At 44.1% G+C, this 57,568-nt stretch carries 45 protein-coding genes; 25 read left to right on the top strand and 20 right to left on the bottom strand.

The annotated features are described in order from the left end of the window. The first annotated feature begins 221 nt into the window (after positions 1 to 221). From AB4Z17_RS06080 to AB4Z17_RS06070, 3 genes are read left to right on the top strand one after another with little or no spacing between them, the layout of a single operon-like run. Positions 222 to 728, top strand: coding sequence for a MerR family transcriptional regulator (locus AB4Z17_RS06080; protein WP_441958759.1), 507 nt, complete (start codon positions 222 to 224; stop codon positions 726 to 728). Next, a complete protein-coding gene (locus tag AB4Z17_RS06075) occupies positions 725 to 1,165 on the top strand; it encodes an SRPBCC family protein (protein WP_430056348.1) in 441 nt (146 codons plus the stop codon). The genes AB4Z17_RS06080 and AB4Z17_RS06075 overlap by 4 nt, the downstream gene beginning before the upstream one ends. Before the next feature lie 20 nt (positions 1,166 to 1,185). Next, complete coding sequence (locus AB4Z17_RS06070; protein WP_441958757.1) at positions 1,186 to 1,440, top strand: SRPBCC domain-containing protein; 255 nt, start codon at positions 1,186 to 1,188, stop codon at positions 1,438 to 1,440. A 138-nt stretch (positions 1,441 to 1,578) separates the two neighbouring features. On the opposite strand, the gene AB4Z17_RS06065 is transcribed toward AB4Z17_RS06070, so the two are convergent. Then, a complete protein-coding gene (locus AB4Z17_RS06065; RefSeq protein ID WP_441958756.1) occupies positions 1,579 to 2,430 on the bottom strand; it encodes a hypothetical protein in 852 nt (283 codons plus the stop codon). Between the two features lie 247 nt (positions 2,431 to 2,677). On the opposite strand from AB4Z17_RS06065, the gene AB4Z17_RS06060 reads away from it, so the two are divergent. From AB4Z17_RS06060 to AB4Z17_RS06045, 4 genes are all read left to right on the top strand, one after another. Beyond that, entirely contained in the window at positions 2,678 to 4,951 is a 2,274-nt protein-coding gene (locus AB4Z17_RS06060; RefSeq protein WP_441958754.1) for a helix-turn-helix transcriptional regulator, read from the top strand. A gap of 143 nt (positions 4,952 to 5,094) precedes the next feature. Next, complete coding sequence (locus tag AB4Z17_RS06055) at positions 5,095 to 7,860, top strand: glycoside hydrolase family 3 N-terminal domain-containing protein (protein ID WP_441958751.1); 2,766 nt, start codon at positions 5,095 to 5,097, stop codon at positions 7,858 to 7,860. Positions 7,861 to 7,884: 24 nt separating this feature from the next. Next, positions 7,885 to 10,224: a glycoside hydrolase family 3 C-terminal domain-containing protein gene (locus AB4Z17_RS06050; protein ID WP_441958749.1), complete on the top strand. Its 2,340-nt coding sequence runs from the start codon at positions 7,885 to 7,887 to the stop codon at positions 10,222 to 10,224. Positions 10,225 to 10,360: 136 nt separating this feature from the next. Then, a complete protein-coding gene (locus AB4Z17_RS06045; RefSeq protein ID WP_441958747.1) occupies positions 10,361 to 10,984 on the top strand; it encodes a hypothetical protein in 624 nt (207 codons plus the stop codon). Positions 10,985 to 11,123: 139 nt separating this feature from the next. On the opposite strand, the gene AB4Z17_RS06040 is transcribed toward AB4Z17_RS06045, so the two are convergent. From AB4Z17_RS06040 to AB4Z17_RS06015, 6 genes are all read right to left on the bottom strand, one after another. Then, positions 11,124 to 13,751, bottom strand: a complete 2,628-nt coding sequence (locus AB4Z17_RS06040) for a family 16 glycosylhydrolase (RefSeq protein ID WP_441958746.1) — start codon at positions 13,749 to 13,751, stop codon at positions 11,124 to 11,126. 194 nt (positions 13,752 to 13,945) lie between these two features. Next, positions 13,946 to 15,517 carry a response regulator transcription factor gene (locus AB4Z17_RS06035; protein WP_441910899.1) on the bottom strand — a complete coding sequence of 524 codons (1,572 nt, stop codon included), beginning with the start codon at positions 15,515 to 15,517 and terminating at the stop codon, positions 13,946 to 13,948. A 3-nt stretch (positions 15,518 to 15,520) separates the two neighbouring features. Beyond that, positions 15,521 to 17,359 carry a sensor histidine kinase gene (locus tag AB4Z17_RS06030; protein ID WP_441910897.1) on the bottom strand — a complete coding sequence of 613 codons (1,839 nt, stop codon included), beginning with the start codon at positions 17,357 to 17,359 and terminating at the stop codon, positions 15,521 to 15,523. Positions 17,360 to 17,503: 144 nt separating this feature from the next. Continuing rightward, positions 17,504 to 19,168, bottom strand: coding sequence for an extracellular solute-binding protein (locus tag AB4Z17_RS06025; RefSeq protein ID WP_441958744.1), 1,665 nt, complete (start codon positions 19,166 to 19,168; stop codon positions 17,504 to 17,506). 81 nt (positions 19,169 to 19,249) lie between these two features. Continuing rightward, complete coding sequence (locus AB4Z17_RS06020) at positions 19,250 to 20,134, bottom strand: carbohydrate ABC transporter permease (protein ID WP_076266517.1); 885 nt, start codon at positions 20,132 to 20,134, stop codon at positions 19,250 to 19,252. Positions 20,135 to 20,152: 18 nt separating this feature from the next. Continuing rightward, positions 20,153 to 21,073, bottom strand: coding sequence for an ABC transporter permease (locus tag AB4Z17_RS06015; RefSeq protein ID WP_441958742.1), 921 nt, complete (start codon positions 21,071 to 21,073; stop codon positions 20,153 to 20,155). A 147-nt stretch (positions 21,074 to 21,220) separates the two neighbouring features. Here AB4Z17_RS06015 and AB4Z17_RS06010 point away from each other — a divergent pair, with 147 nt between their 5' ends. Beyond that, the gene (locus AB4Z17_RS06010; RefSeq protein ID WP_441958740.1) at positions 21,221 to 21,967 is read left to right on the top strand and encodes a glycoside hydrolase family 16 protein; all 747 of its coding nucleotides are present in this window, start codon (positions 21,221 to 21,223) and stop codon (positions 21,965 to 21,967) included. Between the two features lie 186 nt (positions 21,968 to 22,153). Here AB4Z17_RS06010 and AB4Z17_RS06005 read toward each other — a convergent pair whose 3' ends face one another. Then, positions 22,154 to 22,909, bottom strand: a complete 756-nt coding sequence (locus AB4Z17_RS06005; RefSeq protein WP_076266514.1) for an SDR family NAD(P)-dependent oxidoreductase — start codon at positions 22,907 to 22,909, stop codon at positions 22,154 to 22,156. 152 nt (positions 22,910 to 23,061) lie between these two features. Between AB4Z17_RS06005 and AB4Z17_RS06000 the strand changes: the two genes are divergently transcribed. Continuing rightward, positions 23,062 to 24,315, top strand: coding sequence for a helix-turn-helix domain-containing protein (locus AB4Z17_RS06000; protein ID WP_441958738.1), 1,254 nt, complete (start codon positions 23,062 to 23,064; stop codon positions 24,313 to 24,315). A 163-nt stretch (positions 24,316 to 24,478) separates the two neighbouring features. On the opposite strand, the gene AB4Z17_RS05995 is transcribed toward AB4Z17_RS06000, so the two are convergent. Further along, entirely contained in the window at positions 24,479 to 25,090 is a 612-nt protein-coding gene (locus AB4Z17_RS05995) for a TetR/AcrR family transcriptional regulator (protein ID WP_441910887.1), read from the bottom strand. A 229-nt stretch (positions 25,091 to 25,319) separates the two neighbouring features. On the opposite strand from AB4Z17_RS05995, the gene AB4Z17_RS05990 reads away from it, so the two are divergent. Continuing rightward, positions 25,320 to 26,819: a DHA2 family efflux MFS transporter permease subunit gene (locus AB4Z17_RS05990; RefSeq protein WP_441958736.1), complete on the top strand. Its 1,500-nt coding sequence runs from the start codon at positions 25,320 to 25,322 to the stop codon at positions 26,817 to 26,819. Between the two features lie 100 nt (positions 26,820 to 26,919). Here AB4Z17_RS05990 and AB4Z17_RS05985 read toward each other — a convergent pair whose 3' ends face one another. Continuing rightward, positions 26,920 to 27,522 carry a TetR/AcrR family transcriptional regulator gene (locus AB4Z17_RS05985; protein WP_441910883.1) on the bottom strand — a complete coding sequence of 201 codons (603 nt, stop codon included), beginning with the start codon at positions 27,520 to 27,522 and terminating at the stop codon, positions 26,920 to 26,922. Between the two features lie 136 nt (positions 27,523 to 27,658). Between AB4Z17_RS05985 and AB4Z17_RS05980 the strand changes: the two genes are divergently transcribed. After that, entirely contained in the window at positions 27,659 to 28,921 is a 1,263-nt protein-coding gene (locus AB4Z17_RS05980) for an MFS transporter (RefSeq protein ID WP_441958735.1), read from the top strand. An 86-nt stretch (positions 28,922 to 29,007) separates the two neighbouring features. Next, the gene (locus AB4Z17_RS05975; protein ID WP_441958733.1) at positions 29,008 to 29,592 is read left to right on the top strand and encodes a Crp/Fnr family transcriptional regulator; all 585 of its coding nucleotides are present in this window, start codon (positions 29,008 to 29,010) and stop codon (positions 29,590 to 29,592) included. A gap of 5 nt (positions 29,593 to 29,597) precedes the next feature. Here the strand turns inward: AB4Z17_RS05975 and AB4Z17_RS05970 are convergent, their stop codons facing one another. Further along, positions 29,598 to 30,320: a DUF4386 domain-containing protein gene (locus AB4Z17_RS05970; protein WP_441958731.1), complete on the bottom strand. Its 723-nt coding sequence runs from the start codon at positions 30,318 to 30,320 to the stop codon at positions 29,598 to 29,600. A gap of 97 nt (positions 30,321 to 30,417) precedes the next feature. Between AB4Z17_RS05970 and AB4Z17_RS05965 the strand changes: the two genes are divergently transcribed. The 4 genes from AB4Z17_RS05965 (at position 30,418) to AB4Z17_RS05950 (ending at position 33,805) form a co-directional block, all read left to right on the top strand. After that, positions 30,418 to 31,368: an alpha/beta hydrolase gene (locus tag AB4Z17_RS05965; protein ID WP_441958729.1), complete on the top strand. Its 951-nt coding sequence runs from the start codon at positions 30,418 to 30,420 to the stop codon at positions 31,366 to 31,368. A 279-nt stretch (positions 31,369 to 31,647) separates the two neighbouring features. Next, a complete protein-coding gene (locus AB4Z17_RS05960) occupies positions 31,648 to 32,457 on the top strand; it encodes an SDR family NAD(P)-dependent oxidoreductase (RefSeq protein WP_441958727.1) in 810 nt (269 codons plus the stop codon). A gap of 125 nt (positions 32,458 to 32,582) precedes the next feature. Then, entirely contained in the window at positions 32,583 to 33,317 is a 735-nt protein-coding gene (locus tag AB4Z17_RS05955; protein WP_441878232.1) for an SDR family NAD(P)-dependent oxidoreductase, read from the top strand. Positions 33,318 to 33,385: 68 nt separating this feature from the next. Continuing rightward, positions 33,386 to 33,805, top strand: coding sequence for a MarR family winged helix-turn-helix transcriptional regulator (locus AB4Z17_RS05950; protein ID WP_441958725.1), 420 nt, complete (start codon positions 33,386 to 33,388; stop codon positions 33,803 to 33,805). A 147-nt stretch (positions 33,806 to 33,952) separates the two neighbouring features. Here AB4Z17_RS05950 and AB4Z17_RS05945 read toward each other — a convergent pair whose 3' ends face one another. Next, the gene (locus tag AB4Z17_RS05945) at positions 33,953 to 36,682 is read right to left on the bottom strand and encodes an S-layer homology domain-containing protein (RefSeq protein WP_441958723.1); all 2,730 of its coding nucleotides are present in this window, start codon (positions 36,680 to 36,682) and stop codon (positions 33,953 to 33,955) included. Next, complete coding sequence (locus AB4Z17_RS05940; RefSeq protein WP_441958721.1) at positions 36,657 to 36,785, bottom strand: hypothetical protein; 129 nt, start codon at positions 36,783 to 36,785, stop codon at positions 36,657 to 36,659. The genes AB4Z17_RS05945 and AB4Z17_RS05940 overlap by 26 nt, the downstream gene beginning before the upstream one ends. Positions 36,786 to 37,589: 804 nt before the next feature. Between AB4Z17_RS05940 and helD the strand changes: the two genes are divergently transcribed. Together helD and AB4Z17_RS05930 are read left to right on the top strand one after the other, a co-directional pair. Continuing rightward, on the top strand, positions 37,590 to 40,004 hold the full coding sequence (gene helD, locus AB4Z17_RS05935) for an RNA polymerase recycling motor HelD (RefSeq protein ID WP_441958762.1): 2,415 nt from the start codon (positions 37,590 to 37,592) through the stop codon (positions 40,002 to 40,004). Positions 40,005 to 40,171: 167 nt separating this feature from the next. Next, complete coding sequence (locus tag AB4Z17_RS05930; RefSeq protein WP_441958719.1) at positions 40,172 to 43,243, top strand: ATP-binding protein; 3,072 nt, start codon at positions 40,172 to 40,174, stop codon at positions 43,241 to 43,243. 210 nt (positions 43,244 to 43,453) lie between these two features. On the opposite strand, the gene AB4Z17_RS05925 is transcribed toward AB4Z17_RS05930, so the two are convergent. Continuing rightward, entirely contained in the window at positions 43,454 to 43,948 is a 495-nt protein-coding gene (locus tag AB4Z17_RS05925; RefSeq protein WP_441958717.1) for a GNAT family N-acetyltransferase, read from the bottom strand. A gap of 161 nt (positions 43,949 to 44,109) precedes the next feature. Further along, positions 44,110 to 44,679: a hypothetical protein gene (locus AB4Z17_RS05920; protein ID WP_441910866.1), complete on the bottom strand. Its 570-nt coding sequence runs from the start codon at positions 44,677 to 44,679 to the stop codon at positions 44,110 to 44,112. Between the two features lie 155 nt (positions 44,680 to 44,834). On the opposite strand from AB4Z17_RS05920, the gene AB4Z17_RS05915 reads away from it, so the two are divergent. The 3 genes from AB4Z17_RS05915 (at position 44,835) to AB4Z17_RS05905 (ending at position 48,244) form a co-directional block, all read left to right on the top strand. Then, complete coding sequence (locus AB4Z17_RS05915) at positions 44,835 to 45,467, top strand: TetR/AcrR family transcriptional regulator (protein WP_441958760.1); 633 nt, start codon at positions 44,835 to 44,837, stop codon at positions 45,465 to 45,467. A 212-nt stretch (positions 45,468 to 45,679) separates the two neighbouring features. Next, positions 45,680 to 47,254 carry a sigma-70 family RNA polymerase sigma factor gene (locus tag AB4Z17_RS05910; RefSeq protein ID WP_441958715.1) on the top strand — a complete coding sequence of 525 codons (1,575 nt, stop codon included), beginning with the start codon at positions 45,680 to 45,682 and terminating at the stop codon, positions 47,252 to 47,254. Between the two features lie 45 nt (positions 47,255 to 47,299). Continuing rightward, a complete protein-coding gene (locus AB4Z17_RS05905) occupies positions 47,300 to 48,244 on the top strand; it encodes a hypothetical protein (protein ID WP_441910862.1) in 945 nt (314 codons plus the stop codon). A gap of 200 nt (positions 48,245 to 48,444) precedes the next feature. Here the strand turns inward: AB4Z17_RS05905 and AB4Z17_RS05900 are convergent, their stop codons facing one another. Continuing rightward, complete coding sequence (locus AB4Z17_RS05900) at positions 48,445 to 48,846, bottom strand: RidA family protein (protein WP_441958713.1); 402 nt, start codon at positions 48,844 to 48,846, stop codon at positions 48,445 to 48,447. A gap of 461 nt (positions 48,847 to 49,307) precedes the next feature. Between AB4Z17_RS05900 and AB4Z17_RS05895 the strand changes: the two genes are divergently transcribed. Continuing rightward, positions 49,308 to 52,094: a glycoside hydrolase family 3 C-terminal domain-containing protein gene (locus tag AB4Z17_RS05895; protein WP_441958711.1), complete on the top strand. Its 2,787-nt coding sequence runs from the start codon at positions 49,308 to 49,310 to the stop codon at positions 52,092 to 52,094. Between the two features lie 118 nt (positions 52,095 to 52,212). On the opposite strand, the gene AB4Z17_RS05890 is transcribed toward AB4Z17_RS05895, so the two are convergent. After that, the gene (locus tag AB4Z17_RS05890) at positions 52,213 to 53,274 is read right to left on the bottom strand and encodes a phosphatidylglycerol lysyltransferase domain-containing protein (protein WP_441958709.1); all 1,062 of its coding nucleotides are present in this window, start codon (positions 53,272 to 53,274) and stop codon (positions 52,213 to 52,215) included. Between the two features lie 150 nt (positions 53,275 to 53,424). Between AB4Z17_RS05890 and AB4Z17_RS05885 the strand changes: the two genes are divergently transcribed. Both AB4Z17_RS05885 and AB4Z17_RS05880 read left to right on the top strand, forming a co-directional pair. Then, on the top strand, positions 53,425 to 53,958 hold the full coding sequence (locus tag AB4Z17_RS05885) for a cysteine hydrolase family protein (RefSeq protein ID WP_441958707.1): 534 nt from the start codon (positions 53,425 to 53,427) through the stop codon (positions 53,956 to 53,958). An 82-nt stretch (positions 53,959 to 54,040) separates the two neighbouring features. Continuing rightward, a complete protein-coding gene (locus tag AB4Z17_RS05880) occupies positions 54,041 to 55,624 on the top strand; it encodes a stalk domain-containing protein (protein WP_441958705.1) in 1,584 nt (527 codons plus the stop codon). A gap of 55 nt (positions 55,625 to 55,679) precedes the next feature. Here AB4Z17_RS05880 and AB4Z17_RS05875 read toward each other — a convergent pair whose 3' ends face one another. Genes AB4Z17_RS05875 through AB4Z17_RS05865 form a run of 3 tightly spaced genes read right to left on the bottom strand, consistent with a single transcriptional unit; the run spans position 55,680 to position 57,188 of the window. Further along, entirely contained in the window at positions 55,680 to 55,922 is a 243-nt protein-coding gene (locus AB4Z17_RS05875; protein WP_441910854.1) for a hypothetical protein, read from the bottom strand. After that, entirely contained in the window at positions 55,919 to 56,491 is a 573-nt protein-coding gene (locus tag AB4Z17_RS05870; protein WP_441958703.1) for an RNA polymerase sigma factor, read from the bottom strand. The genes AB4Z17_RS05875 and AB4Z17_RS05870 overlap by 4 nt, the downstream gene beginning before the upstream one ends. Further along, complete coding sequence (locus AB4Z17_RS05865) at positions 56,481 to 57,188, bottom strand: hypothetical protein (RefSeq protein WP_441910850.1); 708 nt, start codon at positions 57,186 to 57,188, stop codon at positions 56,481 to 56,483. The genes AB4Z17_RS05870 and AB4Z17_RS05865 overlap by 11 nt, the downstream gene beginning before the upstream one ends. 165 nt (positions 57,189 to 57,353) lie before the next feature. Here AB4Z17_RS05865 and AB4Z17_RS05860 point away from each other — a divergent pair. Then, a partial coding sequence (locus AB4Z17_RS05860) for a response regulator transcription factor (protein ID WP_441958701.1) occupies positions 57,354 to 57,568 on the top strand: 215 nt, incomplete at its 3' end.

Raw genomic sequence — 57,568 nt, 5'->3', positions numbered from 1 at the left:
ACTCAAAAATGCGCTTGGAACCCCAAGCGTATTTTTTTATTACAATTGCATAAAATAGCGCCGCGGCGGAGTTTGCGCCATTAGACAAAATAACCTGTGTTCAAAATTAGCGACGCAAAAAAATTGGGAGAGAGATACAATTCCACTTGCACCTTACGTAACGTAATGTTTTACAATAGAGCTACCGGTATATAGCTAGCGCCAAAGATCGGAGATGGTTAATGAAGAAACATTGGAAAGTCGGGGACCTCGCCAATCTGACGGGGCTGACCGTAAGAACGCTGCGCTTTTATGATCAAATCGGTTTGTTATCGCCATCTGACCAGACGGAATCGGGTCACCGGCTATATAGTGAATCGAACTTATCACGCTTGCATCAGATATTATCGCTTAAGGAGCTGGGGTTATCTCTCGAGGAGATTAAGCAGGCCTTAAGCGGCGGGCAGATCAGCCCGCTTGAGATCGTCAACCTGCAGATCAATCAAATCAAAGAACAGATCAAACGACAGCAAAAACTATTGGAGCAGCTCAGACATGTATCCAAGCTAATGCAAGGTCAAGCGGAATTAACAGTTGAAGATTTCACGAGCCTTCTGCAAGCGATGAAAATGGAATTCGAGAAACCGGTCATTGAACGGCAAACGAGTTGGGAGCGACATTTGAACCTGTTAGGGGACTTTCTTGCCATAGAGAGCGGAAGTCCAAAACATAAGGAGGAAAATCAATGAACGAACGATTTGTCAAACATGGAACTTTTGTCGTCGAGCGGACTTATGCTGCATCGCCGGAGAGGGTTTATCACGCATGGGCCGATCCAATTGCCAAAGCAAAGTGGTTTTCGAAGCCAGAGATCTTCGATTTTCAGGTCGGCGGGCGGGAGTACAGCAGCGGCGGGCCGCCGGAAGGGCCAGTCTTTACCTTTGACGCCTACTATCAGGAGCTTGTTCCAGAGCAGCGCATTGTTTACACGTACACGCTGGATTCGGGAAGCACACGCATCTCCGTCTCGATTACAACGATAGAGCTTATTAAAGTGGAGGACGGTACAAAGCTGATTTTCACGGAGCAAGGTGCATTCTTTGACGGACACGATACGCTAGAAATACGGGAGCATGGTACAAACATTATGTTGGACGCACTTGGAAAAACAGTAGACGGGGAGTAGGAACATGCCAATAGTTGAAAATGAACTTATGGCTGCTCGCGAATACAATGTCCCGCAGGAGCTCGTGTTTCGAGCTTGGACAAATTGATCATGTGTCCGGTCACGAATTTCGGATAACGGCTACTTTTGAGAGCATTGAAGGCAGCACCAGAGTCACCTTCCGTCAACGTTTCAAGGAAAAAGAAGAGTTTGAAAAATCCAAGCCGATCTGTATAGAAGCTAATGAGCAGCTGCTTGATAAACTGGGAGAGCTTCTGAATAATTTAACCAACTAGCTTTGATAAGCAATATCGGCTTTTACTTGAAAGAACTAGTACTTAAGTGATAACTCTAAATTTGTCGCCGTTCAAGCTCCCTATCGGGAACCAGACGGCGATTTTATTTTTGGATAAGGGTAGTTGAAACCAGGCAGTTTATGAATTTGGGTTTTTCAACGTTCGCATAAAAGCCTCTATATTGTCTGTCAATAACCTAGTGTTTTCAAATCCAGCATTAGCAATGATGTCCCTAATATTTTTGACAAACTCATTCAAGCTAGCAGTAGAGGCATTTTCAAATCTATTTTCACCGGCGATATCCCCAATTGGGTTGGCTGCTCCTTCTCTATATTCCTGCACCCAATCCTTGCGAGTCGATACTTTCTCAGCGAAGGTTCGCAAGATGTTGCCCCAGTCTTTTCCGTTTACAATAGCTGCTTGCAGCTTGTCCAGCGTTTCCGGCTCAAATTTCTGCATCATATCGGTCAATTTAATATAATCGTCAGGAGCTCCAATAGGCCTTTGCGGCGGAGTTTCGTAGCGGATTTGTTTCGTTTCAGGGTCTATGGTTCTAGTTTTGGATATGGCTCCGATTTGATGAATTGTATTCATAAATTCTGCCGCTTCGTCATCTTTTAAGTAGTTGTCTGCGATATACTTAGCTTGAGAGAGTCCCAGTTCTAATAATGCCGCTCTTTCCTCTTCATCGGTCACGTCTGTAATGAAATTGGATTGAATGATGCCGTAAACAGCTTCCTTCACCTCTGAGGGCTGATCTGTAAGAAGGCGGTTCAGTGAATCATTGATTTGAACGGTTCCAAAATATACAGCTGAATGGTTCACAATATCCGATGCCGCCAGCTGCCTGGCGGCCGGGCTTATTTCAACTGTATCGGTGTCATGCGACAGCTCGGGTATCGTTCCTGTAACCAAGACTGGTTTATCGGTTTGTTGTTTCGAGTTCATATATAAATTCAAGTCATGCGGGGTAGATCCGTAAATTTTCATCTTTAAACACCTGCTCCTATGTCGTTTTTTCATTTAAGCTTTACTCTTCTATTCATAATATCGAAATTTTCTTCCATATTTTTTATAGAATTGGGCAAAAAAGTAACAGAAAGTTTTTATAAGTTCACCTAGCCTGTTTTTATCAATCGGAGTAGTGAAGGAATAGTTTATAATAAATAGGGATAAATACATTGTCTTGTACTAAGCTAAAGCAATATAGTCTTCACATCTGTAGAGGAGATTGTTGATGTTGAATAAGAAGGAAAATGGACCTGATAAGATCGTTCAAGCCGCAATCGAAACGATTGAGGAAGTGGATTTTCTGCTCATCACGCAGTTAACGGCATGGTTTGTTCTTTCTGGTTATCTGGAAATTATGCGTAACGGTTCGGATATTTTGATTCGGACTGGCGATATATTTGTTCTGAATAAAGGTGATATTGTTCGTGTGATCGGCAGTGAAGAGAACTCGACGCTCACAGTGAAATTCTTAACGGGTGAGTATCAAGAGGAGTTTCCGCCATTTAAGCTAAATATTCCATTATCGATGGTTTACAAAAAAGATGGCTATGAACTTGTGAAAAAGGGTATGGCATATTTGTATCTTGAAATGATTTATCCCGGAGACGGTTCTGATTACATGATTGAGGGGTATTCGAAACGATTAATCGGACTTTTCTACAGGTATCTTGGGGCGGCAGATGAAAAGGAGCAAGCGCATGCTGCTTCGGACAAAGTGAAAGAAATTGTATCCTATATCAATGTCAATTATGCCGAGAAGCTTAGCCTGGATGAGATAGCTGAAAAGTTCTATAGCAGCAAGTACTACTTGGCGCATTCCTTTAAAACGCAGTTAGGCATTTCAATCGGAAACTATATCAAAGAAGTGCGGTTATTTCATAGCTTTCGAATGCTGGAAAGTACGAACAACAAGATAGTTACGATTGCTTTTGAGTGTGGCTTTCCCAATGCACGCTCATTTAACGAGGCATTTAAAATGAGGTATAATCTAACGCCTGCTGAATTTCGTGAGGAGCGTCAAAACCGAGCGGTACAGAATCATACAGATGGAACACTGTCTCAAGATGTAGTAGCGCTACTATCACCTTATGTACCTATAGGCGATCTGCCGACTGCTTCAGCTTCAGTCCCCGATCGTATCGAGGTTAAAATAGATTTGCATAAAACGATTGGCCGGCATTCAAAGGTCAATCATGTGCTGAAAATAAAGGGAGAGCTTACGGATAGCCGTTTGCTTGAAGTACGCCAGCGCCTCGGAGTGAAGTGGGTAGCCGTTGCCCATATTTTTAAAAAAGTGGATATACAGCTGATTGAAGGTAAACTTGTTTGTTCATTTAGAGAGCTGGATCGAAAGTTGAAGCAGATTGTATCTGTCGGTATGGTGCCTTACCTTCAATTCCAATCCATCGATTTCGATGATTGGGAGGAGCGAGGTTTCCCTAACAAAAAAGGATTTCAAACGGTACTGACCGAATTAAGTCTCCATCTGCAGCAAAATTACGGGACAAGCCAGGACTGGATGTATGAGTTTCGCTGCTTTTATGAACAGCAGAATAGCCGAGAGCTGTGCATGCCGCTAGTAAATGCCATTTCGATATTTAAAGGTTATCTGAACGTTGTTATTCATTTTCCCATGCCGCCTGAAGATGCGGTGTCGCTTGATATGGATTGTCGTAATGCCGTGTATTGCATCGATGATTGGACACATATGCGCAAGATTCCGCTTGAGGCTGCGCTTAATTATTTGTTCGATGAAGCCTTTATTCGGGTCATTGGTTCGAGTACGAATCTGAAAGCTCAGGACCGTATTTTAGACCGTATGCAGATTTACGAACAGGATGATGATCTACACGCCTATTCGGAGTTAGCGCAAGCGAGCGCGAATATTTGGCAGTACATAAGCCTGAGGAATCAAAATGAAATAGCAGGCCATTACTTCTCCCCGTTGTCGCTCGATTCGGCAAAGCTGTTTGAATATTTTCCAGATGAACTGGCAAGTAAACTGTCATTATGTACGCTGGATGGTCGTTACAAGGACAACTGGTATGCGACAGAGTTTGTGAACCGACTGTTTGACGAGCTTGTATTTCAAAATAAATCTTGTATCGTGACCAAGCGGCAAGAAAACTACCGCATTTTAATCGTTTATCCAGAGGAAGAGCTTCATCTGATGATCAATCAAAATCAGGAACCATTCAAATTGGTTTGGCATAAGGCAAAAAGTCCGTATGTTTATGTGAATCTTGAACTTACAAGCCTGGAAGGAAATTACCGATTGATAAAGCAACGATTAACACCTGAGCAGGTAGACCAACGATTAGATCTATCCGAATTAAGGAAATGCAAAAAGTTGTCCTCTGAAGATATTGCCTATTGGAATGCGATTAATCGACCTTCAAGAAGCGTCGAACAGCTGAAAATAAAGGGAAATCATACACTTGAATTCGAAGTCCCCCTATTCGGAATCGTTATGATTGACCTAGAAAAAACAAACGATTAATGCTAAATGTTGCGCTTTGGATTTCGTGGAAAATCCGAGGATCGCAATATTTAGCTTTTTTTTCGACAAGATCCTCATAGTTTTAATGTAAGCGCTATATTAAGATTAAGCAAAAAAGATAGATGTAACCGGAGGGGATCACGGTGTGGGACTATTTTAAGAAAAAACAAGCAAATAAAAGTGAACTCGTACGAAAAGTGAAGGAAGATAAAGCGAAGCTTCGAGAAAGAAAGCAAGAAATTAAGGCTCTGCCTGAAACAGCACGCAAGGCTGCAATAGATCATGATAAACAATTACAGCATGAGAAAAAGCAACAAAGAAAAATGGAATTGAAAGCTTTAAACCGCAAAGATCGCAGGGCGATGAAAAAAGAAGCGAAACGTTACAAGAAAATCAAAAACAGGCCAAGGCGTTTTACAGGCTGGTCGATTGTGGCAGTTATTGTCGTATTATTATTTGTACAATTCGGTCCCATTGCTTCTGGCCTCATCGATGCGCTGACAGGAAAACATATTACGGCTGTTACCGATTCACCTGAGGGAATTGCAGCACGTGAATATGGCGGGAAAATAGCTGAAGAAATCGCGAATGAAGGCATTGTTCTATTGAAGAATGAAGATAAACAGCTGCCGTTGAACGATAAAAAAGTTAACGTCTTCGGATTAGCGGCACTAGAGCTGCGTTATGGCGGCGGCGGATCGGGTGCTGGGGATACTTCCCGTGCGGTTAATCTCTTTAAAGGCTTAGAAAATGCCGGCATCGCTTACAATACGGAGCTTCATGATCTGTATCAAGAAGTTGGTGCAGAAGCGGGAGTGGGTGCCAAGGCAAGCACGGGCATCGTTCAAGTTGTTAAAGGTATGCTAGGCATGAATTCAAGTGATGAGCCAAAAATTGATTACTTGACTGACGAAGCGATCAAACAAGCAAAAGCATATTCAGAAAATGCGCTAATTGTTATTGCGAGTGAGAGTACAGAAGCTAGCGATGCAACTGATGAACAGTTGAAATTAACAGAAAACAAGCGTGCCTTGATTGAAAAGGTTGCAAATAGCTTTAAAAATGTGACGATTGTCGTCAATGCAGGGAATGCGCTGGAGCTGGGTTTCGTAGAAGAATACGAGTCCATTAAATCTGTATTGTGGATTGGAACGTCTGGACCTTACGGAGCAAACGCATTAGGTAATATTCTTGCAGGGAATGTCAATCCATCGGGGCGTATTACGGATACGTATGTTTATGACAATTCATCTTCTCCGGCAAGCGTGAACTTCGGAGACTACAAATACGATAATTTGAAGTATTCATTCCTCAATTATCAAGAAGGCATTTATGTAGGCTACCGGTTCTATGAAACCTACTTTTTAAATGATGAAGCAGGCTATAAAGATACGGTGTTATATCCTTATGGACATGGGTTAAGCTATACGGATTTCAAATGGAAGGTTCTTAATCAAACCTTATCGGAAGAGAAGATTGAACTGAAAGTTGAAGTGAAAAATGTTGGCGACAGAGCCGGCAAAGATGTGGTGCAGGTTTATTATTCGACGCCATATATCGCAGGCGGCACGGAAAAGTCGGCAATTGAATTGGCGACCTATGCAAAAACGTCTCTGCTGGAAGCTGGTCAATCCGAAGTGCTCACGCTTTCGTTTGCTGCCGAAGAGATGGCTTCTTATGATATGAACGTAGAAGAAGCTTATGTATTAGATCCGGGTACCTATTCGATTAAAGTAGCTCGCAACGTCCATGATATTGCAGCAAGCTATGACCTTGAGCTGGCACAGAAAAAGGTCTTTAAAGAAGACAAGGATACTAAGACGGCTTACGAAAATCGTTTTGACCTAGCAAAAGGTGAAATCACCTATTTGTCGCGTAATGATTGGAAGAAGACATATCCTTCAGATGAGAATATTAGTCATGAAGCACCGGAATATGTGCTCGATGCCTTCTCGAAAAAGAAGGAAGCTTCCAATATGGAAATGCCAACGATTGGTGCCGATAATGGCTTGAAATTGGAGGATCTGAAAGGTTTAGCTTTTGATGATCCGAAATGGGCTACCTTCTTGGATCAGTTAACCATGGATGAAATGATCGATTATGTAGCAAACGGCGCCTATCGTACGATGGCTATCGACCGTTTGGGCGTTCCAAAAACGCTGTTAATGGACGGACCGGCTGGATTCAGCTACTTCTTTAAGCCAATCGAAGCAGCATCATATCCGTCTGAAATCGTCATTGCAGCAACATGGAACAATGATTTGGCGTATCGAATGGGAGAAGCTGTCGGCAAAGAAGCGCGTGCGTATGGCATTCAAGGCTGGTATGCACCGGGTATGAATATTCACCGTACGGCACAAGGCGGCCGCAACTTTGAATACTTCTCCGAAGATCCCGTGCTTTCAGGAAAAATGGCAGCTTCTATGATAAATGGTGCGGAAGACCAAGGCATTATTGCCTTCATGAAGCACTTTGCTTTAAATGATCAAGAAACAAACGCTCGTTCAGGCAATCTAATATGGGCTAACGAGCAAGCGATTCGCGAACTCTACTTGAAGCCGTTTGAGATTACAGTGAAAGAAAGCAGCCCTCTAGGCGCAATGTCCAGCTTCTCCATCATCGGAACAAAGTGGGCCGGAGCGAATTCTGTCTTGCTAAATGATATTTTGCGCAAAGAATGGGGCTTCGAAGGATTTGTTTCAAGCGATGCGGTTTTTGGTTTTATGAAAGCACCGGATGCTGTTGTAGCAGGCAATGACCTCATGTTGGATATTATGACGCCAAGTAAAAACGTTAAATTGTTGAAAGAAGCATACAAGAAGGATCCTTCAGGTATTGCAAACGGAGTTCGCACAAGTGTTCATCATGTGTTGTACACGATCCTGCAAACCTACTTATTCAAATCATAAGCGTTTGGAAGCAGGGTGAATGAAATGAAGTATAAAGCATTAATTGAAAGCATGACCTTAGAAGAAAAAGCGTCTTTAATGTCTGGCGCAAATTTCTGGAATACAAAAGCGATCGATCGATTAAATATTCCAAGCATTATGCTGACAGATGGGCCTCATGGACTCAGGAAGCAAGGCGGAAAGGCAGACCACTTAGGCTTAAATAAAAGTCTGCCTGCCACTTGCTTTCCGACAGCGGCAACCTTGGCTAATAGTTGGGATAGGCAATTGATTTATGAAGTGGGCCAAACGATTGGAAAAGAAGCGGCTAGTGAAAAAGTGAGTGTGCTGCTTGGCCCTGGATTAAACATCAAGCGGAATCCGTTATGCGGCCGCAACTTTGAATATTTTTCCGAGGACCCTTATCTAACGGGCGAATTAGCGAGCGAGATGGTGAAAGGCATTCAAGACAACGGCATTTCTGCCTGCCCAAAACATTTTGCGGTCAACAGCCAAGAGCATATGCGAATGACGATTGATGAGGTTGTAGATGAACGCTCGTTAAGAGAGCTGTATTTGGAAGGGTTCAGACGTGTAGTTGAGAAGGGTAAGCCAAAAACAATCATGACCTCATACAATAAAGTAAACGGCACGTTCGCCAATGAAAACGACTATTTGCTGCAGGATATTCTTTACGGAGAATGGGGATTTGATGGCGTAGTCGTTACCGACTGGGGCGGTAATAATGACCGTGTTGCGGGCTTAAAAGCAGGGAATCAATTGGAAATGCCCGCAACCAATGGGATTACGGATAAAGAAATCGTGCAAGCGGTTAGAAGCAATGAATTAGCTGAAGAGGTGCTGGATRATGCCGTTCATCGACTGTTAGAGCTGGTCTTTACCACCCAGTTAAATGATAGCTCCGCGCCGCGCATTGACTATGAGGAGCATCATCACAAAGCGATAGAAGCTGCCAAACGTTCGATTGTGCTACTGAAAAACGAGGGTCATATTTTGCCGCTTGGGCAGGATAAAAAGATTGCAATTATTGGCGATTTTGCCAAAAATCCTCGCTACCAGGGTGCTGGAAGCTCGCTTATTAATCCTGCTAAGCTGTCCAATGCCTGCGATGTGCTCAGTCAATCTGGTTTGCCGATCGTTGGGTACGCGAAAGGCTTCAATCGAATGGGCGGAAATAATGATCGGTTAGTAAAAGAAGCCGTAACGTTAGCTGACCAAGCTGATACCGTTCTGTTGTTCTTGGGACTGGACGAAGGCAGTGAAGCGGAAGGTGTCGACCGCGAGAATCTCAGCTTACGCGAGAACCAGCTGGACTTGCTTCGTTCATTGACGAAAGTTAATTCCAATGTTGTAGTAATTGTTGCCGGCGGCGGTGCCATTGAAATGCCGTTTGTACATGATGTGAAAGCCATCATTCATACCTATTTATCCGGGCAAGGTAGCGCTGAAGCGTTAACGAGTGTATTGCTTGGGGCATACAATCCAAGCGGCAAGCTTAGCGAAACCTTCCCGATCTCATACGGCGATGTTTCTTCTGCCCCTTATTATCCGGGCAAGGAGGCAACGGCGGAACATATCGAAGGTATTTTTATCGGTTACCGCTATTTTGATACCGTGGAGAAGCCTGTGTTATTTCCGTTTGGTTATGGGCTGTCTTACACAACCTTTGAGTATGCAGATTTAACAGTTGATCAGTATAAAGCTTCGTTTACGATTACCAATACAGGTGCTGTCCCGGGTGAAGAGGTTGCACAGCTGTACATTCAGAAACACGATTCCGCCATATTCAGAGCAAAACGTGAATTAAAAGGCTTTGAAAAGGTGTTTTTGGAGCCGGGCGAAAGCAAAAGGGTTACGATAACGCTGGAGGAACGTGATTTCTCCTATTACAATCCGACAATTAATGAATGGGCAGTTGAACCGGGGGCTTACGACATTCAAATCGGCAGTTCGATTCAATCCATTCTGTTAAGTGAACGGATTACGCTTACAGGGGATTCTGTTTCTTGCGAGCACACGAAGGAGCAATTCCCGCATTATTTTAGCGGACATGTTCACGAAGTAACGGCAGCGGAATATAAGCGGCTTTTGGGATACGAGCCCCCATCGCCTACCTGGAACCCAAAACATGATTTGGGTTTAAACGACACCATCGCTCAAGCTAAATATAAGAACGGACTGGGGAAAACCATCTATCATGTTGTGTTTTTCTTTAAAAGGTTTTTTGACGCTGTTAATAAGCCGCTTTTAGCGAATAATGTTTACTTTGTTCTGAATATGCCGTTTCGTCAAATCGATCGTTTTACCGGCGGGAAAATTAGCCGTAAGCAAATTTTGAAGCTGTTGAAATGGATAAACCGATAACGAGTGGTTAAGCGTCAATTAAATAAAGAATGAAAAAGGAGATACAACGGTATCTCCTTTTTCACTTCCTACAGAATTATTTTGAGCAAAGAGGAATAAGAACATAACAGGTGTGACAGAGGAGATAACGAATAATATGAGCGTAATAGAAATCAAAAAAAATACAGGAATCATCGGTTTTTGGAATAAACAGAAGGAACGGCATCCTAATATTACACAATTCATCGTATTCTTAATATTGAGTGTTGGGATTACATCATTGCAGCTTATTTTGATGCCTTTAATTAAACTTATATTCGCGCAGACATCCTTACTAACGATAAGCTTTCAAGTTTTACAGCTCGGCAGTAACTTTGATGGAAGTGCTTATTATGTATTCGATTATGCAGCTGGATCGCTTGCGTCAGGAGGCGGAGGCGGGCTTGGCTATTTCCTTGCTGTTCAAATAACGCTCGGCATTGCACAGATTATTAATTTTTTCGCACAGAGAAATATTACATTTAAATCGAACAGCAATATTTGGACGGCTGCTTTTTGGTATGTATTAGCGTACATTGTGATCACCTTTGGTGCTGCAGCAGCTCAAGGATTTTATAAAGCTCCTATTTATAACTTATTCATGAACACATGGGGAATGGGTTCATTTGGAGAAACAGCAGCAGACGTTATTACAATGGTTATCAATAGTACAATTTCATTTTTAGTATTTTACCCTATATTTAAAATTATTTTTAAACAAGAGCCTGCAAAGCAGGGGTAGCAAAAATCGTATGAGTATGTCATTCTTATCAGCAGGCATTCCGTAGTTTTGGTTGAWGAAATAGGAAAGGCGAGGGGGAACATTCCCCCTCGCCTGTTTGAGATTACTGCCTCGCTTGCTATTCTGGATTAAGCCAAGTTCATTCTGGTGTCCCTTGAGTTACCCCATGAATATAGGTGAGCCAAGGAGTATCCAGCGCGCCTTGCCCCGGATTATAGGTAAAGAAGTATTCGACGGTATCCCCTGACTGCAGGTTGTTTACAGGGTAAGTATAGTTGCCGTTTCCTGCTGAGGTCATGGCTACATTTTGCTGCGCGCCGTTATTTATCTTGTAGTGCAAATCGGCAAAGGTGGCGCCATTCACATAAAACGTCAAGTTATTGCCCGCTTTTTTCAGGCCGCGCACCGCATCGCCAATGACAATAACGGTTGATGGCGCGGGTACAACCGTGATGGTAGAGCTGGCTGTTTTGTTGCCGTCAGCCGTTGTTGCCGTAACCGTTGTTGTTCCTGGAGCGAGCCCTGTCACCACACCGTTCTGATTTACGGAAGCGATGCTGGTGCCCGAAACGCTCCAAGTGACCTGTTTATTTGTTGCATTAGAGGGTGCAACATTGGCGTTTAATTGTACACTCTGTCCTACTTGCAGCTGTGCAGTGCTCTGGTTTAAAGTTACACCGGTAACAGGCACGTTCGTAGGATTTTGGCCACCGTTTTCTTTATAAACCCGCACATAATCCACCAGCATCGTCGCAGGAATATCAGATGGACTTGGTGCTAAACCGCCATCAAAATGACCGCCGATCGCGAGATTCATAATGATGTAGAAAGGCTGGTCGAATGGAGCGTTCGGATTGTTCGGTGCAGCTACAGAGTACCATTGGTCTCTGGAGACTTTAAAGAAGAATTCCCCATCCACGTACCATTTAATGTTATCCTCTTCCCAGATCATCGTATACACATGATAATCATTGGCAAAGGTTTGCCCTTCCGAGAAATGATATTCCCCAGCAATATATCGATTCACTGGCCATTGTCCGCCAAAGTGCACAGCGCCGCTAGTTGTGCCAGGCAAACGTCCTTTGGCTTCCATAATATCAATTTCACCAGATGCGGCCCATGCACCGTAAGCTGAATCTTTTGGAAGCATCCAGAGCGCGGGCCAGACACCATTGCCTGTAGGCAGCTTCGCACGAATATCCACTCTGCCATACTGGAAGGATAGATGATCTTTCGTATTTATTTTGCCTGAGGAATATAGAGCATACCGGCTTGGATCCTGCGGGAACGATTTTGGATCGTTCAACGCCCGGATATTCAGCTTGCCGTCCTGTACAAATACATTTTGTGTACTATTGGTATAGTGCTCCAGCTCTGCATTGCCCCAGCCCCAGCTGTTGGGATCGTTACCGATATAATAGCCGGTTTCATAGTTCCATTTGTTCGTATCGAGCACTGTACCGCTAAACTCATCCTGCCAGATGAGATTCATGCCCGCAATGGCTGGGTCGCTTGGCGTTCCGATTGCCACATCGTCATGATCGGATACATCTGGACGGGGAGCATCCGGATTTCCGATAAAGGTATAGTTAACGAAGTTGCTGCCAACACTTCCGCCTGCCTGCCCATTCAATGGGTAGCCGATTCGAATTTGCATATTCACCTGGACGGGCTGGAACCAAAGGCCATAAATATAGTCGGCCCAATATCCCCACTGATTGGCATCGGACATGTTATTGTAACCATTGCCGGAATATGAAAATCCGCTCTGGCTGGAGTTTGCCATATCCACCCATTGCCCGTTGATATTAATTTGGTAAACGAATTTTCCAAGCTCAGTGCCTATTGGCGCGCCACCATCGATTTTAGGCAGCGGTATGCCGATGACGCCTTTCGCATCTGCTGTGTAGGTTGTTCCATCGTAGGGAGTAATGACATATGAATTTCTTACGGGTTGATTAAAGGTTATCGTATAAATGACGTTAGCCGAAGAGGTTTTTGATTCAAGTTTTACGTTGATCGACTCCGTTACCGTAAACCAGAAGCCGCCGCCTCCTTCGGTGAATTGGCCGAAGTTGCTATCATAGATCCAGCCGCTGGCAGCATTATTGTTGATATCAATCCAAGTGCTGCTGTTTACGGGTTTTACAAACACCTTCAAATCATCCGCTACGGCCTCATAAATAATGGCTGGATTATTGTTGAAGGTAGGATAAGTAAAGCCTGCACCTCCTGTAAAGCCTGCTGTAATTTGTGGCCCTTGGGTAGGGGTCATAGCCGTAATCGTTGTTTTGTTTATATTTTGAAACACAAGCGTGTAGTTAAGGGTCGTTCCATTAGCTTTAGAATACAGCTGAATTTCTGTTGTTGCGGAGAGAGTGAACCAGTAGCCATACGTTCCGCTGTCGTTCCAATGCCCCCAGTTTTGGTTATAGACGTAGCCGCTGGCACTGTCAATATTGACCCAGTTGCCCCCTACTTTCACTTTTACGCCTACGTCATCGGAAACATCGTTCCATGTGGCGGAGCCCCCGTTAAATATAGGCATAACGAAACCGTAGCTTGCTTGCCCAACCCCTGATTTTGAAATGACAGGTCCATCTGCTGCTGAAAAGTAAGCCATAGAGGTAACGGTGGTGCCTGCTGCATCGACGGTTTGAATTTTCGAAAATGGCAATAGCCCGACGCTCGCCATCATCGCTACCGCCAAGAACAAGCTCAGTACCTTCCGCTTAAACCGTTTCTGTGAATGGTGAAGTACCTTCATTATTGTCCTCCTTCAATAAAATATGGTTACCCCTGCGGCTCCTTTTATTTTGAGGCAATTGATTGTGTAAGTACTCGGAGGAAACCGCTTACATTGGAGTGCACCTTTATTCTATCGAATACAATTAACAGCTGGAAAGGTCCATTTGTTTTTGTTATGACCCAATTTTTTAGGTTTTGATTATTTTTGAAGGCTCATAGCGCTTTGCCCTGATATTTTCCTTCTCTTTCAAGCTTCCGCCGCATCAGCTGCCGGTACTCCGTGGGCTGCATATTCATCACATCGCGAAATGCCCTTGTAAAGCTTTTGTAGCTTTCATACCCAACCATGGTGGCTACCTCGACGATTTTATGATCGGTTTCAGCTAGCAAGCGGCGAGCCTTATCTAGGCGCACATCGCGCAGGTATTCTGCAAAGCCTTTGCCAACATTCTTTTTAAACAGGTTGGAAAAATAGGCGTAATTAAGCGACACGTGGTTAGATACCATCGCGAGGTCCAGCGGCTTATGATAACATTCGTGTATAAAACGAATGGCTTCATTTAAGTCCTGCGTTTTGCGATAGCTGCACTTGTAATCATAATAAAACTGGTTCAGCCGAAGCAGCTGCTGCTGCAGCGCCTGAATATAATCTCGAATCCCCGGATAATCGAATAGATTCCGCAAGCATTCGATATCAAGCGCCTCTTCCCCCATGTAGGGACGGATCACCCGCTCATACTCCTCCAGCATCTGCACCGTTGCGCTGCATAACTGCTGCGTGTACCGTATATGATATCGCTGCAGCACATTTTTGTGGAATAGCGTAGAAATGCCTTGGGCAATTTTTCCGCTGTTTTTGGTGCCAATAAGCTGAAACAGGGCATATAGCTCTTCATAGGGAATTTCCCATTGCGACTCCAGCCTCTCCATATGCGCGGGTAGGATGCACCTCTTATCAGGGAATAAATAGCTATGGCGATATAGTTCAAGCACCTGTGTATAGCTGCCGGGAAGCCCTTTTAAGCCTTGCTGGGTTCCAGTCATAGCCGCTGTGGCATCAATCTGACTTGCCTTAAGTGCAGCAGGCAAAGCATTCGTATCTGTGGCCGCATCGACCGCAAGAATCAGGTATGGGCGGTGCTGCAGGCATATATATCCTTGACTGCCATAGACACGGTAAGCAATAGATTCGATGCTATGGGCACTGTCTGCCCCCGGTTGGTTGATCCATAGTTCTTCCCGCAACAGGCATAGACGGTAATTGTGCCAAAGTTTTGGGTTTTGCTGCTGAACCTGCCGAATCCATGCCTCATCGTTCACTGCGCCTTGCATAAACATGCAAAGCTCTTTACGGTCTGTCTCCTCAGCGCGGCGGGACATATGCTCCATATTGCGGGAAAGGGCTTGCCGCGCCTTTATTTCCTGACCAATATGCTCTACTGCGGTAAGCAGATCCTCCCGTTTTACCGGCTTGAGCAGGTAGCCTTTTGCCCCAAGCCCAATGGCTTTCTGGGCATAAGCAAAATCACTATAGCCGCTAATTATGAGGTAATCCACGTTGAGGTGCTCTTCTTTGGTTTGCTCCATTAGCGCCAGTCCGTCCATATCCGGCATCATAATATCGGTAATCACCAGATGAATGTTATGCTGACGCAATAAGTGCAGCGCCTCAATTCCGTTAGCGGCACAATAAATAGCATCAAGCTGCAGTGGAAATTGGCGCAGCATGGCCTGCAGGCCATCGCGTATGTGCTTTTGATCATCTACAATTAGAATATTGATCATGCCCTACCATCCTCCAAGATTCACATTTTCCCAAGGCAAACGTAAGGTTACACAGGTATAAGCGCCCTGTACACTGTCAATTGAAAGACCGCAGCCCTTGCCATAATGAAGCTGCAGGCGCTTATGCACGTTTTCGAGGCCGAGGCCGTTTTTGCTGGTCACAATTGGCGTATCTGAATCGCCGCTCAGCACAGCCTGCAGACTAGCCAGCATCTTCGGATCAACACCCGCACCGTCATCGCGTATCTCAATTCGCAATAGGCTGTCATTCTCCACTTGTACGGTCATTTGTATGTGCACACTGCCGCCTAAAGGTGCCGCATGATGAACCGCATTTTCAACGATGGGCTGCATGCACATTTTAGGAATAGCAAAGTGAAGCACCTCCTGCGGGAGATCCGCCGTTAATACGATGCTGCCGCCCTCCATAAAGTTAATGAATTTGATATAGCTTTCAATGTTGGCGAGCTCCTCACGGAGGGCGACGGTATCGCTTCGCCACTGCATGCTGTAGCGCAGCTGCGAGCCTAACGATACGAGCGCATCGGCGATTGCAGGCTGCTGCTGAACCTCCGCTAGCATCCGAATGGATTCCAGCGCGTTATACAAGAAGTGTGAATTGATCTGCGAATGGAGTGAGTGCAGCTGTGCGTTTTTGGCAATGAGCTGCTTGTCCACCACCTGCGTCATCAGACGACTAATTTCGTCCAGCATTTTGTTGTAGCTGATGGCTACCTCATCGATTTCATCACCGGTCTCGTGTTCATCTAGGCCGATATTAATCTTCGCATCCAATTGGCCTTTCCGCACCTGACGCATAGAAGATAATACGCTGTCGAGTCGACGGAAAATGCGGCGGGTCGTATGCGATACGAGCAGCATGATCAGCATCAATACACATAAAGCAATTACTACCACAAAGGCATACCAGCTGCGCGGACCCTTCATAAGTGCTTGATGGGAAGCAATATCTACAACATAAGCGTTCAGTGGAGCGATATAACGATAAAGTGCGTAGTAGGTTTGATCTCCTACTTGGACCTTCAAGGGGCTATCCTGTTGAAGTACGTCCAGCTGCCGATGAATGCTGCCAAGAATACTGTTCAGCCCCTCCCCAGCGGTTTGAGAAAATAGATGCTGCGGATTGTATATATTTTTTGAAGGGTTAGTTCCGTCCATGACAACCGAGAAGAAATCTCCTCCGCTCTCCTCCAGCAGGTCGTTGAAAAATATGCTGTGCTCGGCACGAATTTCCATAATGGTAGGAAATTTGTTTTGTTGGCCCTGAAGGCGTACCAACCGATAATAGGCTAGCGTATGCTCGCCATCTTTAAATGCAAACAGGCGGTATGCTGCGCCGCCTTCATCTCGAAGGGTCTCCCAATAATCCTGCGGCCAAAACTTGTCATAATGATAAATTTCAGGCCAAATTTCGAACAGGTTAGGGTTATCGACATAAAAGCTGAGCTCACTGATCATCTCATGGCTTTCAATGATATTATGCATCTGCTCAAATTGATTTTGTTTAAATTTCACGAGGCGGAGGCCATCCCCGCGCATATTGGAGTGGATAAAATCCACGAATGCCTTTTGAGTCAGTGCTGTTGAGGAAGCGTTTTCAAACATGTCCATTTTGCTGCGCAGCTGTTCGTTCAGCCGTGCGACATGGCTGCTGCCGGTGGCCATAGCGTCTTTGTATAACTGGGCTTCCTGTATACGGATAAATAAAAAGGACACCAAAATGGCAGGGATCGCAATGACTAGGCTAAAGGCTAGAAACAGCTTTTGGGATATGCGGGCATTGCGGTAAAGCTTTCTCATTTTGGTCAGCATATACTTCATTTAACGGCCCTCCCTACCTCCGTAATATACCATATATTACAAACCGGCTGGTAGGTAACAAGGCGTTACTTACAAATGTGCAAGTAAAGTCGGAAATACCGGCCACCATTTCGGCAGCCGGCAGTAAATAGCGTATAGGTGTAATTACTCCGCCATTTTTGCTTTTCGTACATCCAGCTCGGCTTGGCGATATTCCATCACCTTGTCGAAACCGTAACTCACGCGGCGGGCAAGAAAATTATCAAAGATTTTATCAAAAGCTGCTTCATCCTTAGCCGTAATCAGCTCAGGCAACACTTCCTCCCAATTTTGAGAGATGCGTGACCAGGCTACCGCTACCTCAGAATCACCCAGTGGATCTAAGCCTTTGTAGATGCCGCTGTCAATATCGGCCTGCGCATTGGCGAAGTCCTCCATTTGCTTAATGACGGGAGCTTTCTCCGGTCTCCATTGGTTGATAATAACAGGGTTCGGCATCATCCAGTAGGTATCCATAATGCCGTATTCCTTTTCAAACTTTTCAATATCCGTTTCAAGCAATTTCACCAATTCAGCCTTCAGCTGCGGCTTGCCGCTCACCATTTCCCACGTCTCGCCTTCCTTGCCAAGGAATAAATCTCGTTGGCCTTCTTCACTGGCTAGGTACGTCAGGAAGCGGATAGCACGTTCAGGATTTTTAGTTGATTTGCTAATCATTGTAACCATCCAGCCGTCCATGTTGCCAGGGAACAGCTTCGCAGAATCACCCTTGCTGTTCTGCGGTCCATCTACTGCAATGTAGTTGGAATCCGGGTTCCCGCTTGCGGCCAGCATCGGATTGACAGCCGTCATTCCCGTCCACTCGCGAATCATCATGAAGTAGCGGGCGTTGTTCGTTTTTTCCTCTACTTGCGTATCGGAGTCCACTAGGAAATCTACATTAATTAGTCCGCGCTCGTATGCTGTGCGGAAGGTTTTCAGCCAAGCAAGGTAATCTGGATCGGTAATGCGGTCGTATACTTTGCCGTCTTTTTCATGCGGAACAGCGAGTAGATTTTGCAGGTATTCACTCATCCCGTAAGGAACATTCCCCTGTGCAAAGAAGGGACTAATCGGTTGGCCTTTATACTCGGGATACTTATCCTTGAGCAGCTGCAGTGCATTTAGAAAGCCCTCCGGCGTGCTCAAATCTGGTTTGCCCATCTCTTCGTACAGATCTTTTCTCACCAAAAAAGTTTGATTGGCGGCTGTCATGCCTGTTTCATGCATGAGATTAGGGCTATAGGAGTCATTCGGAATGCCATACGTATTGCCATTTTCTTGACGATACCACTTCAGTGTGCCGTCTCCCGCCACCTTGAAGAAGTAGGGATCATACTGCTCCGCCAATTCATTTAAAGCATATACATGGTCGCCTTCCCATAATTTCTTGACAGCGTTTTCCCAAGAGCCCATAGAAATTAAGTCTGGCAGCTTGCCAGAGGTCATCATCAAGGTAATATGCTCGTTTGCTTCTCCTGAAGGAACTTCGAGCTTAATATTGACGCCTGTTTTTTCGGTCACGTACTTGGAAGTCAAGCTCTCTCCCCAGCTGTGGGCATACCAGGATGCGCCTACGAACCACGAGAGCTCGACTGGACTGGTATCCAGCTGCCAAGCAGGCTGTTCGGGGCTTGGCGTTGATTCGCCTTGTGGCTGCTCGGTACTTTCCGCAGGCGTTGAAGTCGGCTTGTTTTCGTTATTCTCCGATTTTGTACATGCGGCCAAGCCTAATGTAAGTATTACGGCTAAAATGATTACCATGCTTAGCTTGATGAGGTTGTGCTTCATGACATGAACACCCTTTCTTTACTATTGTTTTTATAGGTTCCATACGCCTCGCTAACGATTGCTTAGAGAAACGTACAGCACTTACCCTTTAATCGCACCAATCATTACGCCTTTGACCAGATAGCGCTGAATAAAGGGATAGAACACGAGAATTGGCAGCGTTGCCACCATCATTGATGCAAATTTGATGGAGTTGCCAGGCAGTCTTGCGCCGAATTGAGCCATGGCTTGCTGCTGCATGAAGGACATGGAGTTCTCCGCAATGATTTTGTACAGTATGGTTTGCATAGGCAGCTGATCCTGCGAGCGAATGTAGATTACGCCCTGATAATAATCATTCCAGTGATAGACGGCTGAGAAAAGCGATATGGTAGCCAGTACGGCCATGCTGTTAGGCAATACGATTCGAAACAGAACGCCATAATCAGAAGCACCGTCTACCTTTGCGGATTCCTCTAAGCTGTCCGGAATAGTGCGGAAGAAGCTCATGAATATAACCATATTGAAAAAAGTGTACATAGCCGGGATGATGAATACCCAAAAGCTGTCGTAAAGGCCCAGCTTGGTCATCAGAATAAAGGAAGGAATTAAGCCGCCTGAAAACAACATCGTAATCAAGGCGATTTTGAGATAGATTTTGCGGCCGATTAAGTTGGATTTGCTCATTCCATAAGCTACAATGGCGGTAAATAACACATGTACCGCTGTTCCTATCACCGTGCGCAGCGTAGTAATGTAGAAGCCGTGCATTAGACTTTTATCATTGAATACAACACTGTAGCTGGCTAGTGAGAATTCCTTGGGAAACCAGTTTACGGTGCCCAGCATGGCTTGCTCCGGCGCATTAAGCGAATTTATAAATACAAACCACATCGGGTACAGCGTTATGAAGCAAACTGCCAGCATCAGCAGCGCATTGCACACCTCAAATACTCCAATTCGCCGCAATCTTCTGCGTCTTTCCATGTTTCTGCCCTCTCTTTCTTAAAAAATGCTGTCGCCAGTTAATTTCTTGGATGTGTAATTGGCCAAAAATAATAGCCCTAACGCCACAATGGAGCGGACAAACAAGACGGCTGTTGAGAAGGAATGGCGCCCAGATACCAAGCCCATGTTATAGATGTACAAATCCAGGCTTTCGGCCATCTTCATGTTCATGTTGTTCTTCAACATAAAGATCTGTTCAAAGTTGCTGCCGAGTATCCCGCTGACAGCGAGGATGAACAAAATAGCGATGGTAGGACGTATGCTTTGAATGGTAATGTGCCACATCCGCTGCCAACGGTTGGCGCCATCGAGCTCCGCTGCCTCATATAGCCCTGGATCAATGCCAGCGATTGCAGCGATATAAATGATGGCACTCCAGCCCGTTTCCTTCAGCGTATCGGAGAAATAGGTAATCCACCAAAAATATTTAGCGTCACTATTAAACAAAACTTCGCGATCCTGCAATCCGAGCGCCATCATCAGTTGGTTGATGACACCGCCCTCGCCCAGCCAATTGAGCATAATGCCGCCAAAAATGGTCCAGGCAATAAAGTGCGGAAGGTATGAAATGGTTTGTACTGTGCGCTTAAATCGAATCGTCCGTATTTCATTAAGCATCAGGGCGAAAAAGATGGGAATGGGAAAACCTAGCAGCAGCTTGATGCTGCTCATCCCTAGCGTATTGCGGATCGAGCGCCAAAAACGGTCATCCGTAATAAAATCTTGAAAGTGTTTCAGCCCTACAAAGGGTGATTGCAGCATGGGCTTGGCGATACTGAAGTCCATAAATGCAATAATCAGCCAAAACATTGGAATATAACAAAAGATGAACATCCATATAATGCCTGGGATTACCATGCTTTGCAATTGCCACTGCCTAAAAAAAGTTTTTATTTGTCCCGTCCTGTTTTGAAACATGTTCTGCGCCCCCTTCCTTTTCATCGTATGAAAATAGACCTAGGAAAAAAAGGCCATGATTTTTGACCCTATCCCATTTTTTTGGATTTGTTTGACTGGGCGTCAAAATTAAGTATGCTGTGAATAAATGAAGGGAGTGTGCAAGGGATGAGCAAGCTTTTATGGGAGCAGGATTTTTTAAATAGAAGCACCGATTTGAGCGCATGGAACATTCGCCTTGGCAACGATTTGCTTGATAATGATGGCAAACCAATAGACCCGGGCTGGGGCAATGGGGAACAGCAGTTTTATACCGGACATGCTAACAATCTATATATCGATGAATTGGGGCTAAACCTATGCGCGCGACGTGAAGCCATTGAAAAAGACGATCGACAATTTACGTACACCTCGGCCCGTATAGATACAAAAGACCACCTCTCCTTTTGCTATGGAAAGCTTATCGTTCGCGCAAAGCTGCCAGTAGGACAGGGGTTATGGCCAGCCATATGGCTGCTCCCGCAGCATCAGGCTTACGGTCCTTGGCCTGCCTCTGGCGAGATTGACATTATGGAAGCTAAAGGCCGCTTGCCGAAGCAAGTATCCGGAACGCTGCACTACGGGAAGGATTGGGACCATAAAGTTACCGATGAGTTCTCCTACCAGCTTGAACAGGGAACCATTAACGAATTCCGTGATTATTCATTGGAATGGGATGCTGGCTCCATAAGGTGGCTGGTAGATGGACATTGCTTCGCCGAGCGCCCTATGGAGCCGGGCATTATGCCCTTTGACGAGCCTTTTTATTTGGTGCTTAACCTTGCTGTTGGGGGCTGGTATGACAATGTGGCGGTGGATGAAACAGCGCTGCCAGCGGTCATGACAGTTTCAAACATATGGCTGTATCAAAGTTGAAAAAATAGCTGCTTGGGATCGTTTGTGGGGGAAGAAGAATAGACGGAGTTACAACTGTAAAGCCAAGAGTAATAGGGCATACCCTTATTGGGGATGCCCTATTTTCGCTATAGTCTGGATGGGGGGAAACTTTACTCGCGTATACTTTGAACGGATTGAATTCAGTAAAAAAGAATTCTCATTCGTTTAAAGTGTCAGCCCACCATCGACCAGTACGATGGAGCCCGTCATGTAGCTGGAGCGATCGGAAGCAAGGAATGTGACTACCTCCGCTAGCTCGTCCGGCTTAGCATAGCGGCCCATACGCATATTTCCGACTTCCTCTGGCACATATCCACCGGACATGAAAGCCTGTTCTACGCTCTTCGTCAGAGCCGTTTCCACACCACCTGGACAAATGCCGTTGATACGGATGCCTTTTTTCACATACTCGATTGCCGCACCTTTCGTCAGGCCGACAACCGCATGTTTGCTGGCGGAATAAGCGGATGCGCTGTGCTCACTTTTGACTCCAGCTGTCGAAGCGGTATTAATGATCGTTCCGCTTTCTTGTTCCTCCATTACCTTTAATACATATTTCATACCGAGGAAGACGCCCCGGACATTAACGTTCATAATTCGGTCGAACTCGTTCTCATCAATATCCGCGAGCTTCGAGAACTTCTGTACAACGCCGGCATTGTTGAAGAAAATATCGATACGTCCGTAAGTATCGACGGCCGCTTTTACATAACGCTGAACATCCTCGCTTTTTGACACGTCGGCCGGTACGAAGATGGCTTCGCCGCCCTGTTCCTGAATCATTCGAACCGTCTCTTGACCGGATTCCTGATTAAAATCAACAGCGACAATCGTTGCGCCGTTGCTGGCCATTTTCAAGCTGCTTGCACGGCCGATGCCGCTCCCTGCACCAGTAACGATAGCTATTTTATTTTCCAACATATGAGTTCATCCCTTTCGAGTGTAATAGCAAAGGTTCTTTGCTTTCTTCATTGTAATGCGCTTTCATTTTTGAAAATTGTATTTTTCAACGATTTGTAGTACTTTCTTATCATCTTCTTTTTTAACCTTAATCGTACCCAATGGAGGTTCGTATGAATAAGCTCTCTGAGCTGGTTGTTTTTGGCCAGCTTCTCTCTGATGTGATTGGAATCCCTGTATTTATCATTCATCCGGGTCGGGCAATTGAAGCGGAATATGCAGACCGTTCGCTTCAGTCTAATCCTTACTTTACGTCCATTCGTGAACAGGTGGCGGGCTACGCTTATGCGCTTTATGCTGCAGAGCAGCCGGTTCATTTTACCCGATCACGGCTCCAATATTTTTTTGTGAATGCGATGGATGATAACCAGCTTACTGGCACGTTTGTCGTCGGTCCGTACATGAATGAGAAGCCGCAAGAGGGTGAATGGAACGAGACCATAAGCTCCCTCCCCATTGATAACCGGAGGCATTTATTGGAGTTGTACGAAGAGATTGCGCTGCTCTCCACGGAGCGCATAGCCGCATGTAGCCGAATGATTTATTATGTGCTTCGCAGGCAGCTCGTTGACTCGTCGATTAGTCTTCTAGCGGATGCAATGTCGATGCAGGAACCGGTTGTGGAGAAGAAAGAGCCGGATGCTGAGCTGTCGCGAAGACGTCGAAGCGGTATGCTGCACGCCAACCTGTCGCATGAGCGTGTCATGCTGCACTATGTGCGTAGCGGAGAGCGGGAGAGAATAAGAACATTCGTCATGGAATCCATCATTGCCGAGGACGAGTTTGGCGTGCTGGCCAAGCGGAGCAGGATTCGAAGCGAGAAGAACCTGATGATTACGGGAATCGCCCTGATTTGCCGAGCTGCAATTGAAGGAGGAATGCACGAGGAGGATGCGTTTACGCTGAGTGATTTCTATATTCAGCAGCTGGAGGAGAAGGATACGCTGCAAGCGATAAGCGCCATCATGAGCGAAGTATTGTTCGACTTCGTTGACCGGGTCTCGGAGGTTCGCCGGGGTCACTACTCACCCGCAATACAGGATAGTCTTCACGAAATCGCTAACCATTTATATGGTGACATTACTCTTGAACGGCTAGCCGAGAGTGCGAATCTTAGCCCCAACTACTTGTCGAGCCTATTCAAGAAGGAGGTTGGACTGACTATTTCCGAGTATGTCCAGCGTGAACGGATTGAGGAAGCGAAGAGGCTGCTCACACTGACCGATTATCCGATTACCGATATCGCAGCATGGCTGAACTTCAACGATCAAAGCTATTTCAACAAGGTATTTAAAAAATGGAATGGCATGTCTCCGAAGGCATATAGGAAGAGTGAACGGCGTCCGGCGCAAAAATATTCGGAATGAAGTGTAAAAAAACACTTACATCGGGAATATATAACAAAAAGATGATGGAGTGTTGATGTCATCGCAACCATATAGCATTTAAAGCAACAATACTGAAAACATAGATAAGCTCTCAGTAGAACTGATTCGTTCGACTGAGAGCTTATTTATGTTTTCGGAGAAGTTATTCCAGATCTACGAGCTGGTCTGTATTTTGATGCAAACGGAACAGCTGAGAGAGCTGCTTGGCAAGAAAAAGCGGGGTATAAGGCATATCATTGCGAAGCCAGCAGACAATTGTACCAATAAAGGCGGAGGAGCCGTACCAGATTGCAATATCTTTTGATATGATTACGGCCGGTTTAGATGAGGAGTTGTTTTGGTACTCTCTTCTGCTAGTGATAAGATCAACAATTAAATTTGAAAGCTTATCCGTGAAGATTGGTATGCGCTGTGAAGCGAGCAGGACCTTATAAAACTTAGAGTTTTCAGCAATATGCTCGAGCACTTTAAGTAGAATGGACCAATCCAAATCAGTAGAACGAGGCTGATTTCGAATGTCATGAAGAATAGTATGTATTTCATTAATCATGTCGTCTGATAATCTCTCAAGCATTTCCGGAATATCTCGGTAATGAAGATAGAATGTAACACGATTGATGGTCGCGCGTTCCGCAATACGATTCACAGTTATTTTTTCTAGATCCGTCTCCTGCAGCAAATCCACAAAGGCATCTCGAATCAATTGACGCGTGCGAAGTACACGTGGATCCATTCGCGGTGTTGTAGTTGACATAGGTACTCATTTCCTTTCCCTACAAATTATTTAAACGACAAGAATAGTTATTTATGTAGTTTATTCTCGGTATAGACGACAGAATCTGATGATCTGTAAACTAATAAACATTTTCAAAAAATCTGTAGTTTGTAAATTAGGCGTGATGTAATTATAATCTTTTACATTGAGTTTATTATACTACAAAGTGTTTATTAAATTCACGAACAATTTGAAGGGATTGAACATCATGAGTACAAGTTTAGCTTTTGACAGTAATTCAATTAAGAAAGGTCCCTTGTTGTTTGTCATGATACTGGGTGCGTTCATCGCAGTTCTGAATCAGACGATAATGAGCGTTGCGCTGCCAGAGTTGATGATTGACTTTAGCATTGAGGCGTCTACAGCGCAGTGGCTGACAACCGGATACATGCTGGTTAACGGGGTGCTTATTCCAATCACTGCATTCTTAATGCAGCGTTTTACGACCCGTGAGCTGTTTSAGTCTTCCATGATCATTTTTCTCGTCGGTACGATTGTTTCGGCAGTTGCGCCTAACTTCGACATTTTGCTAACTGGCCGCCTTATTCAAGCCGCTGGAGCGGGGATTATTATGCCGCTGTTAATGAATGTTATTCTGACCGTATTTCCTCCTGATAAGCGCGGAGCTGCCATGGGAATGGTTGGATTGTCTATTATTTTTGCTCCTGCAATTGGGCCTGCAGTCGCTGGTTATGTCATGGAGCATTATTCATGGCGTACGATGTTTTATGGCATGCTTCCAATTGTCGTCCTCATTATTGTGGTTGCTTATATTTTCTTGAAAAATGTAGCTGAACGAACCTATCCTAAAATTGATATTTTGAGCGTCGTTCTGTCAACAGTCGGATTTGGTACCGTTCTTTATGGCTTCAGCAGTGCTGGAAGCAAAGGCTGGTCAAGCGCGGAAGTGATTGCATCGATTGTTATTGGTGTGGTTTCATTGATTTTGTTTACATGGAGACAGCTGATTTCGAAGGATCCGCTTCTGGATCTAAGAGCTTTTAAATACAGCATGTTTTCTCTTACCACCATTATTAATATTGCTGTAACCATGGTCATGTATGCAGATATGATGCTGCTTCCGCTCTATTTGCAAAGCGCACGTGGATACACCGCTTTGGAGTCAGGGCTGCTTATGCTCCCTGGTGCGCTTCTAATGGGACTTATGATGCCGATAACAGGAAAGCTATTCGACCGGTTTGGAGCAAAATGGCTGTCCATCATCGGTATGGCTATTACGATTATCACAACGATCGGCTTCGTTAATCTGACCGATTCGACTAGCTATACGTATTTAGTGCTGATGTCCACAGGACGACGCTTCGGTATGGCAATGTTCCTGATGCCAATCACTACGGCAGGTCTCAACCAACTGCCTGCAAGACTAAATGCGCATGGTACTGCAATATCCAACACCATCAAGCAGGTAGCTGGCGCAATAGGTACTTCTCTGCTTGTTACGGTAATGGCTAGCCGGACAAAGGCACATCTTCTAGATATGTCTGCAGCAGGCGACGCGGCTAATTTTTCGAAGGAGCATATTATGATGGAGGCTTCTATTCAAGGGATTAATGATGCGTATCTTGTCATCATTGGAATCGGAGTAGTAGGTCTGGTGCTTTCCTTCTTCATTAAGCGTGTAGGGCAAGCCGAGGAAGTTGAAGATACTAAAATAGCTCTGAACCGAAAAACAGCTGTTGAGGCGTAAGGAATAACGGCAGTCAATTTTCCTAAATGTTTGCTCATTATAAATTATTAAGAAGAGCCTCGTGACTACTCACGAGGCTCTTTTTGTGGCTTGAAATCATCTAACTGGGTTCGCGTAAGCACGCTGTTTTTAAATAAGCAGCAAAGCTCTTAATATTCATCCGGATATGCTGATTATTGCCTTCAAGCTTGCTCATCATAATGCCGCCCTGCATGATGGAAAGGGAGAAGGTAGCCAGCGCCTCTATATCAAGGTCTGCCTTAAATTCACCGCTTTGCACACCATCGGAAATGATTTTTTTCTTGGCTTCCAATGTACCTTGCAGGGCTTGCTGGGCTCTCTCACGTAAGCCTGGATGACTGTCGTCGCTTTCAATAGCAGTATTAAGGAGCGGGCAGCCCCCGATGAACGGAGGCGCTTCAACGACATTCTCATATATTCGCAAATACGCCAGCAGCTTGCCGGAGGCCGTTTCCTGTTGACTGATTGCATGAGCAAGCTGAGCCCCAACAATACGCCCGGCATAACTAAAGGCTTCAAATGCAATCTCATCTTTACTGGAAAAATGACGATAAATGCCGCCTTTCTTAATGCCTGTCAGCTCTGTTATATCAGATAAGGATGAGCCCGAATATCCCTTTTGGTTAAAAAGTTCAGCGGCTTTCGTTATGATGTAATGGCGTGTCTTTTCACCTTTCTCCATCGTCATCCCCCCGTACGTAACTGTATTTGTACACGTAGTATATCAAACGAATTTGCACTCTTGCAAAACATACCATCTATGTTATCATAAAAGATACCGAACGGTATCTTTTATGAGCGGCAGGGGTGAAATGATAATGGGCACAACATGGTTTAAGGAATCCAGCTACGCATGGATTGGATTAGGGTCTCTTTGGATTATTGGATTTATTGGTGCATTGACCAGGTTCAGCATGTCTTTTTTTCAGGTGCAAATAGCAATGGATTTACAGATTAGCAGGGGATTTATTTCGATGGCATGGTCGACTAATTTATTAATTACAGCGATATGCGCTCCTTTGGGTGGCTGGCTTGTAGATCGTTACGGTGCAAAAAGGATATTGTTTATAAGTGCAGTCTTAAGTACCTTGGGTACTGGCGTTGTCGTGTTAGGGAACCAGCCTACCTTGTTTTTCATTGGATATGGCGTAATCTCTGGTTTAGCTGGTATTGGGCTGACGACAAGTTATATATTGATGTTTGAATGGTTTAGGCATCATCGTGCTAAAGCAATGGCGCTGCTTGGGAGTGCTTCCTCTGTAGGATTAGCGATTATTACGCCAATTTTTGTATCCGCGGGATGGCTGACTTGGAAGGATGCCTTTATGGCTTCTTTTGCCCTAGGAATTGTTGTGACATTACCTGTTATTTGGCTGGGAATTAAGAGCTCTCAACAGCAAAATATAAATAAAGCTCAAACGGATCATCCAGTAGAGGTCGTAGAGCATGGTATACCGCTTAAAGTAACAACATCACCTAAGAAATTTGTCTATCTTCCTATCTTTGTCGTTGTCGCTATTGCGCTGTTTACCTGCGGTATTAATATGGGTTCCGTCGAAATGAACTTGGTAGCTATACATCAGTTGGCAGAAGTGTCACCAAGCATGATCGCCTTATCCATGAGTATACTTGGCATTATGGARATTACGGGGGCTCTCATTTGCGGCTATTTTCTAGATCGATACAATAAATTAATGATGATGTCCATATTGTATGGTATACGTATTTTAGGTTTTGTTTTCCTTTTTATGCACTTGGGAAGCTCACCTATTGTATTTGCAATTGCGTTTGGAATTACTTACTTAACCGCAGTACCGGGAGGAATCCTTGTCATTAATGAATTTGCAAAAGGGAAAGGAAAACATACGGGTGTCCTTCTTCTATTTCATCAGGGAGGCGGTATAGTGGGGGCATTAATTGGAGGCTTATCTTTTGACTATTTTGGTAATTATCAGAACCTGATTTTTGTTGATATCCTAATCTGTATCCTCGTAACGCTAGGTTATTTCATATTATTTACGACACATAAACGGAAGCTTCGAATCCCCAATAATAAGGTTGCAGCAAGCGAGGCGCTTTGACTTATTTTAGGGGCAGATGCGCTTTAAAATTGGCTATCTAGATGATATGCTGAACCGTAAAGCGGTATTGATGAAAGGATAACGAAATGAAAAGCATATTGTTTAAATATATGACTAAATTTACGTCTCTTAGCGATGAGGAACAACAGGCTATCGTCGATGACATCCTTATCGAGGAATATAAAAAGGGAAGAGTACTCCTTAGACAAGGAGATGTTCCCACAAAGTGTTATTTCGTGCTGAAGGGCATTGTCAGACAGCACTTAATAGATGAAGCGGGAAAAGAGGTTACATCGAATTTTTTCACAGAAGAGCAAGCCGTATCGATCTTCAATCGTCATCAGCAAAATAAGCCGTCCGCGTACAACTTAACTTGCCTTGAAGATTGTATATTGGTGGTTGGGGAGCTAGATGATGAAAAAGGCATGTTCAATAAACACTTACAACTCGAATCGATGGTACGCATAATGGTAGAAGAAAATCTGGGTGAGGTGCAAGATGAGTTGACATCATTCATTGCTTCTGCACCTGAAGAACGCTACAAAGCGCTTTTGCGAAAAAGGCCTCAACTCATCAATCGTGTACCCCAACATCAATTGGCAAGCTATCTTGGCATAACGCCAGAGTCATTAAGCAGAATCAAGAAACGGGTCAACAACAGTGATAGTTAAGGAAGCTATCTTTCACTTTTGGGGAGCTTTCCTCCTCTGAGCAGCAGCCAAATTCCAAAGCCTAGCTCTCCTGCAATCATTGGCGCCATAAATACGACATTAAGTACATCAATTACCTCATTATATTGTGAAAGAAACGTTTTGCTAAGGTGAACGACGATATAGCCTATTGAAGCAAGCAGCAATAAAATGCTGATCACTTTAGGAATACGGTTTGATTTTAAAGCCACATAGCCCACAATGAATAAATGCCCGCCAAAAACGATCAATCCAATAGACCATACCGATTGGAATGCCTCAAGAAATAGCATCATAAGTGATTGCGTTTGTTCGATGCTGAATGAGACCAACTGGTCTGTATTTTTCGAGAGCAGCCATACAAGGATCAAGTTTAAAATGGCAATTCCGAGTATAGTCGTATAGGTAAGACGGAGCCATGCACCTAGCAAGGAAAGGCTTTTATTCAATGGCTCTAGGAACACATAAAAAGCCCAGGTGACTAGAATGTCAGAAATCATAATGATGACCCAGCCAAAGATTTCACCTTTGAAGAGGTTATTTGATGATACGATGTTGTTGAATGTGGCGCTGGCATCGCCCTCCACAACAAGGCTCCCATGGACAAAGCCATAGGAAAAAAATGAGGCAAGAGTCATGATGATAAGTGAAATGCCAGCCGTTAGTGCAGCAGTTCGCTGATTTGATTTTTCTTGTACGGTGAAATTCATAAGAAAGCCTCCTATAGATCCTGTATTGTTTTCATTTTAACTAGGAGGAGTATGACTGGTCATTGACTTAAATCAAGGAAGAGGGATTTTTAAATTCATGAATACGCCTCAAACCTATAATCAATCGGTGGATTACTGGAAGCAATATCAGAAGTTTTTTCCTGAAGAAATGCAGATAAATGAAAACGGATTGCCAAAAGAAGAATGGATGACTTGGAACAATGTTCATATTCATTTGGATCGTATGCCTGCTCCGGATGCAAAATTAAAAATTATTTTCATCCATGGCGCTGGCGGGAATGGCAGATTGCTGGCCCCATATGCACGAATACTGCAAACATACGGTTATGAAGTGGTATCGCCGGATCTGCCGCCGTATGGCTTAAGCTATGCAAAATCGGCAAAACAATTAGATTATCAGCTTTGGATTGACATACTTACTGCGTTAATTGATGAGGAATTGAAGCGGGACGGTAAACCGATTATTTTGCTGGGCACTAGTATAGGAGGCATGTTAGCTTATCACACTGCAGTACAAAGTAAGCAAGTGAAAGGATTAATAGCAACAACATTTGTTGATACAAGTGATTCCAGCGTTCGTGATCAATTAGCCCCTAACAAACTCATTAGCCGGTTGGGGAAATTTTCGATGGACAGTTTTCCTAATCTGTTAGATTCCTTACTTATCTCTGTTAATCGTGTATCTCGTATGAAATTAATAACGAACAATGTCGAGTTGACCAAGCTTATTATGAATGATGCTCATGCCGCAGGCACGAAGATCCCTTTGCGCTTATTAAGAACGTTCATGAATATGAAACCGGCAATAAAACCTGAGCATTTTGATGTTTGTCCGGTTTTGCTCGTCCATCCTCAATTGGATCCTATGACTCCGTATAGCTTCAGCAAACCATTTTTTGAAAAAATAAAAAGCAAAAAGGAATATGTAGCTTTAGAAGGGGCAGGCCATTTTCCAATTGAACAGCCGGGGCTGGAGCAGATGAATGCTGCAGTGCTATCTTTTTTGAAAACAATAGAGAACGAATAGTAAGTAGAACATCTATTCATATCGACTTAAAAAAGCCCTTTTGCGTAAAGCAAAAGGGCTGATATACGTTCATATGCTGTACGATTCTAACGATGGCGTTTGTCCCTATTTTTCTTGCGTATTTCCGATACCAAATTGTACCCTTGCATGATAATAATTAATTTGATAATATTTAGACATCTAATAATTAGACGTCTAAATATAATGCGATCATAAAGCTCGTATTATACGATCATATTACTTTATCGTGAGTGTCTCTAAGGAAGGGGTTTACGATTAATGGAAAGAATGAACGAGAAAGTGGCGCTTATCACTGGAGGAGCTTCAGGCATAGGCTTATCCGCAGCTAACTTGATGGCAAAAGAGGGAGCAAAAGTAGTCATTGCCGATTTTAATGCTGAGGGGGCCAAAGAAGCTGCCGAAAATATTAAAATTCAAGGCGGCGAAGCCGTTAGTGTATTTCTTGATGCCGGGGACGAAGTGTCCATTAAGGAAGCAGTTGAATTTACGGTACAACAATATGGTAAAATCACGAGCCTGTTCAACAATGTGGGCTCGACAAACCTGAAGAAGGATATAGATGTTGTTAACGTTGATCTGGATGAGTGGGATCGGCTTATGAATGTTAATTTAAAGAGTGTTTTACTCGGCTGCAGATTTGCTATCCCTCATATGATTCATGCTGGCGGGGGCTCGATTATTAATACAGCTTCTATGGCGGGTTTTCATGGAGATGCAGTTCGGGTTGCATACGGAGCTTCGAAGGCAGGTGTTATAAATCTTACCAAATATATCGCTACCCAATATGGGAAGAATAACATTCGTTGTAATGCAGTAGCGCCGGGATTGATTTTGACGCCAGCTGCTAAAAATAATATGCCCTCGGAGGTATTGGATATCTTCGCTAAATATAACGCACTGCCTTATCACGGAGAACCCGATGATATTGGACATACCGTCCTGTTCCTGGCTTCAGATGAATCCAGATTTATTACGGGACAGACGATTCAGGTTGAGGGAGGGCATTATATTGCAAACCCATCCGTCCCTGATTTCGAGCAATATATGAAACTGGCACAGCATCCATAACAGTTGAAGCTTGCGACTGAAGCGGCTAGCCAAGGTATGCTGACATGAATAATAAAAATTCGCTATGCGGTATTAATGATAGGAACAAATAGCAGATCAATCAAATTACGTTAGGAGAATGCGATATGGGGAAATTGGACAATAAAGTAGCAATCATTACTGGTGGGGCATCGGGTATAGGCGAACACATGGTTAATCTGTTTGCACAAGAAGGAGCTATCGTCATTGCCGCAGACATTAATGAGGCAGCTCTTGAATTGGCAAGTCAAAAACAGAATGTTTACGGAATGAAATTGAATGTTGCCTCTGATGATGATTGGCAGGCGCTGGCAAAGGATGTTCATGATCGTTTTGGTAAAATTGATATTCTCGTCAATAACGCTGGCATTTCTTCTGAAAAACCATACGAGCAAATCAATATCGAGGATTGGCAGAAAATGCTCTCCATTAATGGGTTTGGCCCATTTGCCGGGATGAAGCATGTCACTCCCTATATGGCAGCCCAAAAGAAAGGCTCCATCGTTAATATTTCTTCGTACACGGCTTTGATCGGCCAAGGCTTTAATCACTATTCAGCCTCTAAGGGTGCGGTTCGCGCGATCTCTAAAGCGGCGGCTACAGCCTTTGGCCGTCAAGGCATCCGGGTAAACGCACTATTTCCTGGGATCATTGAGACACCAATGACACAAGCTTTAAGCACCTCAAAGGACCTATTAGATCGCTTAATCCAGGCCACACCTCTACAGCGTTTAGGCCAACCTGACGATATCGCCCAAGCAGCATTGTTCTTAGCTTCTGATGATTCTTCGTATATTACAGGATCTGAGTTAGTAATTGATGGTGGATACTCAGCCCAATAATGTGTAATATGATGACAGCCCTTAATTTTAATTAAGGGCTGTCATTTATGTGCACCAAGGAGGTATTTATGGAAGAGCAAACCATCTTCAATCTCATACATAAAATGGACAAATTTACCAATAAAATGATTATTCAGTGGAACAAGTCATTCAATGAGGACTTAGGTGTTTCTCATGTGCTTGTGCTCGGCCATCTTAAACAAAACGGAAAGAGCAGGCCATCGGACATTGCAAAAATATTAGGGCTTACCCCGCCTACGCTTAGTTATTTATCAGAAAAACTTGTCGCCAAGAAATTAGCCGTCAGATTAATGGATGAGTCTGATCGTCGAATTATTTATTTGGGCATTACCGACAAAGGGGCAGATATTCTTAAAAGAGCACAGCTGGAGGGGCAACGGCTGCGTACAAATTTATTAGACAAATTGACTGAGCAGGAGCGGGAGCAGCTAGCCAATCTGTATAGTAAGCTGAATAAAGAGGACTAGATTTTCTGTATACGCACGATTGTGGTTGCGGTGAATAGTACTGGAGTTTGTTAAAAAGAGGATAGGTAAAGCTTTGCAAGCTGCCTATTATTTAAAATATGCCTAAGATCGTCCTATGGACGGTCTTAGGCATATTCTCATTTATGCTTATTTCTTTAATTGAAGCAAATTGATAATGATCGTTACTGCTTCGGCTCTTGTAGCCGTATCGTTAGGTACAAATAGGTTACCGCTGCGTCCGCTTATGATTCCCAATTCCTTCACTGCGGCTACCGAACCTTTTGCCCATACTGGAATTTGGCTATCATCAGCAAAATTTGTCACTGTAGCAGCTGTTGTATCTGCTTTAGCAGCTCTAGCCATCATAACTGCTAATTCTGACCGAGATATGCTCGCTGCTGGACGGAAGCTGCCGTCTTCATAGCCATTTACAATCTTCGCTTCGGATGCTTGCGCAATGGCCTTCTGAGCCCATTCTGCAATGTGATCTGTGAAACTCAGCTTAGTATCGTTGTCGGCAGGTTTTAGCGCATTCATCAGCATAACTGCAAATTCAGCGCGTGTTACTGTAGCATTTGGCTTGAACGTTCCGTCGCTGTAACCTTTGACGATCCCTTTGCTTACCGCTTGTTTAATCTGAGCTTCCGCCCAATGTCCTGTAGTATCACTAAAGTTGGATGAGTCTGTTACTGGCAATCCCGTTGCTTGGTCTACAACGAGTACAGCATACTTCGTAAAGTGATCGACCTCTACAGCAATATGGCTGCCGTTAATTTTGCCGCCGTTAACCTTCACCCATTCCTTCTTCACTTCATCAAAGTAGAAGATTGCGACCGTTTGATTACTGTTCAGTTTGGCTGAATCGAATGCAAACGTCAAAGTAACCGGTTTATTGAAGTTTTCAGGGAAGTTTTTTAGAACCTCATAGATCGAGCTCGCGAGAAGCTCATTTTTGCTAAGCAGATTTTGAGAATTCAATACTTTCTCGATCGATAATTTCAGCTCTTTGCTACTAGCACTGGCTGGAATGGTTATAACGAGCTCATTGTCCAATCTAACCTCGCCGGCTCTTCCAACGGGAAGCGTTAGGCTCCCATTCGTGGAGATGACTGGTTCGGAGCTGTTGCTTGAACCACCGCCGTTATTTCCATTGTCTACTGAACCATTGTCATGAGCAGCTCTTGTTATCGTTGCTGTATATTTAGTTCCAGTGCCGTCCTGAGCAATGACGAATAGTTCAATCCGATTGCTGCCTACATTAAGGGGAAGCTCACTGCTTGTTTCTCCATTCGCTAAGCTAATCGGACCAGCTACAAGTATATTGGCACTATTGTATACACTTGCTGTCACAGTGCCATACGTCGAGTCACTGACCGTAGCCGATATAGTAATGCTGGACAAAGAGTTAGGCACATTGCCCGTATAGGCGTATACATTTTCGCTTACCGTTTGATCTAATGTCACATTGCTTAAGGTTAATGTTTTCAAGCTTGCACTAGAGCTCAATGTTCTAAAATCAACTTCATTACCGTAGCTTACTCCAATTTCATTTATCACATATGCACGTGCATAATAGATTGTAGCGGATTGAAGTCCTGTGAGATGAACAGAAAAGGCATCTGCCCCATCTAATTCAGCTAAGGATTTGCCATCTATTACAGTAGGGTTTGGATGAGTGGAGTAAACGATTCCCCGTTCTGTAACCTCACCGCCGCCATCTGAAGTTACTGTTCCTCCTGCGATTGCCGACATAGAGTTAATTTGACTCACTTCTAGATCCGTTTCAACAGTTGCAGGCTCAATAGAGGAAGCTACAAAACGGTAAGTATTAGAGTAAGTTGTATAACCATCGTCATTCCTAGCTGCAACTTTCCAATAGTAGGTTGCTCCATCTTCTAACTCTATTTCGAATTCCTTCATATCTAAGTTATTTTCTTCGATATCGGTGATACTGTCCCAATTAATAAATTCCGAATCAGTAGAATAAATAAATTCATAAGAAACGGCATTGGCAGCAGTCTCCCACTGGAAAGTTGGAGATAGGGGAGCGAATGTACCATCTGCTGGACCTAGGAGCTGGGTATAACCCGGAAACAGTTCATTATTCAATAAAATCGGCTCATACTGAGCGTGACGAATCATTGTATAGCTGCCTTGATCATCCGGAATAAATTGAATGGCTTGCTTAGCGGTTAAGCTCTTCTCTCTCAGAGAATACGTTACATAGTCGCCTATGTCACTTTCTTGTATTCCGATTAAGGCATTTGAACCAAAAGGTTCATTAGCTAAACGTTCTGGATCATAAGGTAAGTGGATGGCCATAAGATTAGGGTATTGCAGTTGAATAACATTAGTAGATTCATATAAGATGACTTGGAAGGTTCCGAAGGGGTTCATATTAGAGTTGCAACAAAAGCGCATATTCGTATATTGTAATACAAATTTCCGATTTGGTGCTTCTCCAATCGTTTTGTAGAGGACTGTACCATCCGGCTCTAGCGAAAGATCAGCAAAAAAAGCTGTAATATAGTGATTTGGACTCTCTAAAGGCAGTTCTTCTAGGCTTTCAGGTGTTCCGTAATCATCGGTAGGATTGTTGAACATGAGCAGGCCGTTGGTATTAGCATAAACCTGTTCATTTTTTGTCCCGTAGAAATCAAACGAAAATCCAATTGGAATAGCGCCGGACACACCATCATCGGAATCATCAAAGTCTATCTTGGTTGCATCCTCATAAATGGGCTCAATAGGTTGATTCGCTGGTAATGCACTAGCAGCGTAAGCTTCTGAAGAATGTAGGGTAGACCCCCAACTTACCATAACCACAAAAGCTAAACCTAGCAATAAACTTTTACGTATGTTCTTGACTATCCGCACGTTTTACTTCCCCTTTTCCCTTTTCAAAATGATTGGCGGCTCTAAACTTACGCAGTTCTCCCGCATCATTTAACGCCACTATCAAATATAAATTATTATTCAAGTTACAAATAGTGTGCGTTGTCACCAGTTTTGTCATATGACAAGTTTATTTAGGCTTGGAAGAGCTACCGGAGAAGGATTTTATAAATAATCGAATCTGAATTTCATTAAACCGGATTTTTTGAAAAGTTAGTTCTATATCGTTACAAAAGAAAAGGAGCTGTCCCAAGTAGATGTATCTACGCTTGGAGCAGCTCCTATTTTTTATGAAGCTTAGGCAGAACGATGTCCCCCCTTAGCATATTTACAGCTTACGAACCTAGCAGGTCTTATTTCAACCATTTGTAGTGGATTAAAAATGAATCGAATCCTGGAATCGTTATTTTGAGAAAAGCAGCTCATAACACGTAAAAAAGCATGAAATAACGTTAATACGATTCGTTAAAATAGAGCAGAAGTCGTTTTCTGCATAATAAGCATCATACAGTTTGTTAGAGAAATGGTCTTGGGATTATGCGCTGTCCGTCCAGATAAATGAAGCTCGTTATTTGTTCATGTAACTAACATTCTTGTTTTAAGAGTGCTATGAATCCAGCAAGCTGGCTGCTTTTGAGGCAGCCTCTTTTCAAGTGGTATGAGCTAAATTAAAAAGACCTCGGCAGACGCTGCCGAGGTCAACTATATAAATAAATTGCGCACAAAGAAGGACTATGTTAATATTAATGAACTACTGATCATTTTATGAAAAATCAACAGATTTATCACATCTTATCTACACTATTATCTTATCACATGGATTTACAGTTTGTCAAATGTTCTTTTTCTTCTCCAGACCAAACGAATAAGGAGCGTGTTCAGGAGGATGATGAATGCAAAAGATTGGCAGCAAGAGCAGGAACGGTTGGATATGGTTACGAAACAGCTGCAAGCAAGTATCGCTGAGCTAGAGCCTGAAGTGGATCAGCTTCGCGATCAGGCGGCGGACATCCGCAAACGATTTTGGGAAGAGGTTACGGTCGATACGAGCACAGACGAAGATTTTGAAGAGACCTTCTTAACGATTAAGCAGCAGTCTGCGGTGTTGTCTGAACGGGAACGAAGCCACGCGCAGCTGAAGAGGCAGTGGAAGAGTATGAACCGCTTGCTGCCTTCTCCCTATTTTGGGCGTATCGACTTTCATGAGGATGGTCTTGAATCCAAGGAGCAAGTTTATATCGGCGTATCGTCCTTCGTCGATGCAGATGGCATGAGCTTCCTAGTGTATGACTGGCGTACACCTATAGCGAGTGTATACTATGACTATTCGCCAGGGGCGGTCGCTTTTGAAACACCAGGTGGGCATGTGGCTGGGAAAATGGAACTGAAAAGGCAATACCAGATTCGGGGCGGGCAGATTCAGAATTTGTTCGACTCAAGCTTAACTATAGGCGACGAACTGCTTCAGCAGGTGCTTGGCAAAGGCGCAGATGCACAGATGAAAAGTATCGTTGCAACCATTCAAAAGGAGCAAAATGAGATTATTCGCAATGACAATAGCCGAATGCTCATTGTGCAAGGAGCCGCGGGCAGCGGGAAAACCTCTGCGGCACTGCAGCGTGTGGCGTACTTGCTGTACAAACACCGCGAGAGGCTAAAAGCTGACCAAATCGTGCTTTTCTCGCCCAATCCGATGTTTAACAGCTATGTCTCTACCGTTCTTCCCGAGCTTGGCGAGGAAAATATGCAGCAGACGACCTTTCAGGAATATCTGGAATATTGGCTTGGACGGACATTTCGTCTGGAGGACCCGTTCGATCAGCTCGAATATGTGCTGATGGAAGAATCCGATGCGGGATACGAGGCGAGGATGAAGGGGATTCAATACAAGTCGTCGGAAGTTTTCCTTCAAGCTCTCCGAAACTATGCCTTGTGGCTCGGCCAGAAAGGCATGCGATTTCAGGCGATTCAGTTCCGAGATCGTGAATTAATTACCGCGGAGCAAATGAAATCGCAATTTTATAGCTACGACTCCTCCATCCGCTTGGTCAATCGTGTCGTTTTACTGCAGGAGTGGATAATGCGTGAGCTGGTCATGCTGGAGCGTAAGGAGCGGGACGAAAGCTGGGTGGAGGAGGAACTCAACTACCTCGATAATGATCAATATGCGGCAGCCTATCAGTTTTTGCGTAAAGACAAAGGGATCTTCGAGTTTGCAGAGCAATATGTCGAAGCCTATAACATCATGAACAATAAGCACCAGCAAGAGGACGATGTATTTGATTTTGCCCAGCAGGAGGAAGAGCTGCTGCGCCGAATGGTTGTGAAAGAAAACTTTAAACCGCTGAGGCAAAGTGTGAGACGGTTGTTATTTATAGATATGGTTGGTATTTATGATCAATTGTTCAGTGATAATAATGCCTATCAGGAAATGACGAATGAAATTGTTTCGCCTAGTAATTGGACAGAAATATGCAAGCAAACGAAAGAGAAGCTGAGCAAGCTTGAATTGTTTTATGAGGATGCGACACCATACTTGTATTTAAAAGAACTCATTGAGGGTATTCGGACCAATACGGAGGTTCGGCATGTATTTGTTGATGAGGGCCAGGATTACTCGATGTTTCAATATGAATTTCTCAAAAAGCTGTTTCCCCGCGCTCAAATGACGGTGCTCGGTGATTTCGGCCAGGCGATCTTTACGCAGGCGACGAACTTGCACGAGATGGATTCGCCGCTTATAAGGCTTTATGGTGAGACAGAAACGAAACGCTTCTTTCTCGTTCGCAGTTATCGCTCCACCCGTGAAATTGTGGAATTTACGAGGTTGTTGCTGCCATACGGGGAGGCGATCGTGCCCTTCGAAAGAGGTGGCAAGAAGCCGCTTCTCTGTAAGGCGGATAGCAGTGAGAAACGAGTGGAAAGAATCGCGGCAGATCTTGCTGCCCTTCAAGCTGAAGGCTTCGAATCTATCGCCGTCATTACAAAGACAGCGACCGAGAGCTGTGATGCCTACGAAGCGTTGACTGACGCGGGCTGTCAGGCGCTTCGGCTCATTACGAAGAAGACGCCTACCTTCGAGAATGGAGTGCATATCATTCCCGCGTATCTTGCCAAGGGAGTGGAATTCGATGCCGTGCTGATCTACGATGCTTCTTCGCAGACCTATCATCGGGAAAGCGAACGCAAGCTTTTCTATACGGCATGTACACGTGCGATGCACCAGCTTATCCTCTACACGACAGGAGATTGGACACCTTATATTCAAGCCGTGGATCGTTCCTTGTATGATTTGGAGCAATGAGAAATTGATGCACGTTTATTAGATAATTATTTTTGGTCCGATCGCTACTTTTGGGAAATAAGCTTGAGATATAAAAATTTTGAAATCATTAGGCTTATGTTCCATTTTCACGATTTAATATTTAAAATCAAAGGAATTACTTTGGTTTTGTCGAAATAGGTTGGATTATGATGACAAAAAGAAAAGCGGTCCTTATTACAGGGTCATTCTTTATCACCTTATTCCTCATTCGAATCATCTGGGCTTTTCTTCAGGCATCACCAGAGCACCCTCGTGCGGTTCGGGGCGAGTTGGATTTGCGCGGCTTCGACTTCACCAAGGATCGCACGGTTACAGTAGACGGAGAGTGGGAGTTCTATCCCGGCAAGTTTGTGATGCAAAGCGAGTCGAACACAATCTCATCCGAAGAGGGAAGGATGTTCATTCATGTTCCCGGAAAGTGGAACCTGTCTTTATCCGCGAACAACTCGCCATATGGCTATGGCTCCTATCGTCTGCGCGTCAAGGTCAACCCGGATAATGAACTAACCTATGGCATCCGCGTTTCGAACGTGCGTACTTCGTCCGAGCTATATGTGAATGATCGTTTTTTGGCGAGAGAGGGTCAGCCGGCAAAGATCAAACAGCAGTATACAGCCCGAAGCATGCCTTATACCGCTACTTTCAAGGCCGATACAGGCGAAATCGATATTGTCATACAAGTTGCGAATTATGACAACAGTATACGAGGCGGTGTAGTAGGATCAATCAAGTTCGGCAGTGAACTTGCGGTGGAGAAAGAAGTAGGGTTTTCCATTAACATGCAGTTAGCCGTAAGTGTCGTTTTGATAATTCAGGCCTTGTATGCGTTTATTCTGTATGTGATTGGCACCCGACAAAAAGCGTTGATCTACTTCTTTATGCTCGTTGTTAGTGCCGTTGTCATGACACTGCTCGACGATGATAAGCTTTTGCTAGTTTGGCTGCCGGCCATCAACTATGAGTGGTCCATTAAACTCGTTCTTCTGTCCTTTATTGGAGTAGGAGCCTTCCTACTGCAGTTTGCCAAAAGTCTCTTGCCAGAGCATGCGGAAAACAGAGTGTTCCGCTGGTTCCCCTTGCTTTGTTTGATTGCCACACTGCTGATTGTGTTTTTGCCAGCCAGGTACGCACTGAGCGCATTAGCTGTATACTACACCATAGATTTGCTCGCTTGCTTGTACTGTCTGATGTTCTCACTGCGTACGGCCCTGAAGAGCGATAAGAACGCCATTTATTTGGTCGTTGGTCTAACCTGTGTTTTGACTAATATTATTGGAGGGTATCTCAAGAGTCTGCTAGATATGGGCTATTATCCAATCGACCTGATCGTTGCGTTCCTCGCTTTTGCGTCTTTCTGGTTCAAACGTTATTCCGATACTTTCGCCCAAACGGCGGAGCTCGCCGAGAAGCTTCAGAAAGCGGACAAGCTGAAAGACGATTTCCTGGCCAACACATCCCATGAATTGCGGAATCCGCTGCATGGCATCCTTAACATCGCCCAAACTGTTCTGGATACCGGTATTAAAGATCAGGACGACAAAAACAAAGAGAACATGAAGCTGCTTATTTCAGTAGGCAAGCGAATGTCATACATGCTTAACGATCTGCTGGACATGACGCGGCTTCGGGAGAATGGCATCCGCTTGCATATAGGGAGTGTCCACGTTCAGGGAGTCGCCTCCGGTGTAACCGATATGCTTCGTTTTATGACGGAAGGCAAGTCAATTCGCATCGTCAGCGACATTCCCGACAACTTTCCTAGTGTCATGGCCGATGAAAACCGGCTTACACAAATTTTGTTCAACCTGCTTCACAATGCGGTGAAATATACTGATCAAGGACATATTATAATAAAGGGCGAGGTCAAGGACGGTAAGGCGAACATTGTCGTCGCCGACACCGGCATCGGGATAGATCTAGAGACACAGCAAAGGATGTTTGCTCCTTACGAGCAGGGGGACCCTGGCATAACGGCAATTGGAGGCGGGCTCGGGCTCGGGTTAAGTATATGCAAGCAGTTGGTGGAGTTGCACGGAAGCACGTTGGAGGTTAACTCCATTCCGGGCAATGGTTCGGTATTCAGCTTTACCTTGCAGTTATCCGATTCATCCATCCGACATTACGAGAAGGCTATGATTGCTCCGGTATCGGGTGTTTATGAAGAAGCGGTGGTTTCCGCTTCCTTTGGACTTCGCGGTGACATTTCCAAACTGGAATCAGCGACCGGTTCTGACCGGCCAAACATTCTGGTCATAGACGACGATGCTGTCAATTTAAGTATAATGAGCAACCTCCTTACTTCGGAAAAGTATAAAGTCGTCACGGCTGCAAGCGGTCGTGACGCACTTGCCATACTGAATACGAGAGAATGGGATTTGATCATTACCGACATCATGATGCCACGCATGTCCGGATACGAATTGACCCGTATCATTCGTGAGCGCTTCTCCGTCTCGGAGCTACCCATTCTGCTCTTGACCGCCCGCAGTCGACCGGAAGATATAGATACCGGATTCCTGTCGGGAGCCAACGATTACTTGAGGAAACCGGTAGATGCGCTGGAATTGAAATCCAGGGTACGGGCATTGACTGAATTGAGGCAATCGGTGCGCGAAAGACTGCGCATGGAAGCGGCTTGGCTTCAGGCGCAAATTCAACCGCATTTTCTGTTCAACACGCTTAATTCGATAGCCGCACTCAGCGAAATCGATAATGAGAAAATGAGAGCGTTGCTTGGAGAATTCGGCCATTACTTGCGGGCAAGCTTTGACTTTCGGAATTTGGAACGACTCGTTCCGCTTGAGAATGAGCTTGGTCTTGTCCGCTCATATCTGTATATCGAGAAGGAACGTTTTGAGGACAGAATAAACATTCGCTGGGATGTGGATGCAAGGATTCATTTGCAAGTTCCACCGCTCTGCATCCAACCTCTTGTCGAGAACGCAATAAGACACGGCCTGCTAAGCCGTGTTGAAGGCGGAGAAATTCATATCCGAATTACCGCAAAAGAACATGAGGCGGAAATTTCGGTCACAGATAATGGTATAGGGATGGATGAGGAAACGGTACGGCGCGTCCTGGACAGCCGCTTGGACGTAAAGGCGGGAATCGGCTTGTACAATACGGATCGGCGATTGAAACAACTATACGGCAAGGGATTGCTAATCCGGAGTGTTCCGAATCAAGGCACTATTGTCAGTTTTGTCGTGTCAAAATGAGGGAAGAGAAGAGCATTAATTAAGATCTTAAGATTCTAGTGGATAAACCAGGTTTACCTAACAACCATTGCCGACTTAAACAGTCGTCGATGGTTTTTTTTGGTTCAGCAGGTCATTTTTCAGATATAGCACCCATTTTCAATGTTGTATACTGCTTTGGTAATGGCAAGCTCCATGTCAGTGTATGGCTGCTCAAATGAGGTGGTTTGATTAACTGAAATCCTCCCGGTTAGAGTTTTCTTTTTGATAGAACATGCAGTAAACCGGTAAGTTGTCGAAACTCGTTTCTCTATTTAAGGAAAACCCAAATCTTTGATATAAATATACATTCTCTTTATTTTCCGTATCCAGCGCGATTCCCATCGAGTTCATATCCGCATTAACGATATTCAACAAGTGCTTCAGCAGGGCTTTACCGACTCCCTTGCCCTGAAGCTTCGGTTCCACACCGATCATGATGAGGAAATGATGCGTCCATGGGGGCGCGGAAGACCTTGTCACTCGCATATAGGAGTTAAGGAGATGTAATGTTGTTCCTGACATTGAAAATAACAAAGGAAACAGTCTTCCAATGAGTAAAAATCCTCCCCATATACTCTGAAGCTTGTTTACATGCGGCTTCTCTACGATATATGCGCCAAGCAAACTTTCATTTTCGAAACAGCCCCATACTTCTTCATGGAGCAAAAAGCTCTTATCAAACATAAAAGATACAAAAGATGTCATATGACTTCTTGCCGTGCTATTGCACTCAGAGTCGCCGAATAAATGCAGGAATAAGGGGTCTTGGGAAAAAGCTTTGCTCATGAGCGAAACGAAGAGGGCCTTGTCCGACTTTGACAGCTTCACTATGCTAGGCGAGGCGTTCATGCTTCTTCACCTTTACTGCGATCTGCTTCACCATAATGATCAACTGCGAAGCTAAAGAGCACTTTAAGCATAAACAATAGGCTGGTGATCAACATATAGGGCGTTATTTCCGGCAGCAAAGGTACGCTGCCGAGGCCAATAGATAAGAGCAAGCCTGCAACAAATCGTTGTGATTGCTTCCCAATAAGGGCATTTACGATAAAGGCTCCAATAATGGTATAAGCCCATACCCCTACTGAATACCAAATATCAGCATTGAGAAGAAGCGCAACAATCACGATATGGAAATGTATCGAAATGAAAACGATCCGATTCGTCTTTCTCACCGCATAAAAGTTGCTGGTTGAAGCGGTAAAATTGGCTATACAGCCGGAAAAAATATCGAATATTAATAATAATGCCAGAACGCTGCGCCATACCGGAAAATTTTTGGTCATTTCAGGGGAGATCCAATACAACGCAGCAGTTAGCATTCCTCCAAAAAGCAGTATCGTCAGAATAGACCTAATAGATTGTTTTTCGCCCAAAACATCATGTAAAAAAGAAGGGATTGGTATTTGTCTCATTTTATTGCACTCTCCCATTTTTGTAGTTTTGTAGTTAATGGACTCATTAACTACAAATTTATTATAGCCATACAGGAGAAAAAGTTCAATAGTTTTATACTCACTTTATTGAAATGCTACAAAACTTGAGTTACACTACAGATGAGGTGAAGAAGATGGACGGCTTTGGAAGACGGAAACAGAAAAAAATGGAGCAAATATATAGCGTATCGTTTGAGTTGTTTTCCAAACATGGCTTTCAGAAGGTTAGTGTGAACGAGATTGCTCATAAAGCAAAGGTTTCCCCAGCTTCCATTTATAATTATTTCGGTACAAAAGAACAGCTCTATGCCGATACATTGATGGACTGGATGGACAAGCAGTTGGTGCTGTATGACAACATTCTTGATTCGGAACTGTCTTTTCCTGAAAAGACTAAAGAAATCATGCTGTTGGAGGCCAAAAATTTAAACATGTTAGCAGATGAATTTCCAAAGGTCCCATCCTCTGAGTGGAGTGGATTAATGCAAATGATGGAGAGCTATAGCGAGCAGAAGGTCGTGCGCTTTTTTGAGAAGTTTGTCGCGCTTGGCAAGCAAGAGGGTTATATCCATAAAGGCCAAACAGAAGAGATGTCGATGCGTTACTTCACGATGTTCAAGAATGAAATTGGTCGTCATTGGGAGTCATCGACTCAAGAACACATAACTAGGAGTATGGATCAATTGATGGAGTTGTTCTTTTATGGGTTAGTGGGACAGGTACAGAAGCAGAAACATGCCGAGGAGCAAAATGGATCTACCTTCTAAAGAGCCCGTAAAGTTGGACCTTATCACACAAATCGAGCGAAAACGATAGTTCGCATGATTCATGTTTACAAAGAGAGGGCCGTCCTGCAAAGGAAGGCCTTTTTTCTCTCCTTCTCATAATGTCATATGTATTTTATTGTTTTGGCCTTTACCTGTAACCTTTCCATAGATAGTAGGCACTTCTATATCATACGGAAGAAAGGAGTGGGAGCATGCTTCAGTATATTGAAGACGCAAAACAAGGGGATCGGCAAGCTTTTGAATCTATTGTCCGGCACTATACAGCAATGGCAAACGCGGTTGCGTACGAGAAACTGCACGATTTTCAACTAGCGGAAGATGCAGTGCAAGAAGCATTCACTGAAGCCTTTCTGCATTTAAATAAACTGCGAGTAGGAGAAGCATTTCCGGGATGGTTCAAAGCTATTGTGATACGGCAATGTTATCGTATTACGCGTAGAAAGCGTCATCCCATGGTGCCATACGAGCAAGTTGTGCAATCGGCAGAGGCTCAAATTAGTGTCTCTGATATTATTGAAAAAAGAGAGCTCCAGCAGTCCGTTCATGATTCTATAGCTTTATTAACACCGAAAATGAGAATTGCGGTTCAATTGTTTTATATTCAAGGGTATACTCTTCAAGAGATTTCGAGCTTTGTGGGCACTTCGGTTCCGATATTAAAGAAGCGGCTCTTTGATGCTCGTCGAAAATTGAAGGGTGCTCTGCCAGTAGCCGATTTGATCTCCGTATATAATCATTTGTATGTAGGAGGAAAAGGCGTGCTTCATATTGTAAACGGAGATTCAGTAGCAGAGAAGCTGCGGCAAGGCATTGTGCAGGGCGAGATTTTAGTATGGCGGGAAGTGTACCCTCATGGTCCTGTGTTTTTAGATTCTGCTGCATTAGACCATCGTTCTAGACGATCACAATATTTGGAACAAACAATGGGAATCCCTCGCTCTGAATTTGTTCAGGGTAGTGAAGCGCAGGAGAAAGCGTTGGCTGATTTTCATAAATATGAGGAGATTGTGCTTTGGTTTGAGCATGATTTGTTCGATCAGACGATGCTGTGCTATTTGCTCCATTGGTTCTCAAGGCAGCCTTTGCTGAAAACAAAGCTGAGCTTATTGTGCATCGGGGAATATCCGGGAATTGAATTGTTTCGCGGGTTGGGACAGCTTTCTCGGGAGCAAATGGAGACGTTATCGGGAACTTGGAAATCGATTGGGACAGAAGAGCTGGACTTAGGCCGAGTGTTTTGGCAAGCCTATACGTCACAGAATCCACAAGAGTTGCAGCAATTGTTAAGTCAAGATACGTCCGTGCTGCCGTTTGCGCAAGAAGCATTTCAATTTCATTTATCGCGGTTCCCATCTATACAAAATGGTCTTGGCATCGTAGAGCAGATAACGCTTGCGATGATCAAGGATGGAATAAACGGTCCATATGAATTATTTCAGCATGTTGGAAACAAACTCAACGCCTTGGGTATGGGTGATTTGCAATACTGGCATATTTTAAAGGAAATGTCTCGAGATCCGTATCCATTAATACAAATCGGGGGATTACAGACGTTCCCGTCTTATCTTGATTCATCGATATCATTCCGCGATTGTATCGTTACGTTAACCGAATTCGGAAAAAAGGTATTGGATGGAAAAGAGGACTGGATCGCGAATAAAGGAATAGATGAGTGGTATGGCGGAGTGCATTTGCAGGGATATTTTCCGCGGTGGCGCTGGAATACAATCGAACAAAAGGTCATTGAGATAGGCGCAGAAACGTGACCTTATTTAAAAGATAAAGTTTATGCTTAAAGGTGGGGTGGGGAGATGGACAATCGCATCCTAGAAAGAGGCCTATCGATTATATCGCAGTGCAAGGGTCGAACGGGTGATATATGGGAGGCGCATTTCGGGGCGGCAGCAATCGCAAGCTATTTTTTTGTAAAAGAAAACCTGATGCCAGCCGAGACGTCAGCTCGAATTGCAGCAGAATCAGACGTGATGCTTCGCAGTCGAGCATACGAGCATATCGCTGGCAGCGGAGGAGAGCTGAATGCCGAAACAGCCGAAAAACAAATTCTGGCTGCTCTACTGCCTACAATGGATGGGCTCCACTGGGTCGGACACAATGTTATCTATGCAGCTATCAGTTTGATGGCGATCAGAGAACTTGACGGTTGGGGACAAGCGGATGATATTGAAGGCATTACGAGCTTGATTGCATCTTTTAATAAAACCATTCCCGGAAGGTCATGGCTAGGGTATTCGGCATCGGACGTGAAGCGGCTGGAAGTGGCAGAGAGCGATCGGTTTCCTGCTATTCAAAATGCTGAGCAGCTATCCGAATTTATCATAAATGAACTTTCGTCTTTTCAAACCATTTACAGATCAGAGGCTCACCATGATTTAATTGGACATATGCTAACTTTTTCGCAAGCATTAACGATTTTGCATGAGCTCGGTCATGTCGAATATTTTCTGAAAGGCATTCCCTCTCTTCAAAAGCTGGTTAAAGTACTTCGTACCAGTCATCACATAAATCCGGAGCAGCCGCCAAAATTGTTCTCTTCAGTAGACCGTTGGCCTCTTCCACTGGCATGTCGATCAGAGTGGTTGCCTATTGAAGATGAATATTGGCTGCAAGGCTTTCAACATACGGATTGGGATTTTGGTCACACATTTAAATTCCCGTACAGCTTTTATAATCATATTAACCGGCTTGCCACACCCAACCTTCAAGCAGTGGAAAACTTCCGATACATTATCGGGTAATCACGAGCGCATTGTTGCTGTTGAACGCAGTGTAAGTAAAACGTATCCTAATTTGCCGGCGTCGTCACGATGCAGTATGAATAATAGAAGGGAATCTCTATGTTATTAAGGGTTAGAATGCTCAAAAAAGAGGCTCCGCGAGATGATCATGTCATCTGCGGAGCCTCTTTTAGCTTGATTTATGTGCAAAGAGTCTAGCTCTAGCCCGCTGCCCAAACGTCTAATTCAATTTTTAATTCGGGCAAACCTAATCCTTTAATATAAGCAACCGTCATGGAAGGAGGCGTTTGGCCGAACACTTTATCCCAAATGGCATAGAAATGCTCCCAATCTATTTCTTCCGTAGCCCAAATGTTGATTTTAATGACATGATCAGGAGTTAATTGTTGTGAAGAGAGGATATCAACAATATTACTCATTGTATTGGTTACTTGTTGATTAAAATCGGTAGGAATATTGTTGTTCTGATCAATGCCAATTTGGCCGGAAAACACATACATCTCCGCATTTCTGCTTATTTTCGTTACATGACTATAGCTGCCAACCGGCTTCGCTATATTTTCCGGATTATATCTATGAACAACCTGATTATTTAAATTCATCGTTTGTAAGTCTCCTTATGAATGGAAAATAAACAAATATGAATAGTTTATTTTCACTGTATTTTTATCTTTTTATGATTGAAGACAGACCTATCCCGTCTTAATCAATTTTAGAAAAAAACAGCAGTAGAATACCCGATTCCAACAGATAAGGATTTAATCGATCTCTTCTTCATCAAGTATCCCTCCTTCATTTATAAGTAAAATAACTTACTGTAGAATAATAACATTGTTGAAGTGAAAAGAATAGCAAGGTTGTTGCATGTTCACCAATGAGGTAACAACTGTTAACTTTGCTTTTTTAGAAGCTGTGCTTGTATATTGTTAGTATATCTTTTATTTTTTAAAGGATTTTATAGGGAACATGCATGGGTTCGTGAAAACTAGAAATGTACAAAGAGAATAATACTTTTCTATCGAGCCAGCCATATGTGTGGAATAGACAACCGGGAGGAAACAAAATGAGTACACAGAGTCTGGGAGTTCCATTAGAAGGTTTTGCTGAATTTAGTCGAACCGTAGCTGCAGAAGGCGCGGTACTGTTGAAAAATGAAGGACAAGTGCTTCCGCTTCGAGATGGCGAAAACGTTGCTGTTTTTGGCAGAACCCAAGTGAATTACTACCGCAGCGGTACAGGTTCAGGCGGGAGCGTCCATGTTTCTTATACAACGAATTTATTAGATGGTCTTCGCGGTAAAAAGAGTCTAACAGTCAATGAAGAGCTTGCGGCTGTCTACGAAAAGTGGATTGAGCAAAATCCATTCGATAATGGCGGCGGCGGCTGGGCTGCTGAGCCGTGGCACCAGAAGGAAATGCCGTTAACTGATGAACTAGTGTCGGGCGCAAGAGCTAAATCGAGCAAGGCAATCATTGTGATTGGACGTACAGCGGGAGAAGATCAGGATAATGCCGATGCACCGGGAAGCTATCAGCTAACCTCGGACGAAAAAGCGATGCTGAAGCAGGTAACAGCCTATTTCGAGCAAACCATCGTAGTGCTGAATGTATCGAACATTATTGATATGAGCTGGATGAACGATGAAAGTTATGTCCACCCCATTTCAAGTGCGATCTACTCTTGGCAGGGCGGCATGGAAGGCGGCAACGCCATTGCCGATGTTCTGGCCGGAGAAGTGACTCCGAGCGGTAAATTGACGGACACCATTGCTTACTCCATCGATGATTATCCATCCACTCGAAACTACGGCAATGAATTTAAAAACTTTTATCAAGAGGACATCTATGTAGGCTATCGTTATTTTGAAACATTTTGCCCAGAGAAGGTTCAATATGAATTCGGATACGGGATTTCGTATACCTCATTTAAAGTCGATTCTGAGCAAGCAATACTGACCACTAAAGATGGAAAAAAATACGTTGAAATTGACGTAACGGTTACCAATTCAGGAGCTGACTACGCGGGTAAAGAGGTCGTGCAGGTTTATTATGAAGCACCGCAAGGGAAATTGGGACAACCGGCTAAAGCTTTGGCTGCATTCGGCAAAACCAAAGTGCTTCAAGCAGGTGAATCAGAGCGCCTTACAGTGAGTTTTCCTGTAGATACAATGGCATCTTATGATGACGCTGGTGTGACAGGGCATGCTTCCGCTTATGTTCTAGAAGCGGGAACGTATCGTTTTTATGTAGGAACAAGCGTTAAAAACCTTATTGCAATAAGCGTACAAGGTCAAGACGGTTACGTTGTGGAAGCACTTCAAGTCGTAGAGCAGCTGCAAGAGGCACTGGCACCAATAGAGGGCTTTAGCAGAGTGAAGCCGGGCGCTCGGAAGGAAGACGGTTCATATGAGCTGATTACGGAAGAAGTACCCACTCGCAGCGTTTCCTTAGCAGAACGGATTGAGAAGAATCTTCCTGCAACACTTAAGCAAACTGGAAACAAAGGATTTAAATTAAGAGATGTTTATGAGCAGAAGGTTGGCATGGAAGCTTTTATCGCTCAGCTTAGCGATCAAGATTTGGCTGCCATTGTCAGAGGAGAGGGTATGAGCAGCCCGCTTGTTACGCCGGGTACAGCTTCGGCTTTCGGCGGAGTAAGCGACAGCTTATTTAATTACGGAATTCCGGTTGCTTGTACAGCAGATGGCCCGTCAGGTATTCGCATGGACAGCGGGCAGAAAGCGACTCAGGTTGCCATTGGCACCTTGCTTGCGGCAACTTGGAATGCTGAGCTGGTCGAAGAGCTCTACGTTATGGAAGGGCAAGAATTGTTAAGCAACAACGTAGATGCTCTGCTTGGGCCTGGCCTCAATATTCGCCGCAGCCCGCTGAATGGCCGCAACTTTGAATATTTTTCAGAAGATCCGCTCATTTCCGGTGTATTTGCAGCTGCATGTACTCGAGGTATTATGAAAGGCGGCTCTAATGCTACGCTGAAGCATTTTGCCTGCAACAACCAAGAAAAGCATCGCAGTAAAGTAGACGCTATCGTATCAGAGCGCGCTCTTCGTGAAATTTATTTGAAAGGCTTTGAAATTGCGGTAAAAGAGGGCGGCGCGAATTCAATTATGACCTCCTATAATCCAATTAACGGACATTGGGCGGCTTCTAATTATGATATGAACACTACCGTGCTTCGCGGCGAATGGGGCTTTAAAGGTATTGTCATGACAGACTGGTGGGCCATCATGAACGATGTCGTCAATGGAGGAGCAGCGGATCGTAAATATACGAACTGGATGGTTCGTGCACAAAATGATCTATATATGGTTGTTCCTAACTATGGAGCGGAAATCAATGGCTGGGATGACAATACGATTGAATCGCTGGAGAATGGAACGTTAACAAGGGGCGAGCTTCAACGCTCTGCGATGAACATTTGTGAGTTCATTATGCATGCCCCTGTATTCTCGAGAAAACAAGTCATTGAAGAGAAGGTCGATACTTTCAAAGCGAATGCATCTCTATCTCCGGAGCAAGCACAAGTACTTTCTGAGAATGCACAAGTTAAACCGGAGGCAGCAGGATCAAGCATTATGAAAGTGGATCAAGCTGGCCAATACCGGATTATTGTCAGCATTATGTCTCCTGAGCCTGAACTGGCTCAAAGTGCTTGCAACGTGACGCTGAACGATCAATTGATGACGACTATTCAGACGAATGGGACGGAAGGCAAGTGGATCAAGCAGAAGCTTGTGAAAGTCGAGCTGGAAGCAGGTCTTTATGAACTGAAGCTGGAATTCATCAAACCAGGCTTGCAGATTGAATGGATCGAATTTAAAAAAGTGTAATACACAATAGCTGTGCGTCATACTAACCAGAAAGAACGAGGGCACCCGAAAGGGTGCCCTTGATTTTTGCCTGCTTATAAAATCGGTATAGTAATGCTGTGACTTCATTGCTCTGCTACTAAGCCCTTTTCTTTGAAGACAGCACTTTATGTATAAAATGCTTAGGCGGAATATGGCTGGGTGATTGTTTATTGGAATCGTTGGAATGGATAATTAATGCTAGCAGTGCAACGTTTATGGAAGTAGCTGCAGCCTGCGAAACGAGGTAGACATTTTCCCAGTTCGGAGCAAATTTATTTTTATATTCATAAAGCCCCTTAAAGTTATACAGCTTGTTCCCATACTTATAGAGAAGCTTGATGATGTGCGAATCAGTAACGTTAGCAAGCGGAGCCATGCCTAAGCTGCAAACATCATAGGCTTGTTCTTTGGCCCAAAGGAATAGTGAAACAAATAGAACATCCATTGTGCCATGCGGGCATGCTTTTGTATAACGCATGAGATCAACCGTTAATTGCCGACAAACAGATTCTTCTTCCGTTGGTTTAATCAATGGCTGATGATCGCCTGCAATGGTGACAAAAGCTTCATAATTTCCGTCAGGCCCAACAAGCACCGCGACTGGAAAACGCATGACATACTCCTTTGCAAAAGAGCCTACAGAAAAGCTTTTCTCCTTCCGATTCCCCAGCCATTCATCCGAAATGTCTTGAAGACGTTGGAGGAATGAGTCGGAATATGGCGGGTGCAGAACCTCGAAGGTAAACCCGGAGCGACCAAATTTATTCATGCGATTTCGCAGCTTAAGCCATTGCTTTCCATTCAGTTGAAAGGTAGCTAAGTCGACCTGAGCTTCTTCTCCGATTTTGGAGCAGCGCAGCCCGAGCTTCTCATACAGTGATAGAAATGAGGATTTTGCTTGATAGAATACGGGTATTTGCTTATTCTCATTGCAGTCTGCTACAAACTGCTCAATAACGCGCCTAGTAAACCGGGGGTTTCCAACAGGGTCGCCAAGTACAATTCTTCTATTTAAGGCTGTGCGGTACACGATCAAAGCCTCGTAATCGGAATCCCAGAACCATTCTTTATCGCCAAGGTAGTATAAATGCGTGTGTGAGTTATTGCCGTATCTTTCAAGCAGTTTTGTCAGACGTTCTTCAGAATTGACATCAATCATGGTGAAGCCTCCAAGTAAGCAGTCTCTAGGAGCCAGCTGAAATAATATTTGTCTTCCTATTAAACAGAGATTATAGTTAAAAATTATACCAGTAATACCTAAGTTTTAGGTTTTTTTCTTGCGAATATAACGAATGTGGAGGAAGTTTTCATGAAAAAAGCATTGGTCGTTATCGATGTACAGGAAGCCTTTTTTTCGTTGCCGGAAAATTATCTTTACAAAAAAGAAGAGTTAGTAGCGCGAATCAATGAGTGGATTACTGCCGCGCGGGAGGGCAATGTCCCCATTATTTTTATCCAGCATACAGATTATGACAACGCAAATGATGAATTTTATGTAGATTCACCGGATTGGAAGCTGCATCATGGGCTCGACATAAGGGCTAAAGACACAGTCATACGCAAAACAAGCTGGGATTCGTTCTACGATACCGAACTAGCATCTACGCTAGAGGAAATGTCGATTGAGCAGCTTATATTTGCTGGAGCACAAACGGAGTTTTGTTTGGACACCACCATTCGGGCAGCTTACAGCCGTGGTTACAAGAACAATATTTTAGCGAAAAACAGCCATAGTACATTAGATAACACCGTCCTGACTGCCCAAAAAATCATCGAACATCATGAGAAGGTTTGGAATAGAAGATTTGTTACTATACTTGATGTGAATGAAGTGGCATTTTAGGAGCGCAATCTATTTTCAAGCCTACTTTTACTAGAAAAAATGATATAATGGTAATAATTTCTAATGGGAGGGGCTTGAAGAAGTGCGTTTGATAAAAAATGCTATATTACTAGTCTTAATATTTAGTTCTTTATCGTTATTTGAGTATGGGAATTCGGTCAGCGCTGCCGGTAAGCCACTCATTAAGGTCATTGTTGATGGTGCTGAGATTAAACTGCCCGTAAATCCGATTGAGGTTAAGGGAAGCGCAATGCTGCACGCAAAAAGTATTTTTGATGCGCTGAAAATCAGCTCGAAATTCGACAAAAAGCGGATTACCGTGAATCACGGGGGAGTTACTTTTAAAGCGGAAGTAGATCAAACGCGTATTTATATCGGAAATCGAGAGCTTCGTTTGACACAGCCGCCTATTGTAAAGGACGGACGCACTTATGTACCGGCACGATTCATTGCCATTGTACTTGGCAAGGATGTGAAATACGATTCGAAAAATAGCCAACTGGTTTTCGGATTGACTGAAGATGCGAAAAAGGCTTTACTGCGTAGTTTGTTTGAGGCTGCGAGGAAGGGCGATGCCGCTGCGGTTACAAGCTTGATAAAGCGGGGAGCGGACCCGAATGGTAAATTGCTCGTCGAATATTTAGATAATACACCATTAAATTATGCTATCTCTAATAACAGAACGGATGCTGCTCATGCACTATTAAATGGCGGGGCTACAATCAAGGATGCTGGTTCAGACATAGGCTTTAGTGTAATTGTGCTCCAGAATGCTGAATTGCTGGATTTACTGCTTACGTCAGGACTAGACCCAAATTATAAGGATAGGACGGGTTCGCTGCTGGAGTCAGCATCAGGCATTATTGGCATTTCTGAGAATGGAACTTTTTCAAAGGACTTGTATCCTTCCCCAGCTCTGGTTGATACATTGTTAAAGCACGGAGCTGACCCGGGGATAGACAACTCCCTCTATCGTGCTGTCCATGCTCAAAATTACAGTATTGTACAAGCTCTACTGAAAGCAGGCGCTGATCCTTATAAAACGAATCAACACGGCACTACACCGTATGATTTAAGTGTTCAGCGAAATATAAACCGTTGGCTGATCATACAGGAAAAACGTGTTGGACTGCCAACGCTAAGCATTACGGATGCTAAGGGGAACATAGTTGAAAATGGAAATTTAAATCTTCGCTCCATGGATGATTTTAAGAGCCCGCAATCCTATGTTGATTGGACTGCTGGACAAATTCATGTGGATGAGCCGAATGGCAAATATCAAGTCGTGAACGTAACGGTAGACGGTGGCACGTATATTTTACCGCAAAGTTTTAACTTTACGATCCAAGGTGAGACGGTAACACCGAGCACGTTAAAATTGCCTGATTTCAATGTCAATGGTACGTTAAGCAGTGAATTAGTTCCCATAAATGGCGGATATATTATGCTTTATCATAATCAAACATCTACATTARCTTTTATAAAAATTAATGCGAAGACGTTTAATCTCTATGCGCCTGCGGGGCAGTATCGGATCGTTGGATACCGTGATGTTTCTAATAAAGCGCATAGTGTAGAAGCCGATTTAACCATTACTAATACAGGTGAAGTTCAGGCTATAGCAATCGATCTAAAAAAAGTGGATAACCCTATGAATCCATCGTAAATAAATTTTAAAAAAGGGACCGCTCAAGGCGGTCCCTTTCCATTTGTTAAGACGATTATCCAGAACGTTTATATAAATAGGGTGGAACGATAAAGGATTTATGATGAAATGGCAATTGGTTAAATAAAGAATGCCACCATTCGCAGCCTAGATCGTCCGAAACCGTAAAAAGTTGTGTGTTGATTTCATCTGTTTGCTGTGAAGAAAGCTGGACATGATGAGCCCAGGTATCCAGCAATTCATCCAGCATTAGCTCGACATCCGAAGGCAGCTTCAAGTCTGACTCGTAATCGCTCATCCATTTCCCTTCCTTCCTACAGCCTTTTCTTTGGGCATCATACCAAGCATTTCGGCAAGCTGACGGCGTGCCAGCAGTATTTTGTAGCGAACGGTGCCAGAGGGCAGCCCAAGCGCTGCGCCGATTTCACCGCTTTTCATGCCGCCAACAGCCTTCATGAGCAGTATAGAACGAAGCTCCTCGGGCAGCTCTCGAATGGCTGACTCAAGCTCGTGAAATTGCTCACGGCCAGCCAACAATTGTGATAGGTCACCATTCGGACTTGGAAAGCTATACAGCTGGATTTTTGATACAGCTTGTTTATAGCTCTGTGATTTCCGATAATAATCCTTTACCCGATTGGCAGCAATCGAAAATATCCAATACAATTGTTGATCCTCGGGTATGCTTTCGACGACATCTTTGCGGTTCCAGATTTTCATGAATACGTCCTGCAGCAAGTCGGAGGCCGTTTCTTTACTTTCTGTTCGTCCAAGTAGATAAGAATAGATTTGCCTTGAATGTGTACGATACAATTGCTGAAACAAAGCCTCTGCGTTTATCGGCATAGCTTGTTTCTCATTCATCATCTCTGGTTTTGATCGTTCCTGTTTTTGAAATGGCAAGGTACTGTAGTAGAGGTACAATAGCTTTCGAAGCTGTTATATCGCCAATGACTACAATCTCGGAAACTTTGCTTTTAATTAATTCGAGTTGCACATCATCATCCATTTCGAAATTTCCAATCAGCACCATACACATTTTTTCCTCGACGAATTCAAAGAAGCTGTTGGAGAACGTGTCATCTCCTAGAAATAACCGTACATTGGAGGATGTATTGGAATAATAAATGATTTGGCCGATCATGCGCGATATGGCGCTTCCTAATACGACTTCGCTCCCTTTAGGCAGTATCAGCTGTCCAGCTAAAATCACATCCTGAAACCCGATCTTCTCCACCGGTGAAGTGATGACCGCCTGCCCCGCAATGACGACGATGTCCTCAGGAGCGCCATTGCTGTTGGCAAAAAACTCGCCTCCCAATGAAACTTGCCCGGACAAGATTTTCACTTTGCCTGCCGTAGAAGGGACTAAGCAAACGTATCCAATATTTTGCTGGGGTATGCGATTCAAAGCACTAGCTAGCGATTCTGGGGCAATTATGATACCAATGTTGCTAATGGAGGTCACATCGGCCAAATCCTCAGCTTTCACTCCGGTCAAATCGAGAAGACCCATATTCTCCAAAGCTCTTTCTTGAACATTAGCTTGCTGTACGTTTTCCATACGCTTCACGCTCCCATCATTTTGTAATTACACTAAATATAACGTATGACATTTAAAAGTGTTGGGAGAGAACAAAATAATTTAATGAATTGCATCTTTAACGTTGCTTCGTTATCGTAGCATTAAGAGCGATACATTAATGATACGTGTTAGGGGATTCGGACGATGAAAAAAAAGATTTTGATTGTTGAAGATGATATTCACATATCCAAAATCATTAAAATGAATCTCAACCTTGTAAATTACGATACGGCGGAGGTTTATGACGGCTTGGCGGCGCTGGAGCTGCTACAGCGGGAAAAGGTTGATCTTATATTGCTGGATGTGATGATCCCTCATTTGGATGGATTTGCGCTGATGGAACGAATGAAGCCTTACCA

This window comes from Paenibacillus sp. TAF43_2, assembly GCF_052113545.1.
Taxonomy (GTDB): Bacteria; Bacillota; Bacilli; order Paenibacillales; family Paenibacillaceae; genus Pristimantibacillus.
The sequence above is the reverse complement of the archived record's forward strand: the minus strand, read 5'-3'. Positions and strand labels throughout refer to the sequence as shown.

What these genes read in the sequence shown, in the direction of transcription:
- AB4Z17_RS06070 (WP_441958757.1), top strand. Translation starts at nt 1,186, where the DNA reads ATGAACTTATGGCTGCTCGCGAATACAATGTCCCGCAGGAGCTCGTGT.
- AB4Z17_RS06075 (WP_430056348.1), top strand. Translation starts at nt 725, where the DNA reads ATGAACGAACGATTTGTCAAACATGGAACTTTTGTCGTCGAGCGGACT.
- AB4Z17_RS06000 (WP_441958738.1), top strand. Translation starts at nt 23,062, where the DNA reads ATGAATAAGCTCTCTGAGCTGGTTGTTTTTGGCCAGCTTCTCTCTGAT.
- AB4Z17_RS06065 (WP_441958756.1), bottom strand. Translation starts at nt 2,430, where the DNA reads ATGAAAATTTACGGATCTACCCCGCATGACTTGAATTTATATATGAAC.
- AB4Z17_RS05915 (WP_441958760.1), top strand. Translation starts at nt 44,835, where the DNA reads ATGGACGGCTTTGGAAGACGGAAACAGAAAAAAATGGAGCAAATATAT.
- AB4Z17_RS06010 (WP_441958740.1), top strand. Translation starts at nt 21,221, where the DNA reads ATGAGCAAGCTTTTATGGGAGCAGGATTTTTTAAATAGAAGCACCGAT.
- AB4Z17_RS05985 (WP_441910883.1), bottom strand. Translation starts at nt 27,522, where the DNA reads ATGGAGAAAGGTGAAAAGACACGCCATTACATCATAACGAAAGCCGCT.
- AB4Z17_RS05960 (WP_441958727.1), top strand. Translation starts at nt 31,648, where the DNA reads ATGGAAAGAATGAACGAGAAAGTGGCGCTTATCACTGGAGGAGCTTCA.
- AB4Z17_RS05910 (WP_441958715.1), top strand. Translation starts at nt 45,680, where the DNA reads ATGCTTCAGTATATTGAAGACGCAAAACAAGGGGATCGGCAAGCTTTT.
- AB4Z17_RS06020 (WP_076266517.1), bottom strand. Translation starts at nt 20,134, where the DNA reads ATGGAAAGACGCAGAAGATTGCGGCGAATTGGAGTATTTGAGGTGTGC.
- AB4Z17_RS06060 (WP_441958754.1), top strand. Translation starts at nt 2,678, where the DNA reads ATGTTGAATAAGAAGGAAAATGGACCTGATAAGATCGTTCAAGCCGCA.
- helD (WP_441958762.1), top strand. Translation starts at nt 37,590, where the DNA reads ATGAATGCAAAAGATTGGCAGCAAGAGCAGGAACGGTTGGATATGGTT.
- AB4Z17_RS05955 (WP_441878232.1), top strand. Translation starts at nt 32,583, where the DNA reads ATGGGGAAATTGGACAATAAAGTAGCAATCATTACTGGTGGGGCATCG.
- AB4Z17_RS05905 (WP_441910862.1), top strand. Translation starts at nt 47,300, where the DNA reads ATGGACAATCGCATCCTAGAAAGAGGCCTATCGATTATATCGCAGTGC.
- AB4Z17_RS05950 (WP_441958725.1), top strand. Translation starts at nt 33,386, where the DNA reads ATGGAAGAGCAAACCATCTTCAATCTCATACATAAAATGGACAAATTT.
- AB4Z17_RS05875 (WP_441910854.1), bottom strand. Translation starts at nt 55,922, where the DNA reads ATGAGCGATTACGAGTCAGACTTGAAGCTGCCTTCGGATGTCGAGCTA.
- AB4Z17_RS05930 (WP_441958719.1), top strand. Translation starts at nt 40,172, where the DNA reads ATGATGACAAAAAGAAAAGCGGTCCTTATTACAGGGTCATTCTTTATC.
- AB4Z17_RS05870 (WP_441958703.1), bottom strand. Translation starts at nt 56,491, where the DNA reads ATGATGAATGAGAAACAAGCTATGCCGATAAACGCAGAGGCTTTGTTT.
- AB4Z17_RS05975 (WP_441958733.1), top strand. Translation starts at nt 29,008, where the DNA reads ATGAAAAGCATATTGTTTAAATATATGACTAAATTTACGTCTCTTAGC.
- AB4Z17_RS05895 (WP_441958711.1), top strand. Translation starts at nt 49,308, where the DNA reads ATGAGTACACAGAGTCTGGGAGTTCCATTAGAAGGTTTTGCTGAATTT.
- AB4Z17_RS05890 (WP_441958709.1), bottom strand. Translation starts at nt 53,274, where the DNA reads ATGATTGATGTCAATTCTGAAGAACGTCTGACAAAACTGCTTGAAAGA.
- AB4Z17_RS05865 (WP_441910850.1), bottom strand. Translation starts at nt 57,188, where the DNA reads ATGGAAAACGTACAGCAAGCTAATGTTCAAGAAAGAGCTTTGGAGAAT.
- AB4Z17_RS06030 (WP_441910897.1), bottom strand. Translation starts at nt 17,359, where the DNA reads ATGAAGTATATGCTGACCAAAATGAGAAAGCTTTACCGCAATGCCCGC.
- AB4Z17_RS06080 (WP_441958759.1), top strand. Translation starts at nt 222, where the DNA reads ATGAAGAAACATTGGAAAGTCGGGGACCTCGCCAATCTGACGGGGCTG.
- AB4Z17_RS06015 (WP_441958742.1), bottom strand. Translation starts at nt 21,073, where the DNA reads ATGTTTCAAAACAGGACGGGACAAATAAAAACTTTTTTTAGGCAGTGG.
- AB4Z17_RS05900 (WP_441958713.1), bottom strand. Translation starts at nt 48,846, where the DNA reads ATGAATTTAAATAATCAGGTTGTTCATAGATATAATCCGGAAAATATA.
- AB4Z17_RS06045 (WP_441958747.1), top strand. Translation starts at nt 10,361, where the DNA reads ATGAGCGTAATAGAAATCAAAAAAAATACAGGAATCATCGGTTTTTGG.
- AB4Z17_RS05885 (WP_441958707.1), top strand. Translation starts at nt 53,425, where the DNA reads ATGAAAAAAGCATTGGTCGTTATCGATGTACAGGAAGCCTTTTTTTCG.
- AB4Z17_RS06025 (WP_441958744.1), bottom strand. Translation starts at nt 19,168, where the DNA reads ATGAAGCACAACCTCATCAAGCTAAGCATGGTAATCATTTTAGCCGTA.
- AB4Z17_RS05995 (WP_441910887.1), bottom strand. Translation starts at nt 25,090, where the DNA reads ATGTCAACTACAACACCGCGAATGGATCCACGTGTACTTCGCACGCGT.
- AB4Z17_RS05920 (WP_441910866.1), bottom strand. Translation starts at nt 44,679, where the DNA reads ATGAGACAAATACCAATCCCTTCTTTTTTACATGATGTTTTGGGCGAA.
- AB4Z17_RS06005 (WP_076266514.1), bottom strand. Translation starts at nt 22,909, where the DNA reads ATGTTGGAAAATAAAATAGCTATCGTTACTGGTGCAGGGAGCGGCATC.
- AB4Z17_RS05925 (WP_441958717.1), bottom strand. Translation starts at nt 43,948, where the DNA reads ATGTTTGATAAGAGCTTTTTGCTCCATGAAGAAGTATGGGGCTGTTTC.
- AB4Z17_RS06040 (WP_441958746.1), bottom strand. Translation starts at nt 13,751, where the DNA reads ATGAAGGTACTTCACCATTCACAGAAACGGTTTAAGCGGAAGGTACTG.
- AB4Z17_RS06035 (WP_441910899.1), bottom strand. Translation starts at nt 15,517, where the DNA reads ATGATCAATATTCTAATTGTAGATGATCAAAAGCACATACGCGATGGC.
- AB4Z17_RS05970 (WP_441958731.1), bottom strand. Translation starts at nt 30,320, where the DNA reads ATGAATTTCACCGTACAAGAAAAATCAAATCAGCGAACTGCTGCACTA.
- AB4Z17_RS05965 (WP_441958729.1), top strand. Translation starts at nt 30,418, where the DNA reads ATGAATACGCCTCAAACCTATAATCAATCGGTGGATTACTGGAAGCAA.